The sequence below is a fragment of the Flexithrix dorotheae DSM 6795 genome, from assembly GCF_000379765.1.
Lineage (GTDB): Bacteria > Bacteroidota > Bacteroidia > Cytophagales > Flammeovirgaceae > Flexithrix > Flexithrix dorotheae.
The window spans coordinates 1-57,671 of the sequence record NZ_KB903447.1; the positions used below are offsets into that span (position 1 = coordinate 1).

Annotated in this window: 34 protein-coding genes (1 of these 34 running past the window's edge); 16 read left to right on the plus strand and 18 right to left on the minus strand. The window is 37.4% G+C overall.

What is annotated here, in order from left to right; translation table 11 throughout:
* Nucleotides 1-490 precede the first annotated feature (490 nt).
* From A3EM_RS0119465 to A3EM_RS0119525, 12 genes are all read left to right on the plus strand, one after another.
* Nucleotides 491-832, plus strand: a complete 342-nt coding sequence (locus A3EM_RS0119465) for a PadR family transcriptional regulator (protein ID WP_020529916.1) — start codon at nucleotides 491-493, stop codon at nucleotides 830-832.
* A 19-nt stretch (nucleotides 833-851) separates the two neighbouring features.
* Complete coding sequence (locus tag A3EM_RS0119470) at nucleotides 852-3,470, plus strand: FtsX-like permease family protein (RefSeq protein ID WP_020529917.1); 2,619 nt, start codon at nucleotides 852-854, stop codon at nucleotides 3,468-3,470.
* A gap of 492 nt (nucleotides 3,471-3,962) precedes the next feature.
* Entirely contained in the window at nucleotides 3,963-4,577 is a 615-nt protein-coding gene (locus A3EM_RS0119480; RefSeq protein WP_020529919.1) for a TetR/AcrR family transcriptional regulator, read from the plus strand.
* 7 nt (nucleotides 4,578-4,584) lie between these two features.
* Complete coding sequence (locus A3EM_RS0119485; RefSeq protein WP_020529920.1) at nucleotides 4,585-5,838, plus strand: TolC family protein; 1,254 nt, start codon at nucleotides 4,585-4,587, stop codon at nucleotides 5,836-5,838.
* Nucleotides 5,839-5,931: 93 nt separating this feature from the next.
* Nucleotides 5,932-6,855 (plus strand): HlyD family secretion protein, encoded by a 924-nt coding sequence (locus tag A3EM_RS0119490; RefSeq protein WP_026210419.1) that lies wholly within the window; start codon nucleotides 5,932-5,934, stop codon nucleotides 6,853-6,855.
* 181 nt (nucleotides 6,856-7,036) lie between these two features.
* On the plus strand, nucleotides 7,037-7,963 hold the full coding sequence (locus A3EM_RS0119495) for an ABC transporter ATP-binding protein (protein ID WP_020529922.1): 927 nt from the start codon (nucleotides 7,037-7,039) through the stop codon (nucleotides 7,961-7,963).
* 11 nt (nucleotides 7,964-7,974) lie between these two features.
* Nucleotides 7,975-8,706 (plus strand): ABC transporter ATP-binding protein, encoded by a 732-nt coding sequence (locus A3EM_RS0119500; RefSeq protein WP_020529923.1) that lies wholly within the window; start codon nucleotides 7,975-7,977, stop codon nucleotides 8,704-8,706.
* Between the two features lie 238 nt (nucleotides 8,707-8,944).
* Nucleotides 8,945-10,051, plus strand: coding sequence for an ABC transporter permease (locus A3EM_RS0119505; RefSeq protein ID WP_020529925.1), 1,107 nt, complete (start codon nucleotides 8,945-8,947; stop codon nucleotides 10,049-10,051).
* A 27-nt stretch (nucleotides 10,052-10,078) separates the two neighbouring features.
* Nucleotides 10,079-11,191 (plus strand): ABC transporter permease, encoded by a 1,113-nt coding sequence (locus A3EM_RS0119510; protein WP_020529926.1) that lies wholly within the window; start codon nucleotides 10,079-10,081, stop codon nucleotides 11,189-11,191.
* Nucleotides 11,192-11,332: 141 nt separating this feature from the next.
* Nucleotides 11,333-11,677 (plus strand): DUF2141 domain-containing protein, encoded by a 345-nt coding sequence (locus A3EM_RS0119515; protein WP_157637978.1) that lies wholly within the window; start codon nucleotides 11,333-11,335, stop codon nucleotides 11,675-11,677.
* Between the two features lie 188 nt (nucleotides 11,678-11,865).
* Nucleotides 11,866-12,957 carry an adenylate/guanylate cyclase domain-containing protein gene (locus A3EM_RS46020; RefSeq protein WP_020529928.1) on the plus strand — a complete coding sequence of 364 codons (1,092 nt, stop codon included), beginning with the start codon at nucleotides 11,866-11,868 and terminating at the stop codon, nucleotides 12,955-12,957.
* A gap of 338 nt (nucleotides 12,958-13,295) precedes the next feature.
* Nucleotides 13,296-14,465 (plus strand): CBM35 domain-containing protein, encoded by a 1,170-nt coding sequence (locus A3EM_RS0119525; protein WP_020529929.1) that lies wholly within the window; start codon nucleotides 13,296-13,298, stop codon nucleotides 14,463-14,465.
* A 215-nt stretch (nucleotides 14,466-14,680) separates the two neighbouring features.
* On the opposite strand, the gene A3EM_RS0119530 is transcribed toward A3EM_RS0119525, so the two are convergent.
* The 14 genes from A3EM_RS0119530 to A3EM_RS0119600 all read right to left on the minus strand — a co-directional run bounded on the left by A3EM_RS0119530 (nucleotide 14,681) and on the right by A3EM_RS0119600 (nucleotide 34,543).
* Complete coding sequence (locus A3EM_RS0119530; protein ID WP_020529930.1) at nucleotides 14,681-15,976, minus strand: polysaccharide pyruvyl transferase family protein; 1,296 nt, start codon at nucleotides 15,974-15,976, stop codon at nucleotides 14,681-14,683.
* Between the two features lie 86 nt (nucleotides 15,977-16,062).
* A complete protein-coding gene (locus tag A3EM_RS0119535) occupies nucleotides 16,063-17,775 on the minus strand; it encodes a RagB/SusD family nutrient uptake outer membrane protein (protein ID WP_020529931.1) in 1,713 nt (570 codons plus the stop codon).
* A 12-nt stretch (nucleotides 17,776-17,787) separates the two neighbouring features.
* Nucleotides 17,788-21,087 (minus strand): SusC/RagA family TonB-linked outer membrane protein, encoded by a 3,300-nt coding sequence (locus tag A3EM_RS0119540; protein ID WP_020529932.1) that lies wholly within the window; start codon nucleotides 21,085-21,087, stop codon nucleotides 17,788-17,790.
* Between the two features lie 109 nt (nucleotides 21,088-21,196).
* Nucleotides 21,197-22,225: a FecR family protein gene (locus tag A3EM_RS0119545; RefSeq protein ID WP_020529933.1), complete on the minus strand. Its 1,029-nt coding sequence runs from the start codon at nucleotides 22,223-22,225 to the stop codon at nucleotides 21,197-21,199.
* 47 nt (nucleotides 22,226-22,272) lie between these two features.
* Complete coding sequence (locus A3EM_RS42995; protein WP_020529934.1) at nucleotides 22,273-22,869, minus strand: RNA polymerase sigma-70 factor; 597 nt, start codon at nucleotides 22,867-22,869, stop codon at nucleotides 22,273-22,275.
* Nucleotides 22,870-23,516: 647 nt separating this feature from the next.
* Nucleotides 23,517-24,113, minus strand: coding sequence for a sugar O-acetyltransferase (locus tag A3EM_RS0119560; RefSeq protein ID WP_020529936.1), 597 nt, complete (start codon nucleotides 24,111-24,113; stop codon nucleotides 23,517-23,519).
* Between the two features lie 64 nt (nucleotides 24,114-24,177).
* A complete protein-coding gene (locus A3EM_RS0119565) occupies nucleotides 24,178-24,756 on the minus strand; it encodes a Crp/Fnr family transcriptional regulator (RefSeq protein WP_020529937.1) in 579 nt (192 codons plus the stop codon).
* Nucleotides 24,757-24,959: 203 nt separating this feature from the next.
* Nucleotides 24,960-25,892: a hypothetical protein gene (locus tag A3EM_RS47105; RefSeq protein WP_020529938.1), complete on the minus strand. Its 933-nt coding sequence runs from the start codon at nucleotides 25,890-25,892 to the stop codon at nucleotides 24,960-24,962.
* A 68-nt stretch (nucleotides 25,893-25,960) separates the two neighbouring features.
* On the minus strand, nucleotides 25,961-26,149 hold the full coding sequence (locus A3EM_RS43000; protein ID WP_020528229.1) for a hypothetical protein: 189 nt from the start codon (nucleotides 26,147-26,149) through the stop codon (nucleotides 25,961-25,963).
* Nucleotides 26,150-26,406: 257 nt separating this feature from the next.
* Nucleotides 26,407-27,006, minus strand: a complete 600-nt coding sequence (locus A3EM_RS0119580; RefSeq protein WP_020529939.1) for a hypothetical protein — start codon at nucleotides 27,004-27,006, stop codon at nucleotides 26,407-26,409.
* A 124-nt stretch (nucleotides 27,007-27,130) separates the two neighbouring features.
* Nucleotides 27,131-28,537, minus strand: coding sequence for a transglutaminase domain-containing protein (locus A3EM_RS0119585; protein ID WP_020529940.1), 1,407 nt, complete (start codon nucleotides 28,535-28,537; stop codon nucleotides 27,131-27,133).
* Nucleotides 28,538-28,887: 350 nt separating this feature from the next.
* Nucleotides 28,888-29,454: a hypothetical protein gene (locus A3EM_RS0119590; RefSeq protein ID WP_020529941.1), complete on the minus strand. Its 567-nt coding sequence runs from the start codon at nucleotides 29,452-29,454 to the stop codon at nucleotides 28,888-28,890.
* Between the two features lie 301 nt (nucleotides 29,455-29,755).
* Entirely contained in the window at nucleotides 29,756-30,409 is a 654-nt protein-coding gene (locus A3EM_RS0119595) for a hypothetical protein (RefSeq protein WP_020529942.1), read from the minus strand.
* Nucleotides 30,410-30,682: 273 nt separating this feature from the next.
* The gene (locus tag A3EM_RS0119600; RefSeq protein WP_169513389.1) at nucleotides 30,683-34,543 is read right to left on the minus strand and encodes a hybrid sensor histidine kinase/response regulator transcription factor; all 3,861 of its coding nucleotides are present in this window, start codon (nucleotides 34,541-34,543) and stop codon (nucleotides 30,683-30,685) included.
* 839 nt (nucleotides 34,544-35,382) lie between these two features.
* On the opposite strand from A3EM_RS0119600, the gene A3EM_RS43005 reads away from it, so the two are divergent.
* The 3 genes from A3EM_RS43005 (at nucleotide 35,383) to A3EM_RS0119615 (ending at nucleotide 53,383) form a co-directional block, all read left to right on the plus strand.
* Nucleotides 35,383-44,976, plus strand: coding sequence for a CBM96 family carbohydrate-binding protein (locus tag A3EM_RS43005; protein WP_083925269.1), 9,594 nt, complete (start codon nucleotides 35,383-35,385; stop codon nucleotides 44,974-44,976).
* A gap of 107 nt (nucleotides 44,977-45,083) precedes the next feature.
* Nucleotides 45,084-50,363, plus strand: coding sequence for a golvesin C-terminal-like domain-containing protein (locus A3EM_RS46025; RefSeq protein ID WP_169513390.1), 5,280 nt, complete (start codon nucleotides 45,084-45,086; stop codon nucleotides 50,361-50,363).
* 263 nt (nucleotides 50,364-50,626) lie between these two features.
* A complete protein-coding gene (locus A3EM_RS0119615) occupies nucleotides 50,627-53,383 on the plus strand; it encodes a T9SS type A sorting domain-containing protein (RefSeq protein ID WP_157637979.1) in 2,757 nt (918 codons plus the stop codon).
* A gap of 310 nt (nucleotides 53,384-53,693) precedes the next feature.
* Here A3EM_RS0119615 and A3EM_RS0119625 read toward each other — a convergent pair whose 3' ends face one another.
* The 4 genes from A3EM_RS0119625 to A3EM_RS0119640 form a co-directional block, all read right to left on the minus strand.
* Nucleotides 53,694-54,707, minus strand: coding sequence for a carbohydrate kinase family protein (locus tag A3EM_RS0119625; RefSeq protein ID WP_020529948.1), 1,014 nt, complete (start codon nucleotides 54,705-54,707; stop codon nucleotides 53,694-53,696).
* Nucleotides 54,708-54,749: 42 nt separating this feature from the next.
* Nucleotides 54,750-55,316 (minus strand): D-lyxose/D-mannose family sugar isomerase, encoded by a 567-nt coding sequence (locus A3EM_RS0119630; protein WP_020529949.1) that lies wholly within the window; start codon nucleotides 55,314-55,316, stop codon nucleotides 54,750-54,752.
* Between the two features lie 239 nt (nucleotides 55,317-55,555).
* Nucleotides 55,556-56,680 (minus strand): Gfo/Idh/MocA family protein, encoded by a 1,125-nt coding sequence (locus A3EM_RS0119635; RefSeq protein WP_020529950.1) that lies wholly within the window; start codon nucleotides 56,678-56,680, stop codon nucleotides 55,556-55,558.
* Nucleotides 56,680-57,510, minus strand: a complete 831-nt coding sequence (locus A3EM_RS0119640; protein ID WP_020529951.1) for a class I fructose-bisphosphate aldolase — start codon at nucleotides 57,508-57,510, stop codon at nucleotides 56,680-56,682. The genes A3EM_RS0119635 and A3EM_RS0119640 overlap by 1 nt, the downstream gene beginning before the upstream one ends.
* 96 nt (nucleotides 57,511-57,606) lie before the next feature.
* Here A3EM_RS0119640 and A3EM_RS0119645 point away from each other — a divergent pair, with 96 nt between their 5' ends.
* Nucleotides 57,607-57,671, plus strand: the 5' end (the start) of a protein-coding gene (locus A3EM_RS0119645; RefSeq protein ID WP_020529952.1) for a GntR family transcriptional regulator. The gene runs 640 nt beyond the window's last position; only the first 65 of its 705 coding nucleotides appear in the window; the start codon lies at nucleotides 57,607-57,609; the stop codon falls past the right edge of the window.

Below are 57,671 nucleotides of genomic sequence, written 5' to 3' on the forward strand. Positions count from 1 at the left end.
CCACTGATCAAAGAGTATTTAAAAGATGGGGTATCTATCAGGAGAATCAGTAAAAATTTAGGTTACAATAATCACATGGGTCTCAACAATTACATCCGCTCCAGAAAAATAAAATAACAACTACAGTCCAGCCTCTAATCTTTGTTTTGTACAATTTATTATTGCGATTTAATGCCTCTCTCATAACACAGTGAAAACTGTTCTATTTGAATTTTTACTTTTGTGCAGGATAATCGGTATGAGAGTTAACCCTCCTTAAGAGAGGATTAAAAAGAGAAGCATAAAAAGGGGTGGATATAAAGTATTTGGTTTAAAAGTTTATAGTCACTACTCGACTTAAGGTAAGAGAAATATTTAAAACACCTCATGGAATTTTATGATTACCCATTTACAGAAGATAAAAACCATTCAGGTAAAAATACTTACAAATATGAAGGAAATAAATTCTCTTTATTAAACTTACAAAAGTGAAGGATATAATTTTGGACCTATGAAAAGAAATCATCTCGGTGAACTGGAAGAATTGGTGATGCTAACGGTAGGCGTGCTTTATGATAATGCTTACAGTGTATCTATAGTGAATGAGCTTTTTGAAAGCACGGGCAGGGAAATAAATCTAAGTGCCATTCATACAGTGCTTTATCGGTTGGAAGAAAAAGGGTTATTAAATTCAAAGCTAGGGGAGTCTTCTTCGGCAAGAGGGGGAAAGCGCAAACGGCTTTTTTATATCACTCCCTATGGGAAACAGGTATTAGATGAAAACCTGGCCGTTCGGAATAGATTGCGCAATCGAATTCCAAAAATTGCCTTTAACTGGGGGCTATCAACATGAACCATTTAATGCTATTATCATGAAATCAGAAAGAAACCCAATTCCCCGAAGACCGCTTCAATTTTTCAGATGGTATTGCCACCCTAATCGCCTGGAGGAATTAGAAGGAGACCTGGAGGAAGTTTTCCATCAGCGGGTTAGCACTAAAGGTTCCAGGATGGCCCACTGGATGTTGTGGGCTGATGTGATCCGATCTTTCAGACCTTATGCCCTTAAAAAAAATCTACTGTCAAATTCAATTTTTAATCCAAACATTATGCTTCATAATTATCTTAAAATAACATTGAGAAACCTGAAAAAAAGCAAGTCATTTTCGGCAATCAATATCATTGGTTTATCCCTAAGTATGTCAGTTTGCCTGTTTATCATTATGATTATCCGTGAGCAAATGGCTATAGACAGCCATATTCCTGAAAAGGACCAGATATACAGGGTAATTACTGATACAGGCAGGAAAAATAAAATGGCTACTTCCCCTTATGAAATATCATCTGCAGTTTCAGCGGTTGATCCCGCTGTGGAGAATTATGCTGTTTTTAATGAAAGTTTCAGGGGAGAGGTACTGGCAAATGGGAAAAAACTGGGAATGAAAGGTATGTTTGCCTCGGAAAATGCACTGAAATTTTTTGGCTATGAGATGTTGTATGGAAATCAACAAACCGCTCTAACCAAAGCATTTACCATTGTACTTGCCCAGCATACTTCAGAAAAGTTTTTTGGAAAAGGTATCAATCCAATTGGAAAACAGTTCACATTATTTACGAGCGTTGAAGAAGAACCCCAGCATTACCAGGTCACAGGAGTAATTGCTGAAAATGGGACACAAACGCACTTGAAATTTGATGCGTTGGGTTCAGCTGAGTCAATTCAATCATTAGAAGACCGGGGAGCTATCAGGGCGGTTACACCTTGGGAAAATATTTACACCTCCTTCAACTATCTCAAACTAAAAAAGAATGCTTCTCCTGAAAAAGTGGAGGAAAATATGGCCAAATTAGCTGCAAATGGTTTTGTTCATCCCGATTTTAAAGATACCCGTCTATTATTGCAACCATTGGAAGAAGTCACTCCTTTTAAGGAGGAAATGACAAATGCTCCGGAGGGTGTAATGCCTATGTTCGTATTGTGGTTTTTGGGAGGAATTGCTGGCCTTATCATGTTTATGGCAGGATTTAATTATACCAATTTATCAATTGCCCGCTCACTCAACAGAGCCAGAGAAGTTGGAATAAGAAAAGTTAGTGGGGCAAATAAAGGACAAATCATTATTCAGTTTCTGATGGAAGCCATGCTTATTTCCCTGATTTCCCTGGGGTTTGGAATCTTTTTCCTTCAATGGGTTATAGATGGATTTATGAGCATTGACCCAGCCATTCACATGTTTTTTAAATTCAAATCTGATTGGATGGTTTATGGGTTGTTTATTTTGTTTGCACTTTCTGTTGGATTTTTTGCGGGGATTATTCCAGCCAGCTTTATGGCTCGTTTTCATCCGGCAAAAGTATTGAAAGGATTTGGCCAACTGGGCAATCGAAAATTCACAGCCAGAAAAATTCTGGTGGTGGCTCAATTTTGTATTTCAATGGTGTTTGTAGTAACTGCACTTACATCTTATGATCAGTTTCAACATACTATGAGTGCTGATCTGGGACTGAACGGAGAAAATGTCATTAACATTCCTTTACAGGGCAATAAACCAGAGATAATAAAAACACAATTTGAAAAATTACCTGAAGTAACAGAGACTTCATTAACCAATCTTGTGCTTAATACAAACCGGAAGATGGGCTTGTATTTATCCTCTCATGAATCTGTTGATTCATTTTATGTGAATTGTATCAATGCTTCAAGCAATTTTATTCCTATGATGAATATCGATTTGCTGGTGGGAGATATTCCTGCTGATGGAGTGAAAAATCAGATTCTGATCAATGAAAAAACGGTAAAGTTACTCGGATTTAAAAATCCCACAGATGCCCTGGGAAGTTCCTGGACAATCGAAAAAGAAGCTGTAATGATCAGTGGAGTGCTAAAGGATTTTTCCTATGCCAGTGCTCAAGATCTAATCGGACCATTTATAATTCGATCGAATCTCAATGCGTACAATAATCTTAGTATTAAGGTAAATTCAGAGGATTTTCAAGCATTAAAAACAAGCCTGACAAATGCATGGCAGGAAATTGATCAGGAGCATGAATTTGAATTTCATTTTTACAGGGATCAATTGGAAGAAGCCCAGGTTATTTTTGTCATTCTTTCTAAAATAATAGGTTTTGCTGGAGTTTTAAGTGTTTCCATTGCAGCTTTTGGTTTACTGGGAATGGCCATTTACAATACAAATTCACGCAATAAAGAAATGGGAATCAGGAAAGCGTTGGGAGCCAACCTGAAAGCGGTATTTACAAGTCTTTCTGGAAGTTTTATTACCCTTTTAGGAATTTCAATCCTTTTGGCTTTGCCTCTTTCATGGTGGATTAATGACTTATGGCTGCAAAATTTTCCTTATAGGATAAATATCAGTTATTATGGTTTAGGTCTGGGGGCATTAATCATATTGAGTGCAGGTATGCTTGCAATTGGTTCACAGGTTGTGAGGGTAATTCGACTTAACCCTGTTGATATATTAAGAGATGAATAAGTTGGGTCAGAATACCTTCTTACGGTGCCCCTGACCTTCTTTTTAAATTATATTAAGCAGATTTTTTTTTTTGCCTAAGTCCTTCTTTGGGAGTTTCTCTAAATAAGAACAATTAAAAACCGTGGGGCAATTTTAAAGATAATTATTACGAGGAAATCAGCTAAGTCAAAATATAACTATTTCAATAAAAAACATTATTATTTAAATAATCATAACTTTGATTATGTTAAGTAAATAATGCCGTGTATTTTTATTTGAAAATGACCATGTGTATTTTAAATGCTCTATCCAAAATGGCTACATTCTTATAATCCATTAACACTGCCCCACTATTTTTCATACTTTCCAACCGAATCCCAGGCGGGTTACATATAAAAATTTTGATGGTTCCTCATATTAAATTATTCTGAAATAACTTTTTCAAATTTTTCTTGGAATTATAAATAGAATATGTTTTAATTGCATTATTTAATAGACTTATTAAATAAAGTTATGAGTGCGGAAGAAAAAATGGAAATTACCATTCTGAAAGTAGCCACAAGGTTGTTTTTAGAAAAAGGGTTTAAAGCAACTTCTACTACAGAAATTGCCAAAGAAGCGGGATGCAATCAGGCATTGGTTCACTATTATTACCGAACCAAGGATAAATTATTTGATGCCATTTTCGAGAAAAAAATTAAGGTTTTTATCGGGAGTTTATTACAAATAGGGCATGAGGATTTACCCTTTGAAGAGAAATTGAAAAAGAAAATAGAATCTCATTTCGATGCGATTAAAGAAGATCCCAGACTTCCGCTTTTCTTTTTTGGTGAAATTAACTCCAATCCGAAGCGGATGGAATCGATAAGAGAAATTATTGGAGATCTTCCCCAAATGGTTTTGGTTCAAATGCAAAAGGAACTGGATGAGGAAATCTCCAAAGGAAATGTGAGGCCAATGACGGTTTATGACCTTTTATTGAGCATAGTTTCTTTGAATATAATAGTTTTCCTTGCTGAACCTATGTTTAAAACCATTACAAAAATTTCTGATGAAGAATTTTCCAAACTTCGGGAAAGAAGAAAAAAGGAAAATGTGGAAATTATTTTAAGAAGTTTGAAACCTTAGTCATATTATGAAAAATATTTTGAGGAGCATCCTTTTTGGCATCAGCTTTTATTCCACCCAGGTATTTGGTCAAATCACACTGGAAGAATGCCAAACTAAAGCCCGGGAAAATTTCCCATTAATTCAACAATATGAGTTGATTGAACAAACCAGGGAATATACGCTTTCCAATGCGGGAAAAGCTTTTTTACCTCAATTGGATGTCACCTTGATTGGTGGGGTGATTGAAGGCCTGCCCTCATTTGGTGCACCTGGCTCCGAGTCTTCCTCTACCGAATTCAACATGATTTCGATGGTTCAGTTTAACCAAGTAATCTGGGATGGGGGATTAACTAAAGCCAGTAAAGCAGCCACAACAGCCAATGCAGAAATTGAAAAAGCGAATCTTGAAGTATCACTTTACAGTCTGGAAGAACGGGTAAACAATCTGTTCTTTGGAGTCTTGCTTATTGAAGAACAGATTGCGCAAATGGAAATTCTGAAATCCACCCTTCAGCGGAATATGAAAAGAGTGGAAGTGGCTGTGGAAAATGGAACAGCTTTTAAATCGGATATTGATGAAATTAAAGTTGAAGTTATTAATGTGGATCAGAAGGTGGCAGAGCTACAATTCAACAAAAAGGCTTACTTAAATGTGTTAGCTGCCATGATAGGGGAAACTATTCCACCGAAAACCAAACTGGAGAGACCTGCAATAGATGATTCATTTATAGCCCTGGAAAATAACCGTCCGGAACTAAATCTTTACCAAAACCAGGAATTTCTGATTGAAGCCAAAAGTAATATTGATAAAGCCATGCTTTATCCAAAAATTGGCATCATGGGCATTGGGACTTTCATACAACCGGGGGTAGACTTTGGAACTTCAAAACTCAATAATATTTTGGTTGGGGGACTTAGCCTCAATTGGACGCTAGGTAATCTTTATCAAAATAACAACAATAAAAAGCTCACAGAAATCAATCTGCAAAAAGTAAAAGTGCAGCGGGAAACTTTTTTGTTCAACACCAATCTAGAATTGACACAAACTCAACAGGAACTCGATAAATTCAAAACTTTAATCGATCAGGACAAGGAACTGCTTACTTTAAAAAGCGGAATAAAACAGGCTTATGAGGTAAAATATGAAAATGGCGTAAGTACCATGTCTCAATTGCTGGATAAGGTAAATGATGAAAATGCCGCCAAACAAAACCTGATCATGCATGAAATTCAATACCTCATGAAAGTCTATCAATATAAAAATAAATCTGGGAATTAAAACAAGAATTTTAGCTCTCCAGATCTTCAAGGATTCAGGACTTAATAAAATGTTTTAGAACAAAATCTTCTAAAAATGCAAATTCATATAAAAATGAAACCTCTTTTTTCCATCATTATTTTGCTTTCCACTCACCTTTTCTCCTGTGTGGAAGAGGAATCCCTTGCTGATGCAACCGGTGTGTTTGAAGCTACTGAAATCATCGTTTCCGCTGAAGCAAATGGGAAAATTTTGTCTTTTGATATTAATGAAGGAGACCTATTAAAAAAGGATAACATCGTAGGATTAATTGACAGCACACAATTATATCTCACTAAACTTCAGCTAAAAGCCAGTAAAAATGCTGTGGAATCAGGGAAGCCAGATGTACGGACTCAGATTGAAGCTACTGAAAGGGAAATTGCGAAACAGGAACGGGAAAAAGAAAGAGTTAAAAAATTACTTGCCGGAGATGTAGCAACCCAAAAACAACTGGATGATATTGAAGCTGCGATTGAAATTTTAGAATCCAGGCTAAAATCACAAAAAAGCAGTCTGAATACCAATGTAACTGCTATTGATGCGCAAAGCAAAACAATTGATGTGCAGATTGCCCAGGTGGAAGATCAACTGGAAAAATGTAAGGTAAAAAGCCCAATCGATGGTACTGTACTTGTAAAATATGCAGAGAAAGGGGAAATGGCTGCTATGGGAAAAGCATTATATAAAGTTGCCGATGTGGACAACATGATATTAAAAGCTTATGTAACCGGAGATCAACTGGCAAAACTCAAAATTGGACAGGAAGTGGATGTTTTGGCTGAATTCGGGAAAACCGAAACCAAAAACTACAAAGGAAAAATCACCTGGATTTCCAGTAAATCTGAATTTACCCCCAAAACAATCCAAACCCAGGATGAAAGGGCTAATCTGGTTTATGCAGTGAAAATTGCGGTTAAAAATGATGGTTTTTTAAAGATTGGAATGTACGGTGGATTTAAGATGAGTTTGGGGAATGGCCCAATTGCGGAGGAATAAAAGAAAATTTGTATGGGAAATCAAGCGAACGCTTACGCCAGGGTTACTATCTTCTTTTGTCCTGGCAGGGTCTTCTCGCAGAGTGATCCTGCGCATAGTATAAAGTTATAGCTGGATGCTCGATCCAAATTCAGTTTTTATTATTTAACATCCAACTTCTAATCCCTAATTTCAATAAAATATGAAATCAGTAATTGTTCAGGATATTAAAAGGAATTATGGTAAAGTGGAAGCCTTAAAAGGCATCAGCTTTGAGGTAGATGCTGGGGAAATTTTTGGGATCATAGGACCAGATGGTGCCGGTAAAACTACCCTTTTTCGCATCCTGACTACTTTACTGTTGGCAGATTCCGGATTTGCTTCGGTGGATGGTAATGATGTGGTAAAGGAATTTAAAAGCATCAGGAAAAAAATTGGCTATATGCCGGGTAGATTTTCCCTATACCAGGATCTTACTGTGGAAGAAAACCTGAAGATTTTTGCTACAATTTTCGAGACAACCATTGAGGAAAATTACCATCTCATAAAAGACATTTACCAGCAAATTGAGCCATTTAAAAAAAGAAAAGCTGGAGCCCTTTCTGGCGGGATGAAACAAAAACTGGCCCTGAGTTGTGCCTTAATTCACAAACCAGTGGTACTTTTCCTGGATGAACCTACTACCGGGGTTGATCCTGTTTCCAGGAAAGAATTTTGGGAAATGCTGGATAAACTCAAACATCAGGGAATTACCATTCTGGTATCTACACCTTATATGGATGAAGCCAGTCTGTGCAACAGAATAGGGCTGATACAGGATGGAAATTTCCTGAAAATAGATACACCTGAAAATATCATCAATCAATACGAAAATGTGCTGTTGGCTGCTCAGAGTGACAAGATGTCTAAACTTCTGAAGGATTTGAGGGCGGAAGCAGATGTGCATACCTGTTTTGCTTTTGGAGACTCCCATCATATTACCATTAAAAAAGAAAGTCTGGTTGAAAACGGGGGGAATTTCTCTATTGAAAAGTTAACCAGTGAGCTATCTAAAAAAGGGCATCAGGGAATTCATATCGAACCCATAAAAGCAGGAATTGAGGATTGTTTTATGGAATTGGCAGATTAACTAAATACTCAATGAAAGTAATTGAAGCTGAAAATTTAACCAAGCGTTTCGGACAGTTTACTGCTGTTGATCACATCTCTTTTGCTGTAGAAAAAGGGGAGATATTTGGTTTCCTGGGTGCCAATGGAGCGGGAAAAACTACGGCCATGAGAATGCTGTGCGGGTTGAGTAAACCCACTTCGGGAAAGGGAACGGTTTCAGGTTTTGATATTGATAAGGAATCGGAAGCTGTGAAAAAGAGTATTGGCTACATGAGTCAGAAATTTGCCCTTTACGAAGATCTAAAAGTATGGGAAAACCTGCGTTTGTATGGGGGAATTTATGGAATGGATAATAAGGCCATCGGACCGAAAATAGATGAATTATTACAACAACTTGGATTCGAAAGTGAGAAAGATACTATGGTAAAATCTTTACCACTGGGCTGGAAGCAGAAACTGGCATTTTCCGCAGCCATATTTCACGAACCAAAAATTGTGTTTTTGGATGAACCCACAGGAGGCGTTGACCCGGCTGCCAGAAGGCAATTTTGGGAATTAATTTATGATGCCGCTGATCGGGGAATTACGGTTTTTGTAACTACACACTATATGGATGAAGCAGAATACTGTAACCGGGTTTCCATTATGGTAGATGGCAGAATTGAAGCCCTGGATACACCAAAGAATTTGAAAAAACAATTTGAAGCCGAAAATATGGATCAGGTATTTCACCAATTAGCCAGGAGGGCAAAACGGAATTAGAAATTTGGACACGAAGAAAATTCCCCAGCAGGGTCTGCATTTTTGTGACCCTGCCTCAATTTGGCTTCTGAAGCACGATGGACACAAGGTCTTTGGCGAAGACCTTGCTGTGAAAAGTAATTTGGAGAAAGGTTGGGAATAGATCTTTTTGACTGGATGGAAGTTGCAAACTTCCACTTATTAACAAGGCTTAAGTAGTCGCTTCGCTTATACTTAAGCCAGAAATAGAATTTTAAAAATGAGGCAGTTTTTAATATTTACACAAAAGGAATTCTTCCACATTTTCAGGGACAGATGGACCATGATGATGCTGTTGGCACTGCCGATTGCCATGATCATTCTGTTTGGTTTCGGCATTACTACCGAGATTAAGAATACCAAGTTTGCCATCTACGATCCTTCCAGAGATATGGCTACCCTGGGCATTGTGAATACCATGGAAAAAAACGAGTATTTCACTTTGGAAGGCTATGTGGAAAATCCTGATGAGATGGAAACCATTTTTAAGGAAGGAAAAATTGGTTTGTTGGTGGTTTTTAGTGAAGGCTTTTACGAAAATATCATTCGTACAGGGGATGCTCAGGTACAACTCATTGCCGATGGTACTGACCCCAATACCGCCTCTACCATTACCAATTATGCTACTAATATCATTATAGGCTATCAACAGGAATTGCTTGAAGTTGGGGAAATCCCTTTTCAGATTACACCTGAGGTAAAATTGCTGTATAACCCCACCATGAAAAGTGCCTACAATATTGTTCCGGGAGTGATTGGAATGGTGCTAATGCTGATCTGCGCCATGATGACTTCTGTTTCTATGGCGAAGGAAAAGGAATTGGGCACTATGGAAGTGATTCTGGTTTCGCCCATGCCGCCCATTTTAATTGTGATTTCAAAAGTGATTCCCTATTTCGTGATCTCCATGGTGAATCTGATGAATGTGCTTGCACTGGCGGTATTTGTGCTTGAGGTACCTATTGTAGGTAATTTCTTCCTACTCATCTTTGTTTCTTTGCTGTTCATTTTTGTAGCACTGGCTTTAGGTTTACTCATTTCCACCATGGTAGAAACACAACTGGTAGCCCTTTTACTTTCTGTAGTTGGCTTGCTCATGCCGGTTATTATGCTCTCTGGCTTAATGTTCCCCATTGAAAATATGCCCATTGTTTTGCAATACGTAGCCCAGATTATTCCGGCAAAATGGTATATCTCTGCTATGCGGGATGTGATGATCAAAGGATTGGGATTTACTTCCATCATAATGGAAGTAGCAGTATTATCAGCCATGGCTATAGTACTGATTGCCATTAGTTTAAAGAAATTTAAAATCAGATTGGAATAGCTTTATAATAGTTAAAAAACTTAAATCATGCTAAGGTTTCTGTTAGAAAAAGAATTTAAGCAGTTTTTCAGGAATTCATTTGTTCCCCGAATGGTGATCATGTTTCCGCTTACTGCAATTTTAATTTATCCATTAGTAGCCAACTTTGAGGTGAAAAATGTAAACCTCAGTCTGGTGGATCACGATAAAAGTTCCTATTCCAGAAGTCTTGTGCAGAAAGTAGTAGCTTCTGGTTATTTCAATATCACTAATGTTGCCAGTAATTATGAAAAAGCCCTTAGGACTATTGAATCCAATCGGGCTGACTTGATTCTGGAAATTCCCTCAAATTTTGAAAGAACTCTGGTAAAGGAAAGAAAAGCAAATCTGATGATTTCCGCCAATGCAGTAAATGGAAATAAAGGAGGATTAGGCACTGCCTACTTAGTTAGAATCATTTCAGATTTTAATGGAAATATTCAGACGGAGTTAATGGGAAATCATGGAAGAATGAAAATTCCAAATCTGGATATTATTCCGCTGTATCGGTACAATCCCAGTTTACTTTATTCGGTTTTCATGGTTCCTGCTATTCTAATAATGGTTTTAGCTATGATCTGTGGTTTTTTGCCAGCCCTAAATATTGTTGGGGAAAAGGAGAATGGCACTATCGAACAAATGAATGTTACCCCGGTGAAAAAGTTTACTTTCATTGTTTCTAAACTTATCCCCTACTGGCTTTCCGGCTATGTAGTACTTACCATTGGCATTACAGTTTCCCTATTAGTCTGGAAACTTTTCCCGGAAGGTTATCTGATCACTATTTACTTTTTTGCCACCATTTTTATTCTGGCCTTTTCCGGATTTGGTCTCGTGATTTCCAATTATGCCATTACAGTCCAACAGGCTATGTTCATGATGTTCTTTTTTGTACTTACCTTTATTTTCATGAGTGGGCTTTATACTCCTGTGGAAAACATGCCCAACTGGGCACAGTTTATCTCTCATTTTAGTCCATTAAAATATATTATTCAGGTATTAAGGATGGTTTATCTGAAAGGAAGTGCATTCAATGAACTTATTCCACAATTTATTGCCCTTTGCGGATTTGCGATTTTCTTTAATGGCTGGGCGGTGTTGAGTTACCGGAAAAGTAGTTAGGGATAATGGTTAACTTTTATCCTTCCAAGGAATAAAGTCAAATTCAAAACTAAATCTTTTATGAGAAATAAATGCCTTTTAACGATTGTAATTTCATTTATAAGTTTAGTCACCTTAGCTCAAGGAACCATTTCGGTTAGGGTGAAGGATGTAGAAACTGATATTGGGAAAGTAATTTTCATGTTATTTAATGATGAAAACGAATTTTCACCAACTGGAAAAGTCTTTAAAAGGGAAAAGGCGAAGTCAAAAAAGGGAGATGTATTTTATAAATTTGAAAATATTCCATTGGGAACTTATGCCATAATGGTCACACATGACGAAAATAATAACAATGTCATTGATAAAAATTTTGTAGGTTTCCCTAAAGAACCCGTTGGTGCATCATACCATACAAAATTTGGAAAACCCACCTTTGACAAATCTAAATTCAGAATTTCCAATGAAAACCCTCACATTGAAATTGAACTTATATTTATTAATTGATATGATAGTTCATTATAAAACCAACAATTTAAAATTTGGCCAACCTAAGTAAGTGGTTGGACAGAAATAACCATTTTATAATTTGCTTTCCGAAATGGAATCCCCAGAGTGGAACTCTGGTACCTAAAGTTGTAAAAGGCAAAGCTCACTTTTACTAGAAAATTATCTTCCCCTGAAAGTTAAGCACTATGGACAAAATCACCCGATTTGCTAATAAATATCCAAAATTGATTGATATTATTATTTTAATCATAGGTTTTACTTTCGGAGCCAATTTATTTATTTTCTTTAAACTTTCAGGAATAAACCAGTTAGGCATAAAAAACCTCATAGATACTCAAAATTTAAAATGGTACACCCCTACATTAGCTGGGCTTTTTATCGGTGCCGGGATCGCTTTCTTAGAATTTAAAGTATTTCCCAAAATAAAATATAGGATTCCTCTATTTTTAAAATTTCTTCTACGGTTAATATCTTTTTCAATTCTTATCATCTTCACGGCATTTGGACTCCACACTATTTTAACCGTTATTTTCCAAAACGAACCATTTCATCACGCAATCAATAATTCCTGGTCTTTAATCAATTCTGAAATTTTTCTATCATTATATATTTATTTTGTTATTGTTGGTGGAGTTCTAAATTTTTTTAGGGCAATTGGGAATAGATTTGGGCATGGAATTATCGTAAGCTATTTGGCAGGAAAATATAATGAACCTCTCGAAGAGGCACGAATTTTTATGTTTATCGATTTGAATAATTCCACTACAATTGCCGAAAATTTAGGACATGTAAAATATAGTAGATTTTTAAATAAGTGTTTTAATGATCTTACTACAATTATTCCCTATTATGAAGCTGAAGTATATCAATATGTTGGGGATGAAGTAGTTTTAACCTGGAGGATTGGGGATGTTTTTGACAAAAGGAAGGTCTTGGATTTATTTATTGAATTTTCTTCAAAACTCCAGGACAATAAATCTAATTATCTGGAAAAATTTGGGATATTGCCAAACTTTAAGGCTTCTATTAATTCAGGAACAGTCACAGTTACTGAAGTTGGTGCGCAAAGAAAAAACCTTGTGTATCATGGAGATGTTTTAAACACTGCTGCAAGAATTCTGGAGCTTTGCAAAACCTATAAAAAAAATTTATTATTAACCGAAAGTTTTTTTCAACTGCTACAAAGAGATTTTAGATATTCAATAGATTTTGTTACTAAAATAGAATTAAGAGGAAAAAAAAATGAAGTTTCTATTTATGGCATTAATAGTCCCTAATCTTTTCTTTTTATATCACAATATTAAAACAGATAGCAATTAGATTCTAGTCCAGATTAAAGTTGGGCAGTAGGTAGATTAATGTAAGGTTTACTTTCATCTGCTTTGCTCACGTTAATTCCACTAGCCGTATCCTTCATTTGCGATTTGCCCGCATTGCTCCTATGCACTTCAATCTTTCATGGTTCTGAGAGAAAATCCATTCAAATATTCCCGGCTTTATGTACCTTTACTTACTGTGATATGGAATGAGGCATAGACATACTGAACGAACTTATATCCATCTTTTTATAAGATCGGTGAAAAATACTGACTGACTAACAACAGGTTTTATGAAAATGAAATTATTAACTTCTCTCATCTGGGCAGTTTCTATTTGCCATTGTGTTTATTCCCAAAAACCTAAGATTACCTTTCAGCACCTGGATAAAAGGCTTTCTCAGAGTACGGTGAATTGCTTTTTGCAGGATAGCAAAGGCTACTTATGGATAGGCACCATGAATGGGCTTAATCGATATAATGGGGCTGATGTAGAGATTTATAAAAATCATCCGGATGATTCTACAAGCCTGAGTTACAATCCTATGCAAAAGGAACTGATTGCCTATCATAACAAATCTGGAAAACCGGGAGAATACGACAAAAGTGCTAGTCAACAGTCTTACGAAATAGCGTTAGTAGAAGGGCAGAAATATTATATTGAAGCCTTGATGAAAGAAAACAAAGGGAAAGACCATCTTTCTGTGTCCTGGTTGATGCCAGATGGTACAAAAGAAGCTCCTATTTCCGGTATTCATTTATCACCCGCAAATAATCCGGGAGCAGATGTACCTGTAAAATATGAAGCGGAACTGGCAAATCTCTCAGATGTTCAGGTAAATACGGTACTTCAGGACTTTTCTGGAACTGGATATGTGGAACTGTTTACTGAGAGCAATCATAAAGTAGTCTTTACAGTAGAAAACGCTAAAGCAGGAACACATAATTTAACCGTAGGTTATGCAGCTGCAGGCGGAGATAATACCAAAGAGGTATTGGTGAATGGCATTGCTATTGGCATATTCAATTTCTATGCTTCCAGTGCTTTTACGGAAATTAATTTGGGTAACATTGACTTAAATGAAGGGCAGAATACCATAGAAATAGCCCAGACTAGTGGTGACCTGCAATTGGACTACATCCTTGTGGGAGGTAGTTATCCGAATATCAGAAAAGCTTCATTGGTCCTTCCTGAATCTGTAGAACCAGCAACAGAAAGTGAAATTAGTATGTATCCTAATCCGGTGAAATCTACTTTAACCCTGCTCCTAAAAAACGAATGGAATGGGAAAGTAGGCATTAGGGTACTCAATTTAGTAGGTCAGGAAGTGAAGATTTTTGAAATGGAAAAATCACAAAAGGCCAGTCGCTATCAGCTGGATCTCAAAGGCTTACAAAATGGAATCTATATTGTAGAACTCAATATGGGTGAGAACCGAATTATCAACCGTGTAATTGTGCAGCAATAGCTTATTCAAATTACTCATCGGAAAATATGCTTTTGAGATATTTGATAGCACGTCACTGCTTGCAGTAAATTTTATAAATGCGATGGGAGTCATCTTTCGTCCAAAATGCATACTTTAAAAAAACCAGAAGCTGGTGTCTTTGATCCTGGCTTCTGGTTTTGATAATTTTTGATTCAAATTATTCTATCACAGCAAAACAATAATATTAAAATAACCTAAACCAATAACCCTTTTAAAACATTTGTTCCTTCTTTATATCTTTGATCTACAATTGCCATTGAGTCCGCTAGTTTTTTTTGTGCCTTAGGGTAGTCTGTCCAAATTTCCCGGAGCATATCCTCAATCTGCTTCCCTTCAGTTTCTTCAATCTCAAAGACCCAATCATCAAAACCCAAATCAAAGTACATCTGACCTTTAATGGTATCTTCAGGTTGGCGGAGGTAAAAAATCGGGGTTCCAACTGTGGTGGCTAATATGGGAGAATGACACTCAAAACTTAAGACAGTATGGGCTTTTTCATATACAGAAGCAGCCTCGTCTGGCATCCAATATCCTCTTTTAACCACAAATGGTTTGACATCCTCGGGTAATGGATCTATCAGCAATTCATCCATTATATCTACTTGATAAGTCATTTCGGGGCAAATTAACACCTTATTTCCTGTTTCACGAACCCAGGCAATCATGGCTTCTCGCAACTTGGCATGATCCCATTCTTTGCATCGGGCATTCACTTCTTCTACTTCCTTGATTTTTTCTTCTGTCCAATTAGTTTTTCTTATTTTGTGATATGGCGTATATCGTAATCGAGGAATGGCACATATAAATTTTTTTTCTTCCAATCCATTTTTATCTAAAAAGTCATTTGCTTTTTCTTTATTCTCTAAATCGAAGTAAAATGTGGCATCAGGAGCAAAGGCTATATGACTTCCCGTTATCCCATTAGATTTGAGAACCTCTATTGATTTAGTCTCTCTGGTATAAATGAAGGTAGCTTTTTTTAACAATTGCCTAAGATCATCATTAATATGTTGTATAGTAGTTCCAAAAATCCCAAATGGTTTATCTGTTGTATATTTTACCCATGCCTCAAGGTTAGTTTTCCCCACTACCGATGGCCCCGAACCATGGATCATTATATCCGACTTCCCGAAAGCTTCCAACACTTCAGGATTATCCACCTCATAGTTTTCACTAACATTTCCATAGATAATTTTAACCTTTGGAAAGTTTTTGTTTAATAACTTTTTCACTTCATCCCCCTTACTTCTTTTCCAAAGGATAATTTCCGTTTCTGGCAAAAAGGTTTGTAAAACATTTAATAGACCAGGAGTATGAGCAATATCCCCGATATTGACATCCTGCCAACCTGAAACTAGAAGAATAGTTTTTACTTTATAACTCTCTTTCATTTTTTGATCTCCGCATGAAAGTAACCCTCCACTAAGAAAAAATCCTAATTTATAAGTTGCTGCTGTTTTTAACCAATCTCTCCGTTTGTATGTATTCATTTTTTTTTAGTTTAAGAAAAAAGATGTAAGAAAAGCCTGGTGTTTTCATCCTCAATAAAGATTTTTCCAGGCCTCAACTTTTATAATTAACTACCAGGATACCCTGGATTTTGTGGCATTTCGGCACCTGTATTGGCATCAATTACCTTCTGAGGAATTGGCCAGAAATTATTGAAATCCTGAATGGTGGTACCAGAGGAAGGGCCTCCGGGAACAGAAGGTGCAGAATTGTACTTTCTTACCCTATCGACCAAACGACCCATTCTAATTAAAGTCCGCAATCTTGGCTCTTCCACTAATAGTTCTCTGGTTCGTTCATCTAAAATAAAATCTTCTGTTACATCCATTGAGGTGATTAGTTTAGCATTTGCTCTTTCCCTGACTGTATTGATGTCCATAGCAGCCATTCCAATGTTTCCCTTTCTAAAATAAGCTTCAGCTCTCAATAAATAAGTTTCGGCTACTCTCATTCTACTCAGGTCTTTTGATGTATTCCCGCTGGCTACATTATCATCAAATGGAGCGCCATCAACCTTTCTAATCCAGGGATAATATTGTCTTAGGGTATCCAGTTTCTGATCCGTAAGTGTTCCATCAGAAGCTACAATATATAGTTCACCATCAACTCCCCTTTTCGCTTTAATTTCCTTTCCATAATATTCAGTATCATCAGGGTTATTATAATAAAAAGTTCTCCTGATATTAAATTCTGAATTTCGTATATCATCCGGATCAATTGCCCAAATATCATACTTCACATAATTGGTAGGTGAATTTACTCCAATGCCTCTTATGAGACTATCTGCCGGGGTATTTTTAAATCCATTTGGTGATATTATTTTATCATATTCCGGGGCCCAATACCGAGGGCCATTATTTCCTATTCCTCCATTTGTGCTTCCTCCTAATATAAATGATTCAAATTGCCAGGCCCACATCACTTCTTTGTTTCCTGAAGTTCGGTTGACCTGTCCATATGCAAACAAATCAGAGAAAACATCCCCTGGTTCACTGCTTGCAGGCCCAAATCTATTAGTCATGATTTCATAATCACCAACTTCCTTATTAATGACCTTACTGGCTGAAGCAATGGACTTGTCAAAAAAGGTATCATCCCCAGATTCCATTCCTATGGAAATATATACTTCACTTAATAAATGGAAAGCGGCAGCTTTTGGTACTCTTCCATCCGGAACTGCTACTGCCAAAAGTTCAGAAGCTAGTTCTAAGTCATTGGCGGCAAATCGTAACACTTCCTCCCTTGGCACACGAACAAAATCAAATTTTGGAACGGTTATTCTTTCAGCCACAATTGGAACACCTCCATAAATATTAGCCAAAAAATTATAGGTATAACCCCTGAAAAACAGTGCCTGACCTTTTATATTAGATCGAATCTCATCTGATATTTCCAAAGCTGGATTATCAATGTCTTCTAAAATCAAATTGGCCCTTACAATCATTTCCTTGTAAGCCCAATCCCAATAGACGATGGTAGCACTTAAATTTGAATTTAATAGGCTATAATCTTTTAAGCCTCGGCTATCATTCCTCCCCCACTGGGCTAAATCTGTTCCTACAGACATATATTCAAAATTATTTGAGGCAACAATATGCTCCTCTCTGGCAGCATTGTATAAAGCAATTAATGCCGCATCATAACCAGCTTCATTTTCCAATAAATTTTCTGGACTGAACCGATCCAACGGTACTTCATCAAGGTAAGAATCACTACATGACCCTAATAATCCAGTTATTAAAATTATAAAAGCGAATAGTTTCTTTATAGATATTTTCATGATTTCCGATAATTAGAATTGAATGCTAAGACCTACAGTGAATGTCTTTAATAAAGGACCATTATTTCCTGGGTTCCTGGAACCTGAACCAAACTCAGGATCCCATCCCATCCAATCCGTCCAGGTAAACAGGTTTTTTCCACTGACATATAATTGCAAACCCTGTAATTTTACTTTTTCAATTACTGAAGATGCTAGGGAATAGCTTAAAGAAATATCCTGCAACCTTACATAATTTCTACCCTGATAAAATCTGTATCCTAATGGATTTTTATAGTTAATTGCCGGATGAGTATTGATAGGATTTTCAGGAGTCCAGTAAGGAACATCCAAAATATTAGCCTGATCATAAAAATTAGTTCCTGGATTTAAAGTAGAATTGGGACTGTAACCTCCTTGACGTATGGTTAATAAAGCCATTAAAGTAAAGCCTTTATAAGAAAAGGTATTGGTAAAACCAAGATTAAAATCCGGTTGGTTAGAATGTAGAACCGTTCTATCCTCTGGAGTAATTATCCCATCACCATCCAAATCTTTAAATCTAATATGGCCAGGTTCTGCTCCAGGGATTGCAGAAACATCATCTCCTTCCTGATAAATCCCATCAAAAACATAGTCATAGTTTGAGCCTAATGGGTGACCTATAAACCAATTACTGGCAATATCATCATCTTCTACCCCGTCTCCATCGATATCTCTTCCAGTCAATTTAACAATTTTATTTCTATTGTGGCTAAAAGCAAAGTTTGAACTCCACATGAATTCACCAGCCTGTATATTTACTGTGTTCAAACTTATTTCAATTCCCTTATTTTCTGTTTCTCCAATATTCCTCAGGAAAGTTTCATATCCATTGGTATTGGGTATTGTTTGCCTTAATAGCAAGTCTGTTGTAATGCTTTTATAAATATCAATTGATCCGGTGATTCTGTTAGTTAATATACCAAAATCAACACCAATATTAGTACTTGTTGTTGTTTCCCAACCCAGGTTTGGATTTGCCATTGAAGATGGATACAATCCTACTGAAGTAGATCCTCCATCCCCAAATACATAATTTACCCTGTCTACATTGCTCAGGGAGGAATACCTACTTACTCCTCTATTTCCGTTTTTCCCCCAGGATATTCTCAGTTTGAGATTATCGATAAAACCAGAGTTTGCTAAAAATTCCTCCTCGATCATATTCCAGCTCATACCAACTGCAGGAAAAGTTCCATATTTATTCCCCGGACCAAAAGCAGAATATCCATCTTGCCTTAAACTAAAATCAATGATATACCTACCTTTATAACGATAACCCAATCTCCCCATAACTGAGGATTGCTGACTTTGCCCTGCGCCTGTATCAATATTAAAGTTTTCTCCAATTTCCAATGAGTTCCAACCTAATGCATCATTAAAAATATTGTTACTACTTAAATAAGAATTCTCATCTTTGAGCTCGTAAATCCCATATAAAAATGTAGCATTAATTTCATGGTCGGTTCCAATAAGTTTGGAATACTTTATAATATTTTCCAAGGTAAAGTTTTGTGCTTCATAATAATTTTTGCTACCACTTCCCAGGTTAAAAAATGCATCCCTGTCAAAGGATGGTCGATATTGGAAATCTGTATCATTCCTTTGTGTATAACCAGTATTTAGCCTGTAGAAAAGGCCTTCAACTGGGAGTTGGATATCTGTATATAGATTAACAAATAAAGTTTTTTGTTTCCTTTGATTATCATTTTGGATTGATCCAAACAATGGGTTTCCTACAAGGCCAATATCCATAGGCTGTGGTCTTGGTACACCGTCTTCATAATATAAACTTGCATAAGGACTTAAATAGGTTGTATGCTCTAGACTTGCTCTAAAACCAGAATTATCTCTAACACTATAGCCGGTATTCATCCCTATTTTAAGCCATTCAGTTACATTAGCATCAAGATTCAGCCTTCCTGAAATTCTGCTGAAATTATCTCCATAAACAGGCGATTTACTATTGGTATAAGACCCTGACATATAATAAGTGACCTTATCGGTTTTTCCCGAAATACTTAACTCGCCATTATACATTGGTGCATTTTGTCTAATAGCTTCAAAAGGTTCTATACTTTTCCCTGCTGCCATATTTTCCAACTCAATGGGTTGAAATGGAACGGGTCCTCCATCAGCTATCTCAGCGTCTTTCCTGACCCGTAAGTATTGATTGGCATCAAGATAATCTGGAATATGTGCATAATCAGACTTACCATAATAGGTATTTAAAGAAACTCTTGGCGCTCCCAATTTTCCTTTTTTTGTGGTCACTTCAATCACTCCATTGGCAGCTAGGGAGCCATAAACAGCTGTGGAACTTGCATCTTTTAAAACGTGGATCGACTCAATATCTCCCGGGTTAATATCAGACAATCTTCCCCCAGTATAAATAATTCCATCTAAAACGATTAAAGGTTCATTGCTTGCTGAAATTGAATTTCTGCCTCTAATTTGAATTGAGGCATCTGAACCAGGCCGACCATTATCAGTTACAACAACTCCCGCCACTCTGCCTCTAAGACTTTGTACAGGGTTCACATTAGGTACTGTTCTGGTAGGTTCCAAATCCACACTAGCAATAGCACCGGTTAAATCTTTCTTTTTTGCCGTTCCATATCCGATCACAACAACTTCCTCGAGTTGCTCGAGATCTGGATCAAGCGCTATATTAATGATGGATTGATTATTAACAAAAATCTCTTTGGATTGGAAACCTATAAAACTAAAAACAAGAACATCTTCCCCATCAGGGACTTCCAATGCATAATTTCCATTGAAATCCGTAGTAGTACCGCTCTGTGTTCCTTTAATCAAAATACTGACCCCGGGTAAAGGTTCCCCATCCTCTGCTGATGTTACAGTTCCTGTCACCTTTTGTTGATTTTGGTCCAATATTATTTCTTCAATTGCCCTGTCAAAACTTCCATCTTTTCTTTTGACATATATCTTCGAATTTACTCTTTTGAAATGAAGGTTTGCTTCAACGGAAATCGTTCGTAACACTTCTGCCAAGGATATTTTTTTCGACTTTAAAGAAATTGATTGTTCAGTATTTAATCCTGTCTCAAAATAAGTGAAAGAAAACCCCGCCAGTGAGTTCAGAGAGGAAAATGCTTCCTTTACCTTTACATTTTTCCAATCTACTTTAACATATATTTCTTCAAGACTTTTATGTTGTCCGACACTTGTGTTCGCCAGTAACATACCAGCTAGCAAACACTGTATAAAAAGCCCAATAACTACATATTTTGACATAATGATAATTTGCCTTTGTATTTTCCATTTCATATTTTTATGATGGTTTAGGTATAAAAAATATTTAAACTAAGACTCCTAGAACACAAGGATTAAGTTTGCCGACTGAGACCTTTGTTCTAGGTTTTTTTTATTAAGATGTTCAATTTTCCATAGGCATTTGCTTTTCACGTACTTTTAAAAAAATATTTTTTCCTTTTATTTCATAGTCAAAGTTTCCAATAAAACTCAATCCTTCCAATACCCTGTCCAATGGAGCATTATCATAAGTCTGATTAAACCCTTTTTCTATGATATCCCCAGATATCTCAATTTTCACCCCGTACCATATTTCCAGCTCATTTTTAATCGTATTAAAATCATTCCCGCTGAGCTTAAGAATACCATCTTTCCAACCAATTACCTCTTCCTCATCAAAGGGTGTTTTAGCTATCGAATTTCCCCTTACTGTTGCAAGTTGCCCGGGAAGTAATATGACCTCTGATCCTTCATTTTGCACATTTACCTTTCCTGTAAGAACAGCTATATCTACATTGTTATCACTTTCCTTTTTTATATTAAAAGAGGTGCCTAACACCTTTGTCTCCACATTTCCACTATAAACTATAAAAGGCTTTTCCATCTTGGCTACTTCGAAGAAAGCTTCCCCTTCCAGATGTACATGACGTACTTGACTATCCTTAAAGCTTTTGGGATAGGTAATTGCAGCATTACTATTCAGTTTGATCTTTGATCCATCTGATAAAGTTAAGGATAACTTCTGTCCTGAAAGGGTGTGCTTGGTCACCCATTCTTCTTCTCTTAATATTTTTGATTCGGAGGTTTTGAACATTTCGAAATAAAACAAAGATCCCAAAAGCATAAGGACAGAAGCTGCTGCAGATAAATACCAGAATCGAAATTTGGATATTCTTACCTTCTTATTTAGGTTAGTTTTCTCTCTTTCTTCCGATAGGGAATTCTGCACCTCTTGTTTTAACAATATGTAGTCTTTAAACAATGGACGAGTATAAGTACTCCTGGTTTTCTTGTCTTTGGAATATTCGAGTATATCCTTGACCATTTCTTCATTTGTCCCTTTCTTTTTTCGCCATTCATCCAACACAATGATTTCTTCCTTACTAAGGGTACCTAGGATGCTTTTGGCAATTATTATATCTATTTCTTCCATATTTTCTTTATAGTATGCTCTTATTTTACTTTGAAGCTATTGGAGATTTATTCCAAAAAGAGCTCGATAGATTGAAAAAGTATCATTATGATGATCAAAGCTTCCCTCCGACTATTCCTATCATCATTATCATTATTGTATTTTTGTAAAGTTATCCTTAGCCTTTTAACTGCCTTTGCCACTTGGTTTTCTACTGTTTTTACTGATATATTCATGATTTCTGCCACCTGCTTTTGCCTCATACCCTGTTGCTTGACAAGATTAAAGACCACTTTACAGCTATGGGGGAGTTCTTCTATAGCCCTATCCAATACCTGGACTTTTTCTTTACTCAATAAGATTTGTTCTGGATCGAAATTTTCTATTAAAAAATCGAATGAAACAGCCTGGTCTGTTTTTATATCATTTTGGCCAGTCTTCGATTTTAAGTAATCTAAGCAACGATTCTTAGTACTGATATAAAGATAAGATTCAAGGTTCCTGATATCCTCCAAGCCTCCTTTCCTTTCCCATAATACATAAAAAGTATCAGAGACCACCTCTTGTGCAATCTCAAGGTTTTTCACATAGCTTTTAGCAAATTGGGTCAGGGCGTCATCATATTTTTTTACCAGTCCAACAAAAGTCTCAGTCTTACTTTCCATTAATATTTCATTTTCATAATCACCTACTTCTATCTAAAAGACGAGGTTATAAAAAAAATCCCCTACAGGAAAATAAATTTTTTGCGATTCTTCAATCTATTTTTATTCATAGGAAGTTAGACCTACCAGTTTTTTTTAACTAAATCTCTATTTTATTGGATATACCGGAGGATGCTGCCCCCCAGTTCCGGTTCAACTTTGGAAGTTGGATATAGACTAGGAGGCTATAAGTTAGTGCCATTCCGGCAGTTGTTCCCTCCTTTGGGAAAAACATTCCGGAGCATTTGTGTTCTTTTTCTCTTTTGGTGATCAAAGAATTTGAACAAACAAAAAGGGTATAAAAAACTATATATTCCTTCCTTTGACCGAGAATTTTTATCCAAAAAAGTCCTATTGTAGTAAGTTGTTTTGAAATAAAAAATTAGATAACCAAAATTAACTAAGTACCACCATAGAGACCCTTTCCGGAAAAGAGGTCCATCGTTTAGTGAAACAGTAATTTCAATGTAAAAAAAGGGAGAGCTATTATAGTTCTCCCGAAAAGGCCTTTTTGTGGAGTAAAACCCTAGTTTAAATTTTCTGGATTAATCCAAATTATATGGTTTGGATACCTTGATACAGTTTATTGTAATGTTTCTGTAAATCCATTAGTGATTACTTAGGGTTCGGATTACTTTACAAGGATTTCCAACGGCTACAGAGTTCGCTGGAATTGATTTTGTAACAACACTTCCTGCTCCAATAATAGAATTTTCACCTATATTAACTCCAGGTAATATTATTACACCACCACCAATCCAGACATTATCTTCAATTTTTATAGGTTGTGCAAATGTTCTAAAAAAAGGTAGTCCAGATTTAGCCTCCCAATTTGCAACAAGTCTTTCATTTACATCAGTTGAATGCGTTGCTGTATAAATCTGAACATTTGAAGCTATTAGAACATTATTACCTATCTCTATCTTATTGCAATCAACAAACGTACAATTGATATTTATAATAACATTATTACCAACTGAAATATGTCGTCCATAATCACAATAAAATGGAGTATCAATATTTACATTGTCCCCAATATTCCCAAATAATTCAGTTAATATTTCAAGACGTTGTTCTGAATCAGTACTTTTGAGTAAATTATAATCTTTGGTTAATCTTCTTGCGTTATGTATTATTTTTTGGATTTCTTTATCAGATGTGTTGAAAATTTCTCCATCTAAACATTTTTGTAATTCAGTCTTCATAATTAAAATTCTTTGTGCAAAGATAAAATGGTTAATTCAGTATTTTTTTCATCTATCTTAAAAATTAACCTTCAGCTCGAATTGCACTAAGATATTGCTGTGTCATACCCAGGTAAGAAGCTATGTAACCAAGATTAATGCGATTTATCAAATCAGGATTTTCGCTTACAAACTTTTCATATCGTTGTTTTGATGTTAATGTCAAACGATCAATTCTTAAGTTCTGCATTTTTAATAATACCTCTTGATGAATTGTGCGAGACCAGTTTGCAATATCAATGTCTGTTTTATATAATTCATTTAAAGAATCAATAGGCATAGAAAATATTATTGAATCTTCTAATAGTTCTACAAAATCTAATCCTGCTTTTCTATGATAAAGAGAACTGGATGAAAATGTTATATCTCCTTCCTTACTAAACCAATTTGTGACTTCCTTTCCATCGACTAAGAAAAAAGTTCTTGCACATCCTTTTTCTATAAAATATACTGAATTATCTTTTGTATTTGCTTTAGTTAACAGGTGATGTTTTGGTAAATAATTTTCTGTCAACAAGCTTGATAATGGTTGAATTGATGCATCGGATACCGGATAATATTTTTGAATTCCTTGAATGATATTTTTGATTTTACTTAAATCCATAGACAAAAATATCTAAGGATTCTGGTTCAATCAAATTGGCTAGTGACAATACAGCCTTAGGGTTTTAGATATTAAATAAATCATATGGAAAATTTATTGATCTACTAAATGCCATTTTTCCAGGCGGACTAATGGATCAAAACAGATATAATTACACAAGCAATTCATTTGTTGGTTCGAACGGTGCATGTCAAACTTCCCATTTAGGCCACCATTTTCTGTGATTCTAATGAGTCCAACACTCTCCACCATTTTGCACTTTTCTTAGTTGTTCTTAATTGCAAGATGGCCTGTGCCCCTTTTTTTGACCATCTTTGTCCTGATAATTTCATTCTTTTTTGAATGACTTCTTTGTGTGCTGATTCTATAGCCCCACTACCTATTATTAGCTTTTTTTCTCTATAAAAACCATAATACATACGTTCCTGATTTCTTTGGTAATATTCTTTTAGCTTCAATAATAATGGTAAATGTTCTGGTTTGACTCTGGATTCCAGCAATTCAAAGTGTCGAATCAATGCACCAACCCGATCAGTCAACAGGTAATTCTTGACTCCATCTATCCAGGATTTTCTTTTTATTTCGTCCGGAAATGCTTCTCTGGCAAATCCATGAGCATATTCCATGGCATGATAGAAATCCAGTATTTGGATAGCTTTAGGATAACACTTGTTTACCCAATTCCATATCCAGGGAGCTCCATCTCCAATGAATATTGGGCATTTAACCGAGGGAATTAAACATTCAAAGCCCTTTAGAAAGGTTGACGCATCACCTAAATGACCAAAATATTCGGAATGTTTAATTCCTACTGGTTCTTCTCGAAAGGGTAGTTGAAAAATCCTCCCCAGTTTTATTTCCTTCCACTTTTCTTCCCTGGTAAAAACCATTGAACCATCCATTTCTACATAGGTCAACACTTCCTGACTATTCCTCAGACCACTGGGAAGAGCCATATTCTGTTCTATTTTTTCATCTTGTTTAGCCTGTAATAGCGCTCCAATTTTTTCACTGACCCGCTCTATTTGTTTGGCACAAACCTTTACACTCAACAACTTTTCCAATAAAGCACTGGCTTCTTCAAATACATGATCGCTGCCTAAATAACAGATGATTTCTTGTAAATAACTACTCATCCGAAAGCCTTGAGGACTGCTTGCAAGGCAATGATTTTTATCCACTATCAACTTGCCAAAACTTGACTTTATTTTTTTTTCTTGTTCTTTTTATAGGACTCATCCCCAAGACTATTTTGTAATACTTCCCGACCCAATTTTGCCCATACCTCAACAAACGACTTCTCATATTCATACCCACTAGTTTGGCCTTGTTGAGAGGCTTGCCATAATTTAATTTCTGCCTGTATTTTAGCGGTTAATTCTTCAGTGGTCATCGGATATCTAGTTTTGGTTTTAGTACTTTTTCAAGATAATCCTTTTTTTGCAATTTTTCAATAAATCTTTAAGGCTGGGAAGTTTGACGTGCACCCGGTTCGAATCATCATTTAAGCATATTACAACTCAAATAATTACTGCAGATAATCAAGTAGTTATGCTAGCACAACTCTAGTATGTTTTAAATTGATACTGCACTATTTTTCATGTTTTTGGGCCAGACCTCCTAAATATTTTCATCAAAAAAATAACCTGTTCAAATTACTTTAAATGCTCCTGTTTCTATTTCTATGGTTTCGAGGTCAGTAAATTCAAATTTGATCTGGAAATTTTGATTAACACTACTGTCAGGCTTTTCGAGCAAGGTCAATATTATTTTACTACCCAAATAACCAAATAAATATTTATCCTCATTCTGGTCATTGATAAATTCATTAATGGATGAATTATCATGATTTGATACTTTGAATAATTCGTTTAAATTACTTCCTTCAACAAATACACCTCCACCAGAAAATAGTGGTTTAGAAGAGGATATTATAATTTCTTTTATTTTTTGGGTAGTGATTGGAGGAGGAGGACTACAGGCATAAACCTGACTGGCAAAAGGATTCGTAAATCTTTTCAGAAAAAAGGAATTATGAGAAAATTTCAAATCGGCAATTTCAACCTGAATGGCTGCCTTATCAAAATCACTATTTTCCTTGCTAACGAACCTTTCTGATTCAAATGTACCAATTGAGGATTCCAAATTAGATATTTTGCCCTCAAAAGGCTCTCCTCCCCCGCATCGATCACAGGAAATAGGAATTTGAATTGCAATAATTATTAAAAATATTGTGAGGGATTTTTTCATGATTTTTAAAAATTTAAATAAACAGACGTTTCAGCAGACTAATGGAATAACCCTTTTTGAGAATGTAGAGTAGAATTAATATTTTATCTGAAGATTTGTGGTGAATAAGGATAATATATCTGTATCAATTGAGATTTATTTCATCCAAAAATTCTTTATATATTTCGGTCTTCCTCAAATCAGCCAAATCCTTGTCTTCCTTTAAATGTTCAAAATTATCAAAGCCATAGTCAATAGCAGTCCTTAAGTATTTTACTGATCCTTCATAATCACCGATTAAGCTTAGGTAATTTGCATATGAATAACTTGCAGTCATAATTTCATAGTCATGATTAGAATTCCTTAAGGCAATTTGAAAGAATTGGTTTGCATCTTTAAAATTACCTTCCCTAGCAAATATCATGGCCTTAAAAGTTATACATCTGACATTAAGATTGTCTATTGTTAATAGGTAATTCAGCAACTCAATCGCCTTGGGGTAATCTTCTTTATGGTAATATTCTGAAGCTTGCCGAAGTAACTTGTTAAAACTTTTATCACATTGATAAGTAGATTCAACAAATACCCTTGTATCCATGCTACTGGTTCTCCAATTATATTTAAAAACGCTTGAACCAAGACTAGAATCGGTTCTTTCTCTATTTAGGTAAATATATTTATTTGGTATATCTTCAAAACTAGCACTTTTACTATCTGCAAACGTAGGGTCAAATGGTAGCCATCCATACTTATTAATATATACTTCAACCCAGTTATGATTAGGATTTTTAGCTGTTTTTGCAATACTACCAGTCACCACCCTTGATGGTATACCTTTGGCCCTACAAAGTGTGACCATAAGATCTGAAAATTCGGTACAATCCCCTCTCCCTTTTTTCAAAGCTTTTACCGCACCTATGTTTTCATTGATCCCATTATCATACTCGAGATTTGAGACTACATAATCAAATATATTCTTTAAGGTTTCAAATTCTGAAACCCCATTAATTTGTGGAATCACCTCTAAAATCCTTTTATGATCTTTTCTTTCAAATGAAGATGCTTTTATATATTTTTTTAGATCTATTCGATCTTCTGATAACTTTACGCTTTTGTTTTGGGCAATGGAGAGATCAAAATCGTATAACTCAAGGTCATATTCTATTACGATACTATTGTTCAATATGTAATTCGATTGTCCATCAAACTTATATTGATAATAGTCTGATTTATCAGAATGGATTTTTTGTATTTTTGCACCATAAAACCTTATATCTATAACTCTTTGTCTATTAGGAATATCTCTTGGTAAAAATCCTTTTAATTCAAAACTCACTAGTGAGCCTGGGCCAGCCAATGTTACATTTATTATTTGGGATACTCTAACTACACTTTGTGCCCTTAGCGATGGGTTTATGGCCACGATAACTAAAATGATATTCAAAAAATATTTCATAAGGGTTAATTTTTTTAATGATTTATATACCTCTATCGTGTAACCTTCTATGGGACAAATGTTATTTAAAAGTCTATACCCTGTTTTGTTTTCCACTTGATAATAATTTTAGAGTTTTTTTGGATAAAATCTGATACAAAGAGGGCTTTCCATATAGATAGTCATTTTTTTCATTATAAGTCTTTTGTCCTGGCTAATTAATGAAATCATCACTTTTTATTTAGATACCCAGATGTTTAAAATAACCAATACTTAAAATTAGATCGGTAGGCTATGCATTGTTATGGGGAAAGTCCTATACTCCCCCCAATTTATTCCATCAGTCCATTTTACCTGGACCAATGGAATTTAAATAATTAAAGGGGTTGATATTATTTTCAAATGCAACAATAGTTTTTCCTAATCCTAATCTGCAAAGTTTAAGGAGCTGCTATCGTTCCTTATTCCTATTTAGGCAGGGATATTTCATTTAAATGAATTTTCCCATCTATCTTAATTATTCCATTTTGAAAATTATTTTTTACAAATGTTAATGTAAAACTCCCTCTGCAATCAGAGTATTGATGAGTACCATTCACAATGTAGGCCTTTATATATTCTTCAGTTCCAGCTTTATTTGACTTTAAATGTCCTCCAAAATCTCCATAGATTTCCTCCCCGGATTCTCCCTTGATTTTAAAAGTTCCTTTATTTATAGTACTACTATTTATTTTACTTGGTCTTTCATTACTACTATCGTTGATAATTTCAATGGATTTTTTGTAGTTGAGTTGGATACTTGCTATTTCCATTAAATTTAAACTTCCAGTACCTGCCAAATCATAAGATAATTCTACAAATTGTTCATTGATTTCCTCAAGGTTTAAATTGGAGGTTAAATTAAATGTACCGAATATTTTTATTCCAGGTTCCTGGGTTGAGGGTATAATTGGGTCTATTGGTTCTACTTCTTTGCAACTGAAAATAATTGAAATAAATAATAGTAGAAAAATGATTTTATTAGGCGTTTTCATGATTTATATGATTTTTGGTTAGAATTCTTCAATAAAAAATATTATTTAAGTTGCTATAAAGGCGGGCTTTATAAGCAGCTAATTTGTGATCTCATTTTCATCAAAAAATGAAGGAATATAGTTTACCTTTTAGATGGTATTTACTATAGGTCTTTTGGACTAAATTTTGAATGAATCCAGCGCTATAGTGTGAAAGCCTAGAATATCTATCCAACTGGAGAGCCTATTGGTGCATTGTTATATTAGAGTCACAAACTTGCCCTCTTACATTTTATAGTCCAATTTGCCAGAGCCAATAGATTTACCTGATTAAAGGAGCTATCACTGTTTTTTGGAGCAATAATAGTTTTTCTTCATGCTTTACTGCACAATTTATGAAACTGGTATAATTGAGGTTACTCGGCAGCTTTACTTCATCTGTGGTACCTCCAAACCAACCTAGGTTTACAACAGGACTATTTTTTTGGGGATAATAAACCATAAAATTACCTTGGTTTTTGTTCTCAATCAGGTTCAAAATACCCACTAAACTATTGGTTCTTATCGGGGCTCCTTTTTTATTTTCCTCAGATCGTAATTCCCATTCATAAACCGGTGTTTTGGACCATTCCAGGTTCATACCACTTTTTTCTTTCTTATATTTCAGGTATCCACCTCCATTTACATAAATGGCAACCTTATCACCACAATTTATCTCCTTTAAACCACCAGATTTATGAAAAATGATATTAGGGAAATCGGTCCTGCCCCATTTCAGGTTGATCCCATAATCTTGACTTTTATATTTTAAGAAAAAATCATTGTAATGGGCTTGTAAATAATACGGTTTCCCACTTACCAAAACTGAATAATCATTATCAATTATTTTCCAGCTTGCCTGGGCAGAAAGTTCTATTGAACCAATAATGGTTAATAGCAGTATGACCATGCCTCTAAGATTTTTTTGAATTTTCATGATACTTAAATTTAGGGTTTTACTTTTGTTTCAGTGTGAGTTATTTATAATGTGGAATAATCATGAAGCTAAGTAAGCCCTTAGACAAACAAATGGCATGTACCATTTATTCAAAAGCTTGGAGTATTTTTTCATTTGATATAATTCATTGATAATCAATTAACTACAAAAATTATTTTAGTCTGCTATTTTTGAATTTGGAATTTGATGGATACTTTTTTGGGGGATTGAATTTTTTATTGTGATCAGGATTCTACTAAAAAGGTACCCATATTATAGTTTGGTTACCTTACTTGGTGCTATGCCGAATTCCTCTTTGAAGGCCTTACTGAACCAGGAAGGATCATTGAAACCAACATCATATGCCACTTCGGACACGGTCCTATCAGGAGAGGTCCTCAAAATATCCCTGCCTTGCTGAAGTCTTATCGAACGCATGAAGATGGCCACAGATTTACCTGTTATAGACTTGATTTTCCTGTACAGTTGAGAATCACTTAGGAACAATGAGGCGGCAAGTTGATTTGGACCAAAATCCTGTTCCCTTATATTTTCATTAATTAAGCTGACAACTTTTCTCAAAAATATTGCTTCAGGATTTTCAGGTTTATTGTCCAACAATTCCCTATATCCTTCATTTTCAAATTTTCTCAGTAACTTTTGTCTTGAGATTATTAACTGTTCGATCCTGGCCACCAGTTCCTCCTTTAAAAAAGGCTTGAGCAAATATGCATCCGCACCATATGAAAAACCAGTTATACGATCTTTATCAGCAGCCTTGGCAGTCAGCATGATGATCGGAATATGGTCGGTTATCTCATGTGATTTTAGCGTCTCACATACTTCAAACCCGTTTTTCCCCGGCATCATTACATCGCATATAATTATGTCAGGCAATGTTTTTAGTGCTAGTTCGATTCCAGCAATGCCATTATTGGCACTGATGACCTGATATCTGGAATAGAGGCATGACTTTAGGTATTGGATAATATCTAAGTTGTCATCAATTAATAGCGCCAAGGGCAATCTATCGTTTATATTTTCAATTTTAAATTGCTCCTCCCTATCTGCTTCGTTTGGCGAAATGGTTTCCACGGCTTTTAAACTATGTACATCTTCAATAACCTCAGCATTATTGGTTATAGGTATCCTGACTATAAAAGTACTTCCTTTTTTAGGTTTACTTTGGACCTCTATTTCCCCTTTCATCAATTTTACAAATTCCTTTACTAGGGAAAGACCAATACCTGTACCCTGATCAGTTTGAGTTTCCAAACCATCCACCTGATAGAACCGGTCGAACAATTTATCTATTTTCCCTTCTGATATCCCTATGCCATTATCTTGGATCTTTAGCTCAAAAAAATCTATCCCTTTTTCGTGTTTTTTATCAATACCTACCCTGATCTTTCCATTATTATTTGTAAACTTAAAAGCATTGGAAAGTAGGTTTGAAACGATAGTGGCCATTTTATCAGCATCAAAATCCATCATTATCTCATTAAGGTTATTATGGACCGATAGCCTGATTTTTTTAGTTTCTGCCAATGATTGGAAACTTTCACTAAGGTATTTTACAAAAGGGATGACATCTGCCTGAACTAACTTCAACTCCATCTTATTGCTTTCCAGTTTAGAAAGATCTAGAAGGTCATTAACCAAATGTAAAAGTTTTTGCCCATTGCGTTTTATCATATTGATAGGCTTGTTGTCCAGGTCGATTTCACTTTCCCTTATGGATTTATTGAGCAGTTCAACCATCCCGATTATCACAGTGAGTGGGGTCCTGAATTCATGGGATATATTAGAGTAGAACCGTGTTCTTGAATCATTGATTTGGACTAACTCTTTGGTTTGCCGATCTAATAATTCATTCTTCTGAATAATCTCCAAGGTACGTTCATTGACTATGCCTTCTAACTTTACATTTTTGCGTCTTAATTCCTTTGAGTACCATTTTACAAAAAAGACTATGAGTGAAACCGCCACAAAAGTATAAATGAGATACATCCACCAAGTACGGTACCATGGGGGAAGTATGGTAAACGAATAAGAATCCACCTTCCCGATTGTACCATAAATATTTTTAGAAATTACCTTAAATGTATAATCCCCTTCATGAATGTTGGTATAGTCTTTTTGGGTTTCCGATGTCCATTCTGACCAATCTTTGTCGAAACTTTCCAGATAGACCTTGTACTCATTTTTGGTTTCATCATCAAAACTTGTTGCTGCATATTCAAAACGGATATCGTTCAAATCGTAGGAAATATTACTTTTGTTCATTTTACCATTCCCCCAATAGATGGTAGAATCCAATCTGATACTTGCCGACCTCACATGTGTATTAAAAGCCAAATCATGGTTACCAGGCAAAGAATGATCATGTCGGATAACTACTCCTTCTCCTCCATACCAAACTATGTCTTTATTCTCAGGATATAATACTACCCCAAGCCTCTTTTGGGTAATTCTTTCATCATGAATTTGTTGAAGTAAATAGGTGCTGTCAGTAATTTTATTAGCCCTAAACATGGTCTTCTTTTCATCACCTTCTTGGATAAATGACTTGAACCAGAGATTGCCTTGAGCATCTTCAGGTTTTAGTGTAATGTTATTAAGGTCAAATAAATTCGCAATTGAATAATCGGGCACAATAGTGTCATTAACCTGGTCATAACTGTATAAAATATCATTTATATTAAAGTAGACCTTATCCTTAATACTTTTCAGAAATAGATATTCAGGTGGTAATTCCTTTCCTGATTTGTAGTGTTTGACATTAATGTTATCAAATCCTTTTGGGTCTTCTAATGATTTTCTATCTATTTTCCAAACACCGCCCACCTGGGGCTCCAACCACAGATTACCAAATTCGTCTTCTCTTATTTTGCGAATATCGTCTTCTAACCCACTGAATTTGTTTTCGATTGACCATATTCCGTTCTTGCGATATAAAGAAGCCAATCCTTCCCTTAATAACCCTACATATATCCTGTTGGTATCGATTTTTGAACGATACAATGCTCCACTTTCAAGATTGAATTGTTGAACCAGCTTATTGTTGGTAAAAACAAACAGCCCGGCTCTTGTTGCCGTAAATATGCTATCATTTATTTTTAAGAAACTTATCCCCATTCTTGAACCAATTCCTGTTATAGAAGGAGGTGAAATATTCTCAAATTTTACTTTAGCAAGTTCCTTTTTCGATTTTAGTATCCCATTGAAATTAGCCAGGTAAACATCTCCTTCCTGAATATGGATGTCATTCACATAACCTTCTATCCCATGCCTTTCGTCATAGATTGAAAAAGGGGAAAACAGTTCTGCTCTTGAGATACCATTGTTAGTAACTGCCCATATCCCATTCTGGAAATCTTTATATACTTTCCAAATATGGTTATCGATCAAACCCATTTCCTCATCGAAATGGTTTATGATGTCTCCTTTCTCGTTCAGGATATAAATACCCTGTCTAATTGTGCTCACGACAATTTTATTAACATCATTGGTAAGCAAACTAGTGGCTGAAGCCTGCTTTAAAATTTTTGAAGTTTCAACATTTAAATTTTTTAATGTGCCATTTTCTGTATAAAAAATCCCTCCTAAATATGTAAGTATAAGGAGTTCATTTTCTCCAAAGGCGACTATATCTGATATATGATGTTCTTTAAAAAATGATGAATCATAGATTGTCTCAAACCCTGAGGGTCCAATTTTTTTTATTTTTGTATTGTTTTCTACAATGTAAATTTCATCTCTAACTGTTTTGCATAGATTTATAATTTCTATGTCTAATTTAAATTCTTCCATTTGACCATCTTTCCAGCCAAAAAGTCCTTTTTCTGTTTTGAAAAAAACACCCGAGTCATTGACTGCTATATCCCAAACATTTCCGATGTTTGAATCCTGAATTTGATTTCTCAATGAAAAATAGTGTAATTCTCCATTTTCGTCTGGCACCAGATAACCCAGGTCATTATACCTCCCTATAAATATTTCGTTGTCATTCCCTATTGCCACAGATCGAACTACTCCCTGATTATTCAGGTTTATGAGACGCCAATCCACACCATCATATTCCAGTAGACCTGCGTTATTTGCCACATATATCAACCCTTTTTTACTTTGCACTATGTCCCAATTCTGACCTGAAAAGTCAAGTTCCTTAGTGTTATAATTTCGAAAATAGGGAGCCCCTTTAGAAGAAATTTGTTGTGCAAATAATATTATAGGTTGAGATATGAAAAACAGAAGAAAAAAGAATTTTATACTTAAGGACAAATTAATGGCTTTTAAGTTTAGAGTTGATAAATTATCACAAGTTTTGCTGCACATCTTGAGTTTTAACTTATTCAAAAGGTAGTCAAAGTAAAATGTTGACTGGTGCTAATATAGCCTTACAGTTTTAGCTCCTTCGGGGGAAATACCCGCTAGCCCCCTTTTTCTTAAAAATAAGGACTATTTCCCAGAATGCCACTCATCTTTTTTGGTTATTTTCTGCCGTAGATTATTCTTTTATATTTCCAACCGATCATATTTTATTAAAGTTAGGCTTTGCACTGTATCCAGCCCACTAAACACTTATTCACAGTGTGTTTTTTGGGGAATATTGTTATTTCAAAGACTAAAAAATGAGTGAATCAGAGCAAATGTATAGTCTGGTGGAGAGGTATGAGGGATGTGGGAAATCGATGCGGGAGTTTTGTGAAGTTCATCATTAAAAATCTGCAAAGTATATTTTATTCAATTATACTCCAACCATCAATTAAAAAGACGAGTTGAAAAGGGGATTGCTCATATAAAAATTTAATTCGCTTTTATTCATTTTACCAATGGAAATCTATAGGATAATCTCTGTAAATTAATTGTCCACTTTGTTTGATTCAATTTTCCTCATTTCTGATATGATTTTACATGTTCAGTTTTTCTGATTACCCCTACCTTTATCTCATTATTAATTAACACAAATTATGAAGATGAAATATTACACACCTTATCCAGGGGAAGTCCCCCTATGGATCTATCCTACCTTTAAACTTTGCTGTGTTTTTTTTCTCCTGATTATTATTGGGAGAAATGCGAATGCACAAACTATTTATTTAGAAAATGGCGAAATGAAATCAACGCCTTACAGTTATCCGGGATTGGATGCTGGGACCAAAGCACAGTTAGATGCTATAAAAAATTTACCAACCACCACGGCTCAGGAGAATTTGTTCTGGAAACAAGTGGGTAAAGAAGTTAATAAACAGGTATCAACCGGGGGCAACTTTGGAGGTCGATTTTTTGAAAATGAAAAGTCGAGTTATCCTAAAGCGATGAGTACCATAATCCATGGTGCTGCCCATAATATTCCTTCTTATGTTACTTCTGGCGCAGACTTCCTAATGGAGCCTGATAATCAGGGAGGTAGTATGGCCTCTTACACAAGACAAGTAGATCTTTATCCAAGCTTTACCTTAAAAGGACAAATTCCTAAATATTTCTATTTTGGGAAATTGAGAGGAGATGTCACGGCATCTTACCTGGAAGATATGCGAAAAGGAATTTTCCTTTGGACGCACAAATATTGGGAGGAAAATGGCAGTACCAACGATCCTGTGCTGCCCACTCCTATTTTAGGCGATCCCATCAATAATAATTATACTGAAAGATCTCCTTTTTACAGGGCAAACCCGGTTTATTCTGGTGCTTCCGGCTGGGGGCCTGATGCTAAAAATTCCTGGGTAGATATTCGGGGAACGGACAACCTGCGATCGATGCGGGAAACTTCCATTTATCTTTTATCCAAAGAAATGGGTTATAATTCTGTAGCCAGTGCAGAATTAAATGGTAAAATTACCAATCATGTAGCTACGCTTTATAATGTAGGTTACAGCGAATGGGAATCCGATACTTATTACCCGCACGTAATTGCGCCCTATCTCAATTTATATGCTTATGCACCAGAGGTAAAAGCCAAAGAATTAGCCAAAGCTGCATTAGACTGGTATCTATTGGCTGGGGCAGCCAAATACTTCAGGGGTTCTCAAATTCCTCCTTCAAAAAGGGTTTATGAAGAGCGATTTGTAAAAGTAGGGTCAAGTGAAGCTGGTCAGGTGGGATTGCGTTTTTTTGGTGGAGTTCCTGATACATATTCTATTCCCGCAAAGGTGTCTGACAAGGATGCTTTTATCTCTTTTCTGAGTGGATATCGTCCTCCTCAGGCTGTATATGGTATTGGTACAAAGGACATGCAGAAACATGTTGAGGTACTGGGTACAAAAAATACTTACGGACAATTTAATGTAAACCAATCAGCTCCTGAAGCCAGAGAATTTGTATATTATGGCGATCATTATATAATGGCAAGTGCTGCTTATTCCGGCTCTAACGGAGATATGGCTGACAATGGGATGTCTCATTTCAGCAGCAGCATTGGCTCTGAAGGATTCCTGGTTTACCGACCAAATGGAGATGGTACAATCAATTTTTCAAAACAATATCGCCATCAGATTGGACAATACAGAAATATCAGAATTCACTTACAACCAGCCTCTCAAAATGCTTTTTATATCCTTACTGCGAGTGAAAGAAGTGGAGTACAAACTCCGGTGGTAGAAACGGATAATGCCGGAAATCAGGTGATGTTTTTTGAATATGAAAATTCCTGGGTTTCAGTAAGATTAGTGAATGGTGTTTATTCCAGTTCCGTAGCGCACGATGAAAGTACCGGTGCGAAATATGGCGGATGGTGGACTACCGATGAAAATGATAATAAGGATGTACATGTACATAAAACAAACAATACTTCGAGTTCGGGCTATGCAGGATTTATTATCGAAATTGGAGAGTTAGGAAGTCGAACCGACCAGTTCCCAAGCTTTTCTGCTTTTAAAACTGATATTAAAAACAGAACGCCTGACTTAAGCAATATTGGAAGTGGAGAGGTTTCACTTTCTACCAAAAGAGGAATTAGTGAAAGTACCGGGGAGTTCGTAAAAATGCAGTTGAACAATTCAAATGATTTTCCAATCCTGTACAGAAACAGCCAGATTCCCTATAACTGGTATGACGATACCCATAATTATGATACATATCGCTCTATTACTCCTCCTCTTGCTCAGTTAGACAATGTTTCGGCAATCAATAGTGGTAGTGGAGTCAGAATAGAAGCAACTGCTTACGATCCGGAACTGGGTCCAATTACCCAGGCATGGAAAAGTGGAAAACTTACAGTCATTTCCGGAGCAGCAGGAACTGCCTCTGGTTATAAGTTTGAATCTTCTATCGATGGAGCTGGAAATGTAACTTCTACGGAAACAGCAATTACATCCGTTGCACAAAGAAGAGGTGAACTGGCAAAGGTAGAAATCTGGGTAGACAATATCCGGATTGCAGATATTACTTCAGGTGCTGATCTGGCTGATTTGGAAAATGGCAGTTTTGTTTACGAATGGCTCAATGCCAAGAACGGAACGAATATGGAGGTGAAATTAAGGGCAGAAGATTTGCAGGGAAATGTAGCCTGGTCGAACATTGGGACGGTAACCGTAACGAATGGTGACAATGTTGCCCCAAATACACCGGCAAATGTAGTGGTCAATCCTATTTCCGCGGAAGAAATTCAACTGGATTGGGATGATAATGGGGCTTCCGATTTCCTTGGATTTAATGTGTACAGAAGTACTACTGAAAACTTCACGATTTCCCCCGGAAACCTGATTGCAGAAAGACTGACGGTAAGTGAGTTCAATGATGCCGGACTGGCTGCAGGGCAACCTTATTTCTATAAAATTACCGCCATAGATGGCGCTTTCAATGAATCTGCTCCTACTGCTTCCATTAGTGGGTCAACCCTTGATCTTACCAGTTTCTTCCTCAGCGAAGATGCCCATGTAGATGCGGGCGCTACAACCACCAATTATGGCAGCAATTCCATCTTACAAATAAAAGGAGGTGGAGGCGCCATCAGAAGGGCATTTATGAAAATTGACCTGTCTACTTTCGATAAAGTTCCGGTGACTGCTGTACTGAGAATGAAAGGCCGAAGAGGTGGAGGGGAAACCAAAGTCATTCCCATTGGGATTATGGAATGTACTGAAAGCTGGTCGGAATCAACCATCACCTGGGACAATGCCCCAAATATCGACACCCGATATGGCGGACCGGTTTTAGCATTGGACACACTAACTACTGACAGTTGGGCCTGGTATGCTTTCGATATTTCCGATCATGTGAAAGCAGCAATACTGGCTGGTCAAACAGAATTGAATCTGGCGATTGGATCGAGAACCTGGAAAAATGGTGTACCCAATGAATTTTATTCCAGTGAAGCAGGTAGCACTAACCGTCCTTATCTTGAAATAGCCCATATCGATGGAGATGATGTTGCTCCGGCAACTGTATCTGGAGTGACTGTGGTGGAAACTACAGGTGTTTCGGCCACTTTACAATGGAATGCTGTTCCTGATGTGGATTTGTATGGTTATTATATTTACCGAAGTACGAGCAGTGGTTTTACGCCCTCTTCCGGAAATTTAATCGCTACCGGAATTACTGATTTGTCTTATACGGATAATGATTTGGCAGGAAATACCACTTATTACTACAAAATCACAGCAAAGGATTTATCGGCCAACGAATCTGTACCTTCTGCGGAAATTGCGGTTTCTACCTTCTCCAGTAACCTGTATACACCTGTTGCTGATGCCTGGGTAGATGCCAATAACCCGGATACCAATTATGGAACGGCTACTTCTCTGGTTCATCGGGCCAATGGAGAACTTTATGAAAGTTATATGCGCTTCGATGTTTCAGATTTCTCTCAGAAGATTATTGAAAACGTAAAACTCAGGGTTTATGCAAGAGTTTCGGAAGGCAATGAGACCATTCCATTTGGTGTTTTCCATTTGCCATACGAGTCTTCCCCCTGGCAGGAAAATTCCATTACCTATAACCTGAGAACGAATGTAAATACCCGAAACACAGGGGAAGCATTAGGCATCATGCAAATAAATGGAGTAGCCTATAAGTGGTATGAGGTTGACATTACCAGTTATGTGCGAAGGGAAATTTTTGCCGGCTCCGGAGCTATTGATCTGATTTTTGGCAATACTGCAATATCGGATAAGCAAGTTCACGTTTCCTCTAAAGAAACAGGAAATGCTGCTGAATTGGTCATTTCCTATACCAATGGCGATGCTACCTCACCTGCTGCTCCAACCGGGCTTTCTGCAACAGCCGGTGCTGATGGAGGCATTGAAATTAGCTGGGATTATGGTTCGGATGCTGATCTGGCGGTATATCGGGTACATCGATCTGCTACCGCAGGTTTTACTCCTGGCGATGCCAACTGGATTCAGAATGTGAATGCAGCCAACACCACTTTTGCCGATTCGGAAATTAACAGTGGTGGAACTTACTATTACCAGATTGCTGCAGTGGATAGTTCGGGAAATGTTTCCGGATATTCTAATGAAGCCAGTGCCACCGCCAATGGAAGTGTATTCCTGGAGGTATTGGAAGATGCCTACATTCACCAATCCAACCCGACTACCAACTATGGGAGTGAGGCCAATCTTTATGTAAAACGCATAGATGGCAGTCATCGGGAAGCTTACATAAAAGTAGCTTTGAGTAGTATTACCAATAGCATTACCAGTGCAAAATTGAGGTATTACGGAAAACTGGGGGATAATACCCAATCCAATATTCCAGCTGGAATTTATGAAGTTTCTGCGACCGGATGGAGTGAAAATAGTTTGACTTTTGAGAATAGTCCAACCAAAGAAGCTAATGAAATTACCAGTACCACCATTATTGATGAAAATTACCAGTGGTATGAGTGGGATATTTCCAATTATATCAAAATTCAGAAAGCACTTGGAAGTGATACTTTGGCTTTTGTAATCGCCAATCTGACTACATCTTCTCCCTTTGCGATATTTAATTCAAGGGAAGCTGCTGACAATACGCCTGAGTTAGAGGTGGTCATTTCCAATCTTCCAACAACGGAAATTCCCCAGTTCAACCTTGTTTCAGGAGATTATATTGGTGATCAGCAAATTACCATCACAGCTGCCGATGCAGATGAGATCAGATATACACTGGATGGCACCGAACCATCTGAATCAAACGGAACAGTTTATTCGGGAAGTATTACACTCAGCAATTCTGTTACCTTAAAAGCAAAGGCTTTTAAAGCCGGACATTTGCCAAGTGCCACCAGAATTGGAGTTTACAATATCACACCACAATCCTGTGCAATTCCAATCAATTTAAAAGTTGAAAATTTAGCCAATAATGGCGCTACTTTAAAATGGTCTTTGAATGCAGGTACTGAAACACCAATTGGATATGAAATCAGTTACCGGGAAGAAGGCACTACCAACTGGACAGTTTTAGGTGCGGGTGGTACACACGATTCTACTTCCATTGAAATTTCAGGCTTACAGGAAACCACCACTTACGAATGGAAAGTAAATGTATTCTGTTCCAATGGTTCGGAATCCTGGGCAACTTCTGGGGAAGTTGACGGACCGGAGTTCACCACTTATACTTCCTGTAATATCATTCCGGTTAATTTAAGTGCTTCCAATTTACTTTCCTGTTCGGCTGAAATCCAATGGGATGCGATTGTCGGAGTAACCAATTATCAAGTGCGTTACAGAAAAGTTGGCACATCTACCTGGAATGATAGAATTGCCGGAAATTCCACTTATAAAATTTATAACCTGGATGCTTCTTCCAATTACGAATGGCAGGTGAGAACCTATTGTGAAGGCACAGAAACCAATTCTGATTATTCTTCTACTGATAATTTTAATACAGGAGCTGCTGGTGATAATTGTATCAGTTTCCCATCGGACAATCCTTTTGCGGTAGTTTATCCTGCGACACCGGGCAATCACTGGACAAATAATTTAGCCTGGAGTAATGTATTTAATGTAGAAGATTATGGTGTAGTGGCTGGTGGAGATATGGCTACCAACGGAAGTTCCAACTTCACTAACATTGTAAATGCAGTAGATGCAGCTAATGCTGCTGGCGGTGGTGTGGTATTCTTCCCATCCGGAACTTATTATATCGATCCGGGAACCAGTGAAGATGGAATTGAACTAAAAGAAGGCGTAATATTGAGAGGAGAAACGCCTGCCATTACGGATGCTACAAATGCTAGTTTTGCACCACCTTCCAGACTGGAATTCCCTGAATATATCTTTAATGATTCGGGAAATGGTACACCAAATAACACTGCTTTTAAAAGAATTTATTCTTTTGATGGTGCTGATAATATCGGAGTCGTTTATCTGGACATTAACCGGGCGCATATTTACTGCTGGGCACCTTTGGAAAATAAACCAGGCTACTCCACCCGACAGCCTGCCACCGAAAAAGAAAATATGATTTTCTTCGGAACAAGGACGAATAATGCAGCAAGACCATTCAGCAATATACCTGAATCTTTCCAACACCAATGGCAAAGGCTACCTAATGCTTATGCCGGAGCCAACATTTCGGCTTTAGGTACAAAAAATATCCTTATTGCCAACAACCGGATGAATGATGCCATAACCGATAACCATACTTTTTCGAGTTACATTATTCAAAATGCCAATAATACAAGCCAGACTTTTTCACTGGAAAATAATGGCACAGATGACAGAAGGGTAAGCTTCCGACACTCTGATCAGTATGGTATTGTAGTAAATAGAAACAAAGGTGATTATGTGTGGGGAGCAACAGAGGATACTGAAATTCTTTCTTTTGTGGAAGGCGTGGAAATTTTAGGTAACTGGATGTTTAAAACAAACAGAGTGGGTATTCATGCCGCTGGAAAAGGAATGGTCATTAAAAATAATGTGATTAATGATCAGGACAATAAATTCAGGTTTGCTTCTTCCAATGGTTATCAGTCGCCCAGAACAGACCAGACCTTTGAAAACAGGGGAATTGACTGGGCAGGACACAATGTGACCATAGAGGGCAATCAGATAGAAGTTTATAATGATTATTTTGAAAACGTTTTTACCGGACAAGAACAACATTCGGTAGATGGGGAAGGAATTCTTTTACAGGAATGTTGTGGAGGTACTACAGTGGATGGTGCTATTATCCGAAACAACGTTTTATCCGGACAAGATCCTATGATTGGAATTTGGAAAGCCGGTGATATCCGAAATGTGGAAATTTCAGGAAATGACCTGGGAGGTGTAGGGATCATTACCGTAATGTCCAATAAAAGTACCGATAATTCTTTTTGGGGGGTATTTGATTTGAATATTTCCAATAACATCAATATCAATACTGGTGGCGGATCTCCTATGACCAGAGGATTGAAAGTAATTGCCAGTAAAGGCGGTAGTAATGTAGTGGTTCAAAACAATGCCGCTGTAAACGGTGGTACGGAATTACTGGTTCCCTGTTTTGCGCAGGTGAGTGGAAATACCAATTTCACCGTACAGGATTGTATTGCTTCACCTTATCCCAAAATCAGTAACTTTTCCCCTGCGACTTCTTGTGAAGGTGGAACGGTGACTTTGAATGGAAGTGGTTTTGAAAATGTGGAAACCGTATTTGTAGGTACTTTACCAGCCAATAATGTTTCGGTAAACAACAGCAATCAGTTGACTTTTGAAGTACCAGTTGGAGCTGTAAACGGTAAAATAAAGATTAAAGTAGCAGGAACCGAAAATCCACAATCTGGTTATACTCCTGCTATCCCTAGCTCAAGTGATGTGAGTACTGCTACTTTAGTGATTGAAGCAGCATGTCCGAAAGAAGATCAGACCATTACTTTTAATAGTCTGGCTGCTAAAACTTTTGGTAATGCAGATTTTGACCTGAATGCAAGTAGTAGTTCCGGATTGCCAATCACTTATAGCAGTTCGGATGAAACAGTAGCCACAATCTCGGGTAATACAGTGACCATTGTAGGCGCAGGAAGTACTGACATTACTGCAAGTCAGCCTGGAAATATCAGTTATAACCCGGCTGCAGATGTTGTTCAGAATTTAGTGGTGAATAAGGCTAGTCAGACCATCACTTTTGATGCAATCTCAGATAAAACTGTTGGGGATCCTGATTTCAACCTGACTGCTTCAGCCAGTTCTGGTCTGGCAGTTACTTTTTCAGTGGTTTCTGGACCTGCAAGTGTTTCCGGAAATACGGTGTCTTTAACAGGAAGTGCAGGAACTGTGACCATCAGAGCAAGTCATGCTGGTGATGATAATTATGAAGCGGCCACTGATGAAGATCAGTCTTTCCAAGTGCAAGAAATTGCTGGAGGAGGTCTGCCTTCTCCATGGTTGAATGCAGACATAGGCAATGTAGCCGCTACAGGAGATGCTTCATATAGCAGTGGTACCTTCACACTAGATGGCTCAGGTAAGGATATTTGGGGAAATACCGATGAATTCCAGTTTGTCTATCAATCCTTAAATGGCGATGGCGAAATTGTTGCTCAGGTCAACAGCCTTACTAATACAAATGCATGGGCAAAAGCCGGAGTAATGATCAGAGAAAGCCTGAATGGCAATTCGAAGCATGCGATGAGTGTAATAACTTCTGCCAATGGCGTGAGTTTCCAAAGAAGAACTGGAACCGGTTCATCGAGTTCAAGTACAAAAATTGCTGGAATTTCCGCTCCGATCTGGGTGAAAATTAACAGGACTGGTAATGTATTCACCTCTTCTTATTCAAATGATGGCAGCAACTGGACAGAGATTGGGAATGTAACCATTAGCATGAGTGCCAATACCTTTGTAGGTTTATGTCTTACATCTCATAATGATGGCACTATTGCCACCGCTACTTATGACAATGTTGCTTTAAACAATAACAGCCAGCCCCAAACCCAGACTTTCAATACCACTGTGAACCAGGAAGTGAATGGTGGTCAATGGAATTCAGTGGGAACATTTTCTATAGATGGAGGTACTCAGGTGAGTGTAACCATTCGCACAGATAACACCAATGGTTATGTAATTGTGGATGCCGTCCAATTAACCAAATCCGGGCAAAGTGATATTATTCTGGATAATTCAGATGCCAGTGGCGTAACTACTACCGGAAGCTGGACCACCAGTTCACATACCAGTGGTTACCATGGAGCAAACTATCTGCATGACGGCAATACAGGCAAAGGGAGTAAAACCATTACCTATACCACCACAGTTCCATCCACTGGAGATTATACTATTTCCCTCCGATGGACCTCTCATTCCAACAGAGCTGATAATGTTCCGGTGGAGATTACCTATACAAGTGGAGGTGGTTCTGGTAGTAGATTTAGTGCCTCTCCAATGATTACCGAACAACTGGAAGACAAACCATATGAACTCACAGTTTTCCCAAATCCTGCCAGCCAGTTTCTGGATTTGCAGATTGATGGTAAAGAAGGAGATTGGAAAGTGAAGATTTTTGATTTGAATGGTAAAATTTACTTGCAGGAAATTGGAAATCAAATGCCTGGTGCATCTACTATAAGATTGGATGTCAGTCAATTTCCAACAGGACTTTATTTGATGGAATTTATTATGGCTGAAGAAAAGCAGATGCAAAAAATTATGATTTTGAAATAGTAATCTAACATTAAAACCTTCAGGGATTTTTTATTCCTGAAGGTTTTACACTACCGAATACCCCTAACACTTTTATATTTTTTATTTTATAAATAGTAATAATGAAAATGAACAAAACGCTAACCCCATTCAGGAGTACAGGGCTGTTCCTGCTGCTGCTGATGCTCAGTGCATATGCACCCAAATCCTACAAAAAGACCAAACCCTCCAAAATAATGACCACTACCGAAACGGTTACGGTCAATATGGAAATAAATGGAGGGCAATGGAATTCTGTGGGGACTTATACTTTGGTTGGAGGAACTGATGTAACCATCACTATCCGGAATGACAATACCAATGGCTATGTAATTGCCGATGCAGTACAATTAACCAAACCTGGAGAAAGCGATATTATTCTGGATAATGCTGATGCCAGCGGAATCACTACAACAGGAAGCTGGATTGCGAGCTCGCATACCAGTGGTTACCATGGTTCAGATTATTTGCATGATAACAACAGCGGCCAGGGTACGAAAAGTGTCACCTACACCACCACTGTTCCTTCTTCTGGTGATTATGAAATTTCTTTAAGATGGACATCGCATGGCAACAGAGCAGATAATGTTCCGGTGGATATTACTTATGAAGGAGGATCTTCCAGCACCCCGGTTACAGGAATCAGCGTAACTCCGGCAAGTGTTACTATTGATGAAGGACAGACTTCCCAATTAACAGCTACTATTGCTCCATCAAATGCTTCAGATCAATCTGTGGTATGGAGTACTTCCAATGCTGCCATTGCTACAGTGGACAATAATGGATTAGTTACTGCTGTAGCGGCAGGTTCAGCCACAATCACAGCCACCTCAAATGACGGTGGGTTTACCGATTCTGCTGCCGTTACGGTAAATGCAGTTAGTTTACCTTCCCCCTGGGTAAATGCAGACATTGGAAATGTTGCAGCTACCGGAAGTGCTACCTATGCCAATAGTACTTTTACACTGGAAGGCTCAGGAAAAGATATTTGGGGAAATACCGATGAATTTCAGTTTGTCTACCAGCCGCTAAATGGTGATGGGGAAATTGTTGCACAAGTGAATAGCCTGACCAATACCAATGCCTGGGCAAAAGCTGGAGTGATGATCAGGGAAAGTTTAGACGGTAATTCAAAACATGCCATGAGTGTAATCACCTGGAGTAATGGTGTGAGCTTTCAAAGAAGAACCAGTACGGGTTCCTCAAGTTCCAGTACTAAAATAGCAGGAATTACCGCACCGATTTGGGTAAAAATGAATAGAACAGGAAATGTATTTACTTCTTCCTATTCTGCTGATGGCACCAACTGGACAGAAGTTGGAAATGTAAATATCAGCATGGATACAGATGTTTTTGTAGGCTTATGCCTTACCTCCCACAATGATGGCACCATCTGTACAGCAGAATATGCCAATGTTAACCTGACTACAGGGGGCAGTTCTCCACAAAGCCAGACCATTACCTTCAATTCCCTCGCTGACAAACAAACAGATGATCCTGATTTTACCCTTTCTGCTACTGCCAGCTCGGGACTTCCTGTAAGTTTCAGTATTGTTTCGGGACCTGCCACAGTGAGTGGAAATACCGTTTCTCTGACCGGTCAGGCAGGAACGGTAACGGTAAGAGCAAGCCAGGCGGGAGATGCAAATTACCAGGCTGCTTCTGATGTAGATCAATCTTTCAACGTAACTCAGAGCACTGGTAATCCTGGTGGAAATTATGCTGATAATATTACCCAGTATGGAGCAACCCTACACTGGGATGCAGTAAGTGGTGCAGAGTATAACCTGCGTTACAGAATTTTAGGGGAAAGCAACTGGAAGGAAGAAACCGGAATTACAACTACCGATTATGTTTTTGACCAGGGAACACCGTATGGAAAATATGAATGGCAAGTACAATCTTTTATCCCTCCCTCCAATTATTCAGGTTATAGTGAACTGGATACTTTTCAAACTGAAAAAGCAGTGTATTTGGAAGGCGGTGTATTTAAAGCTACTCCATACAACTATCCAGGTGTAGATGCTACTACCAAAACGGCTTTACAGGCCATCAAAAACGATGATTATTCTGCCACTCAGGAACAGGAATTTCTGGCACGGATGAAAAGTGAAATTGATTGGTTTGTAGCCAACAGATCCGTAGGAAATGGAGGAGTTTATTTTGAGTCCGAAAAAGCAAGTTATCCGCATACTATGTATCAGTTAATCGATGCAATTGCCAAGAATAATTCATCCAAAGAAGGAAGTGCCAAAAACTTTTTACAGGCAATTGATTATCATGCGGATGGAAAAACTTTAGGCGTTGATTTATATCCAAGTTTCACCTTAAAAGGGCAGTTACCCAAATATTTTTATTTCAGCAAATTCCATAATGTACTGGATAAATCATACGAACAACTGATGAGGGATGCCATTGAAGAATGGACTTTTGACAATAAATCATTTACCAGGGCTTATGACAATTATGTACATACTGCTTCCGGGAATCCAATCGATCCGCTTGGCAGGGAACATCCTTCTTTTAGCGCTGCTTCTGGCTGGGCTCCTGCAGCTAAAAATAGCTGGGTAGATGTACGGGCTACTGATAACCTGAAGTTAATGCGGGAATGTGCGGTTTATTTATTTGCCGAGGAAATAGACAACACGGTTATTAGGGACATCTATAAACAAAGAATCAAAAACCATGTGGCTACTTTGTATCATGTGGGATATAGCGAATGGGATTCTGACCCTTATTATGCGCATGTGGTTCCACCATTACTCAGTCTTTATTCCTACACGGTAGATCCTGATATGAAAAAGATTGCCAAAGCTGGAATTGACTGGTACATGATGACAGGTGCAGCGAAATATTACCGTGGAACAATGGCAGGGCCATTTAAAAGAGTATATGGTCCTGGATCGAGCTTTTCTCTACAAAGTGCCAGTGCAACTGTACCTTATGCTTATTTTGGAGGTGCTCCGGATCTGAGCAATAAAAAGCATGAAAGAGATGATTACATTATTTTCTTAAGCGACTACCGCCCACCACAAGCGATTTATAACTTGGCTCACAAAGATATTCCGGATTATACTGAGCAACTCAATACATATCCTGCATATGGAACTTTTAATCCTACTTCGGCTACTGCGCCTTATTCTTTTGAGACCATGTATTATGGCAAAAACTTCAGGATGGGTAGTGCAGTAAATGTAGCCAGTGATTGGGATATGACTCCTTATGGTGTTACCATGTATGATTCAAATCTGGGTGCAGTTCCTTTCTTAGCCATGAATGCCGGACAATCTGCTGAAAGAGATAAAGTTCACAAGGATCCGGGAGATCAGATTGCTCAGTATAAAAATCTGATGATCAGATTAAGACCAGCTTCAGGAAATGCCTACGATTTTGTCGCTCCTGATTATGCCAGTATTGTTCAGGAAAATGGCATCTGGTTTTTTGAATATGAAAATACCTATGTAGCCTGCCGACCTGTTAATCTTCAACTGGATTCTACCAAAACTTACGAAACAGACTATAAAATTTATCACACCTCTCCTACTGGTGGCACTTATGCCGGTTTTGCTTTGGAAATTGTGGATGAAGATCAATTTGCTAGTTTTGCCAGTTTCAAAACCGCTGTAGCTGCCCAGACACTTGATATATCAAATCTGAGCAATGGAGAAATTACCCTGAACGGTACCAGCGGAGAATACCTCAAAATGGAATATAATACCAGTAATGATTTGCCAAAGGTTTACCGTAATTCAACGGAATTCTATGATTATACGGATCCTAAAAATTTCAGTCCAAGAAAATCAGTTACACCACCTCAGGCGATAATAAGCAATGTAGTAGTAGATGGTGGGGATGTAACTGTTACCGGCACGGCTGCTGACTTAAACAGAGGAGTGGTTTCTCAAAGCTGGAAAGACGGAACCCTAAGGGTTATTGCCGGAGATAAGATTTTTACGTCTACTGTTACTGTAAACGGTGATGTGACTTACAGCGAAGAAGTATTGAACCCGGGGGTAAATGATTTGGGAGAAATTACAGGAATAGAGCTTTATGCTGACGGGCAAAAAGTTGGAGATGCCACTCCAGCGGAAGTAGCAGCCGGATCGTTCAACTTCCAAATCAATAACTTAAAAAATGGTTTTATCGAGATAAAAGTAAAGGCGATTGATGAAGAAGGAAATATCGGTTGGTCTTCAGCTCAGGTAGTAGAAATAACCGATGGGGATGCACAAGCTCCTGCCGCACCGGCAAATTTAACTGCCAATGCGATCAGTCCATCAGAGGTGGCACTTTCATGGGATGCCAATACAGAACCTGATTTTTCCGTGTATAAGCTTTACAGTTCTACTGTTTCTGGTATCACACCTGATGCTACTACCTATGTAGCTGATATATCAGGTGCTACCACTTACACTGTTTCTGCCCTTCAGGCCAATGCTACATATTACTTTAAGCTAACGGCTTTGGATAGTGCCCTGAACGAATCAAATGCTTCAACAGAAGCCAGCGCCAGTACTTTAGTAGAAACAGTTATAACCATTGATGATGATACTTATGTGAAAGAAAATGATCCAAATGCTACTTTCCATACAGATGGTGGTGTTCGGGTAAAATCCGAGAGTGGCAATCACTGGAATGCCTTCCTAAAATTCGATGTCAGTTCATTGCCTTCTACCATTGAAAATGCAAAAATCCGAATGTGGGGAAGATGTGAGGTGGATAAAATTGACACTGATCCTAATTACCTGTATCCGGCTGTCCATGTTTATGCCGCCTCAAGTAACTGGTCGGGCAACACCCTTACCTGGAATAACAGCAGCAATGTAAACCAGGAAACGACTTCACTGGACAATCAGGTTGTAGCTGCTACCACTTACAAAATCTGGTATGAGTGGGATGTTACTCAGTCTTTGCAGGATTCTCTGACAGCGGGAGTTTCAAATGCCAGTTTTGTTTTTAAAGCAAACGGCAGTAATGATCCGTCTAACCATGTATGGACTGTTTCTCAAGACTGGCAACCAGATAACAGTGCACAATTAGTGGTATATTCTTCGGGAAGTGGAAATGCCAGAATTGCCAGCCAGCCTATTTTAAAACAGGAAAAACAACAACAACCTGAGGTGGTTTTATATCCAAATCCGGTAAAAGATGGAATCGCCAAAATTGGTTTTAAAGGGTTTTCTCAGGACAATGCCATCCAACTTAAAATCTTCAATATTGAAGGGAAACTTTTATTGGATGAAAGCATAGAAAATACAACTACAACCTATCAATTAAACACCCAAAAATTTGCTGGAATTAAAGGAATTTTCCTTGTAAAAATTATCTCCGGTGAGTCGATTTTCAACAAAAGGTTAATTATAGATTAATCAATCCTCAAAAGCACTGGGTTTAAAATTTAAACCCAGTGCTCATTTTGCTTGAAACACTAATTTTAATATCCGGGAAATCTTTTGACCTATCCCCGATGGAGTATAACATACCCCTTATAAATTCTAGAATTCAGGCCTAAACCTGAATAAAGCCAAAGAGAATTAAATGATCATTTTTCTCCGCATTGCTACTTTCCAACCAGTATGATCGCTTTTATTTTTTCAACTATCCAAAAAACCTTTCACAAAAACTTACAAAAATGAAAAATTTCATTCCTTATTACCTTTTCAGAGGTACACAGATTTTTATTTTCCTTATACTTTTTTCCAGTTATGGATTTGCCCAGGACAACCGGGCATTTTATGCAGGCTCTTCAGGAAAAGAAACTTTTAATGATATCGTAGAATTGTCGGATGGTACTTTACTGGTCTGCGGACAAGCTGATGACCTGAATTGGATATCCATCAGCAAAACTCAAATTAATAATGCTGCAATTTCTAATCCATCACCTGCCAATAAGTATAGCTTTATTCTGCATTTATCCGCAGATATGTCCCAAATTCTTTCCTGTGCCTATCTGAACCAGGGGGTGGCGGATGACATAAAATCCATTAAGTTTCAGAATGCACCTGGTACAACTACATCTAATATTTTTATTTCGGGAAATACCTCAGGAGGATATTTTATTGCCAAATTAAATCATAACTTTTTAAATGGTGTGCCAAATGATTTTTCATGGGTTTATAACATCAATGCCTCAGGTTATCCAAAATCTTATCATCCCTGGGATGTGGACAATCAGGGAAATGTATTTTTTATTAGAGGAGAATCACATGGTTATAATTGGGCAAGTATTCATTGTCTAAACAATTCAGGAATCCTTAAACCTATTCCAAATTGGCGAACTCACTGGGGAAGTAATGGTGAGGTTTATGGTACTTTAGCTGAACTGGGTTTAACCGAAAATGATATTTCTCATAGTGGCATTGTTTTAAAGTTCTGGGGCAGAGGAGATTTAAGAAGCTGGACGCAAACTGACTATGAGGCCATTATCCCGGATGGAAACGGAGGAACCAAACAGGGAAAATGGCCAATGGATATTCTCTTCAATTCTCCGTGGGATCCGGTGAATAAACCAACCGGAAGTCCAGGCTATACTGGTTATAAAAGACCAGGAACTCCTGTCTATGGCGGTTCCGCGATAGTTATCGATAAAAGAACCAACAATCTTTTTATTGGGATGAACACTAAAAGTGTATTGCCTGATGGAAATCCTGATTTTGAACCAGCTGTTATTGCTATGGACAACTCAGGAGCACTTTTGTGGTGGAGCAGGCTTTATCATGAGATCACACCCCAGGGCCAAATAAGAAACTCCACACCTGATCAATATATTGATCAATTAGAGATTGATTACAGCCAGCCTGCCAGCCAATCCAGTTTGGTAGTTTTGGCCAGGTGTCATGGAAATAATGTAGAGAATTTTTGGGAAGGAAATACCATTGCAATCAATCCATCAGCCAATGGTTTTCAGAATCAGTTTACCGGAAGTAGTGGAAATATCCATATCAGTTGGCTGGGAAAACTTAAACTCACCGATGGCCAGCTAAATGCATCAACTTATGTGGCAGAATTTGCTGAAGGAATGGGCGGGACCTCTGGCAGTCATTCCGATCCAAATCTTGATGGCTGGCCAAGTCCTAATGCGGGTTGGCCTACCCTAAATACAACCAGATGTAGTGATTTGGAAATTGCTTCGGATGGATCTGTTTGTGTTAGTTGTAAAGGCAGAAGGACAATCACTACAGCCAATGCCTACCAAAAAATGGTAAAACCAAGTGAAGGAAATGGAAGCTGGAATCAATTTGTAAGACAATATTCTTCCGATTTATCTAGCATGCTTTACAGTTCATTAGTAGTAGGAGAATGGGATATTAGTAATGGCACAGGTGGAAATAACACAGAAATTTCGAGCATTTTGGCTAAGGGAAATTCCATATTAGCCGTAGGCAAACATAAAGATGATGGAGGTTCGGGAGCTTTGGGTAATCCTATTCCTGTCACTGGAGTACCCTCCTGGGGGGCAAGTCTGCCTTCCAATGAAAGCGCTCTTTCCGTAAAGTATAATACAGGCCCTTCCCAGCCTGAAGAAGGACTCCCTACTCCCTGGACAAATACGGATATAGGTAATGTAGCTGCTACAGGGGATGCCTCCTACAACAATGGAACATTTACCCTTGACGGTTCTGGAAAAGATATTTGGGGAAATACTGATGAATTTCAGTTTGTCTATCAGTCTCTAAATGGGGATGGGGAAATTGTTGCTCAGGTAAACAGCCTTACCAATACGCATTCCTGGGCTAAAGCCGGGGTAATGATCAGAGAAAGTCTGGATGGTAACTCCAAACATGCCATGAGTGTAATTACCTGGAGCAATGGCGTGAGTTTTCAAAGAAGAACCAGTACCGGTTCTTCGAGTGCCAGCACTAAAATTGCCGGTCTCTCCACTCCTGTCTGGGTTAAATTGAGTAGAAATGGAAATGTATTTACGTCTTCATATTCTGCTGATGGCAATAACTGGACAGAAATTGGAAATGTAAATATTAGTATGGATACAAGTGCCTTTGTTGGTTTGTGCCTTACTTCTCATAATGATGGCACTATTGCCACGGCAACTTATGATAATGTCACTGTCAATACAGGAGGATCAAATGCCAGAATTGCCAGCCAATCAATTTTAAAGGAGGAAGTGAATCAACAACCTGAGGTAATTTTATATCCTAATCCGGTAAAAGAGGGAAAAGCCAGAATTGATTTAAAAGGATTTACTCAGGACAATTCCATCCAACTTAAAATCTTCAATATTGAAGGAAAATTATTGTTGGATGAAAATATCAAAAACACAACTACAACATATCAATTAAACACCCAAAAATTTGCTGGAAGTAAGGGGATTTACCTTGTGAAAATTATTTCTGGTGAGTCGATTTTCAACAAAAGATTAATTATAGATTAATTGATCTATCCAAGCACCGGGTTTAAAATTTAAATCCGGTACTTCTTTAAGATTTTAGGTTGAATTCCTCTGCTTGTACAAGCACATTTATACCTAAAAATAGCTGCAAGGATCGTTTTCCAGAATGACAGGAGCTTATGATTTTTCCATTTTAAAGTAATCTTCATCTACTGATGGACTCATATTTTTAAATGCCTGATAATTGAATTCATTCCATAGTTCCCAGTAATTTGCCTTGTTTCTATATCGCTTCACAATTCTTCCACCAGGGTAAGAATTATAGAGTTGGAAATGGGGATGAATCAAACGTCTAAAAATTATAATAACCAAATGTTTCTCCTAATTCCAAAGCTTGGTTTACAGGTAATACACTCTCTGAGCAGGATGGATTTTTTAAAGAAGAAGCCGCTACACAAACACCCAATTTTAAGGCATCCCTTAAATTCCAGTTATCATGCAAACCAAATAATACTCCTGACGCAAAAGCATCTCCTGCGCCTGCTGTGCCACTTATTTGATCCGGAGGAACCTGAACTTTTCCCTGAAATATGGCATCCTGACCTTTCCCCAATGCTAAAACACCGTCAGGTGTATGAAGGAAAATATATTTATTCACGCCAAACTCCAACAATGCCCAAGCTGTTTTTACCATAGCCTGCTTATCAATTTTACCCTCTTTTTCTGTAGGAATTTCGGTAATTCGGGAAGCTTCATATTCATTTACAAATAAATAATCTACGTAAGGAAGAGAAGCCGGAACAACTTTGGAAAAGCGGTCACTATTTTCACTTACAATATCTACAGAGGTTTCAATGTTTCTCCTTTGCAATCCTTGTAGAACCAAAGCTGCATTGGTTAAATTATGATCAGTAACTTCATCCAGCTTGTCCAGCAGCAGTAAATAACCCAAATGGAATATCTTACAATTGAGTTGGTCCAGGGGAAAATGATCAACATCAAGCAGGGCATTTGCCCCTCTGTAATGAAAAAATGTTCGCCTTCCTGAGGCTTTGGATGTCATCACATCGGTATAGGAAGTTCCGAGTTGGTTATTCCTCCATAAAAAATCAGTTCCGATTTTATGTTTTTTGCAATCCTCTAGGATAAGGTCTCCCTCTGTATCATTTCCCAACATGCCTACTCCCAGAAGTGGGAATTCCGCTCCCATTCTGGATAAATTCTTCAGCAAATTATATGGAGCTCCTCCATTGGAAACCGATTCTTCAAGTATGTTACACAAGCCATCCTGGTGGGGAAAATCATTTATTATTTTGTTTTTGTCGAGAATCCAGTTTCCACCTGCTGTAATGCCATTTTTTTCCATTTTCAAATTTGTTTTTTTAGGTTCAATTAAGCGTTGGGAACTCTATTCCTCACTAACTAATCTGACCATTCTGGGCTCATCCTCATCTATTTCGGAAAAGCGGCCAACATCCGGATTGATGAAAAAGTTGTCATTCAAATCATCATTTGCAGTTGAAACTTCTCCAATGATACATTCTTCAGATTCAGGATAAAATTCGTGATAAATTCCTGGAACAATCGTCAGCCGTTCTCCTGAATTCAGGTAAATGATTTCTCCTGAAATGACATCAGACCACTCTCCGTTTATTTTTATTGAAAATGAATCCTTGTTACTTTCCGGCTTTCCTTTCCAAACCTGAATCGCGAGTTTTCCGGTTCTAACAATAATATCTTCTTTCTTCTTTGCATGGCAATGAGCGGGTGTTACCTGACCTTTTTTGGCATACATGAGCTTTTCGCAATATTCATTTTCTTCCGCCAGATTCACCAATACTAACCCCGTTTTGCTGAAATCCCCAAGACCAAAGTCAGTTACATCCCATTTTGGGTTCGGTGGTAATGTCCATCCGTTGGCTTCAAAAAACATTGTAGCTTCACGAACCACCTGATTAATGGATGATCTTTTCATTTCTTTTGATTTAAAACTTTTCTGTTTTTAACATTTTAAGGTAATCCTAAAATACAGATACAGGATCAGCGTGTTCGTGATCCTGTGTTCAATTTAGCAATTTATTGTAATGCGAAATCTCTCAAAAGAGAAGTCCCCGCTAGGAAATTGCCAATTTAGGATGCTGAGGACCATAAGGTGTTTTAACCAGTAATTTTTGAATAATAGAGAATTATGCCTGTATAAAAACTAAGACTCCCTTAAAATCCAATCACTTTATTTTCTTTGGCAGATTCCAGGGCAGCATTAAAAATTTTATGGCTCAATAATGCCTCCTCTGGTGTTGCACAACCAAACTTTTCTCCTAATTTCCCTTCTCTTTCCAAAAAATAAGCCCCTAGCATTTGTTGAAAACAATCCGGAAAACCTGGTTCAAATATTCCTCCGGTGATGGAAGGAATAACTGATTGAAAACCTAAATCTTCCTGTTGCCAAACCTGTGCTTTTTCCTCCTGCTTAAATGTCCACAAAGTTTTGGGAGCTTTAGTACTGTACTTCACTGCTCCTTCAGTTCCAATTACTTCAATAAACCAGGTATTGGTTTCGGATGGGGCAATTCTTTTCATCTCCAGGGTCATTGGGACGGTATAATCTTCTTGGGCAATTGTGGTATGCAAGATAGCATTATCCCAGGTATCACAGTCCGCGGTCCCTCCTTTTCCATCAGGTCGTGTCTTTACAATTTTCTGTAGGTTGGCATATACGGATTCTGGCTTAAATCCCATTCTAAATGGAAGGTGAACCGCATGCATACCCAAATCCCCCATAACTCCGATTTCCCCACAGAATTTTGTCATTCGTTTCCAGTTAATCGGTTTATTAAAATTCAAATCACTGGAATGATGAAACCCTGATTTTACTTCAAGTAAATGACCAAGTTTTCCTGAATTGACATAGTCTAATACCCGCTGAGGACCAGGAAGAAAAGGAAATTCTGAACTGCACCTCACAAACCTGCCAGTTTCCTTAATCTTTTCAATTATAGTTTCACAAGCATTTTCATCAATTCCAAAAGGTTTTTCTGCAATTAAATCTTTGCCTGCTTCAAGTACATCGATATAAATTTGTTCGTGTAAATTATGCGGAACCGCTACATAGACCACATCTATTTTAGAGTCATTCAACAATTCCTTATAATTGTTGGTAAAAACTTCAATAGTTCCTACCTGTCTGTACCAGTCAAAAATGGATTCATTTAAATCACAAAGTCCATATAAAACTGGTTTTACGGGCATATCAAGCAAAGCAAACCATCTGCCGAATGCGCTTGCAGCTTCTCTACCCATCAGTCCTCCACCGATTATTCCAACTTTTACTTCTTTCATTATTTTAAAAATTTAGCTGCTTCTTTTGCTGTGGCATTTTCGTGAACGATAGCCATTAAAGCTTTGGTAATTCCTGAAGGATTTTCGTGTTGAATCACATTTCTTCCATATACAATCCCTGAAGCCCCTTGTTTCATAAGTTCTTCAGTTCTGTTTAATATTTCCTCATCAGAAGCTCTGCCTCCTCCCCTTACCAATACCGGAACATCTCCAGCTACCTCAATTACCTTGTGGTAAATGGTAACATCATCAGTGGGGTCTGCTTTAATAATATCAGCTCCTAATTCCACAGCCTGTCGAACCAAGGGCAATATTTTTTCCTCATCCCCATCTACCATATAGCCTCCTTTTTCCTCATTTGGCTGGAAAACCAATGGTTCTATCATCATAGGCATGCCCAAAGCTTCAGAAGCAGGTTTTAATCGCAAAATATTCTCGATGCATTGTTGGGTAACCTCAGGTGCCCCTGGTATTTGAAATAAATTAACACACATACAAGCAGCATCATTCCTCACAGCCTGCTCTACACAATCTTCCAACATCAGGCTAAAAGCAGCTTTAGGAAGAGACTTTCCATACACATTCGCAACGTCAGTTCTTAAAACTAAAGCAGGTTTTTCCTTTCCGGGAATTCTTTGGAGGTATTTCGCCTGACCTACAGTTAGTTGAACTGCATCGGGCCCTGCTTTCACCACTACCTTTATGGCACTCTCCAAATCCTCAATTCCTTTTAGAAATCCAAATTCATTAAAAAAACCATGATCTATGGCCACATCAAAACATTTGTTGGATTTGGCATTAAATAATCTATTAATTCTGTATTGCTTCATGATATTCTTGTAATTACAAATTATTCCTATTTAATTTGGTAATAATAATATGAGCAATACTAAAAAAAATAACTTGTAATTACAAGTTAAAAAATTATGAACAAGCCTAAACACCAATTATTATACGAAAAACTCAAGGATCTCATTGAAAACGGGACTTA

Bases quoted from the DNA above. Each gene is read 5' to 3' on its own strand.
- A3EM_RS0119505 (WP_020529925.1), top strand. From the start codon at position 8,945: ATGAGGCAGTTTTTAATATTTACACAAAAGGAATTCTTCCACATTTTC.
- A3EM_RS0119640 (WP_020529951.1), bottom strand. From the start codon at position 57,510: ATGAAGCAATACAGAATTAATAGATTATTTAATGCCAAATCCAACAAA.
- A3EM_RS0119490 (WP_026210419.1), top strand. From the start codon at position 5,932: ATGAAACCTCTTTTTTCCATCATTATTTTGCTTTCCACTCACCTTTTC.
- A3EM_RS43000 (WP_020528229.1), bottom strand. From the start codon at position 26,149: ATGACCACTGAAGAATTAACCGCTAAAATACAGGCAGAAATTAAATTA.
- A3EM_RS0119480 (WP_020529919.1), top strand. From the start codon at position 3,963: ATGAGTGCGGAAGAAAAAATGGAAATTACCATTCTGAAAGTAGCCACA.
- A3EM_RS42995 (WP_020529934.1), bottom strand. From the start codon at position 22,869: ATGGAAAGTAAGACTGAGACTTTTGTTGGACTGGTAAAAAAATATGAT.
- A3EM_RS0119510 (WP_020529926.1), top strand. From the start codon at position 10,079: ATGCTAAGGTTTCTGTTAGAAAAAGAATTTAAGCAGTTTTTCAGGAAT.
- A3EM_RS0119540 (WP_020529932.1), bottom strand. From the start codon at position 21,087: ATGAAATGGAAAATACAAAGGCAAATTATCATTATGTCAAAATATGTA.
- A3EM_RS0119625 (WP_020529948.1), bottom strand. From the start codon at position 54,707: ATGGAAAAAAATGGCATTACAGCAGGTGGAAACTGGATTCTCGACAAA.
- A3EM_RS46025 (WP_169513390.1), top strand. From the start codon at position 45,084: ATGAACAAAACGCTAACCCCATTCAGGAGTACAGGGCTGTTCCTGCTG.
- A3EM_RS0119530 (WP_020529930.1), bottom strand. From the start codon at position 15,976: ATGAATACATACAAACGGAGAGATTGGTTAAAAACAGCAGCAACTTAT.
- A3EM_RS0119615 (WP_157637979.1), top strand. From the start codon at position 50,627: ATGAAAAATTTCATTCCTTATTACCTTTTCAGAGGTACACAGATTTTT.
- A3EM_RS0119500 (WP_020529923.1), top strand. From the start codon at position 7,975: ATGAAAGTAATTGAAGCTGAAAATTTAACCAAGCGTTTCGGACAGTTT.
- A3EM_RS0119595 (WP_020529942.1), bottom strand. From the start codon at position 30,409: ATGAAAATTCAAAAAAATCTTAGAGGCATGGTCATACTGCTATTAACC.
- A3EM_RS43005 (WP_083925269.1), top strand. From the start codon at position 35,383: ATGAAGATGAAATATTACACACCTTATCCAGGGGAAGTCCCCCTATGG.
- A3EM_RS0119465 (WP_020529916.1), top strand. From the start codon at position 491: ATGAAAAGAAATCATCTCGGTGAACTGGAAGAATTGGTGATGCTAACG.
- A3EM_RS47105 (WP_020529938.1), bottom strand. From the start codon at position 25,892: ATGAGTAGTTATTTACAAGAAATCATCTGTTATTTAGGCAGCGATCAT.
- A3EM_RS0119565 (WP_020529937.1), bottom strand. From the start codon at position 24,756: ATGGATTTAAGTAAAATCAAAAATATCATTCAAGGAATTCAAAAATAT.
- A3EM_RS0119470 (WP_020529917.1), top strand. From the start codon at position 852: ATGAAATCAGAAAGAAACCCAATTCCCCGAAGACCGCTTCAATTTTTC.
- A3EM_RS0119630 (WP_020529949.1), bottom strand. From the start codon at position 55,316: ATGAAAAGATCATCCATTAATCAGGTGGTTCGTGAAGCTACAATGTTT.
- A3EM_RS0119495 (WP_020529922.1), top strand. From the start codon at position 7,037: ATGAAATCAGTAATTGTTCAGGATATTAAAAGGAATTATGGTAAAGTG.
- A3EM_RS0119560 (WP_020529936.1), bottom strand. From the start codon at position 24,113: ATGAAGACTGAATTACAAAAATGTTTAGATGGAGAAATTTTCAACACA.
- A3EM_RS0119590 (WP_020529941.1), bottom strand. From the start codon at position 29,454: ATGAAAACGCCTAATAAAATCATTTTTCTACTATTATTTATTTCAATT.
- A3EM_RS0119545 (WP_020529933.1), bottom strand. From the start codon at position 22,225: ATGGAAGAAATAGATATAATAATTGCCAAAAGCATCCTAGGTACCCTT.
- A3EM_RS46020 (WP_020529928.1), top strand. From the start codon at position 11,866: ATGGACAAAATCACCCGATTTGCTAATAAATATCCAAAATTGATTGAT.
- A3EM_RS0119535 (WP_020529931.1), bottom strand. From the start codon at position 17,775: ATGAAAATATCTATAAAGAAACTATTCGCTTTTATAATTTTAATAACT.
- A3EM_RS0119635 (WP_020529950.1), bottom strand. From the start codon at position 56,680: ATGAAAGAAGTAAAAGTTGGAATAATCGGTGGAGGACTGATGGGTAGA.
- A3EM_RS0119525 (WP_020529929.1), top strand. From the start codon at position 13,296: ATGAAATTATTAACTTCTCTCATCTGGGCAGTTTCTATTTGCCATTGT.
- A3EM_RS0119580 (WP_020529939.1), bottom strand. From the start codon at position 27,006: ATGAAAAAATCCCTCACAATATTTTTAATAATTATTGCAATTCAAATT.
- A3EM_RS0119485 (WP_020529920.1), top strand. From the start codon at position 4,585: ATGAAAAATATTTTGAGGAGCATCCTTTTTGGCATCAGCTTTTATTCC.